This window comes from Bradyrhizobium sp. CSS354 (assembly GCF_029051725.1).
In the GTDB taxonomy this organism is placed as follows: domain Bacteria; phylum Pseudomonadota; class Alphaproteobacteria; order Rhizobiales; family Xanthobacteraceae; genus Bradyrhizobium.
Genome location: NZ_JAACFU010000002.1, coordinates 221,274 through 275,810, shown reverse-complemented (window position 1 = coordinate 275,810; position 54,537 = coordinate 221,274). Strand labels below are relative to the sequence as shown.

58 protein-coding genes and 1 tRNA gene (1 of these 59 cut by a window edge) are annotated in these 54,537 nt (G+C 64.3%); 29 read left to right on the top strand and 30 right to left on the bottom strand.

Going from position 1 to position 54,537, the window contains the following annotated elements; all coding sequences use genetic code 11:
• Positions 1-61 precede the first annotated feature (61 nt).
• On the top strand, positions 62-559 hold the full coding sequence (locus GWG67_RS05170; protein ID WP_275168061.1) for a hypothetical protein: 498 nt from the start codon (positions 62-64) through the stop codon (positions 557-559).
• 49 nt (positions 560-608) lie between these two features.
• On the opposite strand, the gene GWG67_RS05165 is transcribed toward GWG67_RS05170, so the two are convergent.
• Positions 609-992 (bottom strand): VOC family protein, encoded by a 384-nt coding sequence (locus GWG67_RS05165; protein ID WP_275168059.1) that lies wholly within the window; start codon positions 990-992, stop codon positions 609-611.
• Positions 993-1,170: 178 nt separating this feature from the next.
• Between GWG67_RS05165 and GWG67_RS05160 the strand changes: the two genes are divergently transcribed.
• The 3 genes from GWG67_RS05160 to GWG67_RS05150 all read left to right on the top strand — a co-directional run bounded on the left by GWG67_RS05160 (position 1,171) and on the right by GWG67_RS05150 (position 2,668).
• Positions 1,171-1,740, top strand: coding sequence for a hypothetical protein (locus GWG67_RS05160; protein ID WP_275168405.1), 570 nt, complete (start codon positions 1,171-1,173; stop codon positions 1,738-1,740).
• Positions 1,741-1,900: 160 nt separating this feature from the next.
• Entirely contained in the window at positions 1,901-2,440 is a 540-nt protein-coding gene (locus GWG67_RS05155; protein ID WP_275168058.1) for a hypothetical protein, read from the top strand.
• 151 nt (positions 2,441-2,591) lie between these two features.
• A tRNA-Arg gene (locus GWG67_RS05150) sits at positions 2,592-2,668 on the top strand.
• Between the two features lie 66 nt (positions 2,669-2,734).
• Here GWG67_RS05150 and GWG67_RS05145 read toward each other — a convergent pair.
• Together GWG67_RS05145 and GWG67_RS05140 are read right to left on the bottom strand one after the other, a co-directional pair.
• Complete coding sequence (locus GWG67_RS05145) at positions 2,735-3,700, bottom strand: helix-turn-helix domain-containing protein (protein WP_275168057.1); 966 nt, start codon at positions 3,698-3,700, stop codon at positions 2,735-2,737.
• Between the two features lie 439 nt (positions 3,701-4,139).
• The gene (locus GWG67_RS05140; protein ID WP_275168056.1) at positions 4,140-4,409 is read right to left on the bottom strand and encodes a hypothetical protein; all 270 of its coding nucleotides are present in this window, start codon (positions 4,407-4,409) and stop codon (positions 4,140-4,142) included.
• A gap of 314 nt (positions 4,410-4,723) precedes the next feature.
• Between GWG67_RS05140 and GWG67_RS05135 the strand changes: the two genes are divergently transcribed.
• Positions 4,724-5,185 (top strand): host attachment protein, encoded by a 462-nt coding sequence (locus tag GWG67_RS05135; RefSeq protein WP_275168055.1) that lies wholly within the window; start codon positions 4,724-4,726, stop codon positions 5,183-5,185.
• A gap of 29 nt (positions 5,186-5,214) precedes the next feature.
• On the opposite strand, the gene GWG67_RS05130 is transcribed toward GWG67_RS05135, so the two are convergent.
• Positions 5,215-5,478 (bottom strand): hypothetical protein, encoded by a 264-nt coding sequence (locus tag GWG67_RS05130; RefSeq protein ID WP_275168054.1) that lies wholly within the window; start codon positions 5,476-5,478, stop codon positions 5,215-5,217.
• A 289-nt stretch (positions 5,479-5,767) separates the two neighbouring features.
• Between GWG67_RS05130 and GWG67_RS05125 the strand changes: the two genes are divergently transcribed.
• The 3 genes from GWG67_RS05125 (at position 5,768) to GWG67_RS05115 (ending at position 8,032) form a co-directional block, all read left to right on the top strand.
• Positions 5,768-6,214 carry a hypothetical protein gene (locus GWG67_RS05125; protein ID WP_275168053.1) on the top strand — a complete coding sequence of 149 codons (447 nt, stop codon included), beginning with the start codon at positions 5,768-5,770 and terminating at the stop codon, positions 6,212-6,214.
• Between the two features lie 101 nt (positions 6,215-6,315).
• A complete protein-coding gene (locus GWG67_RS05120) occupies positions 6,316-7,188 on the top strand; it encodes a DMT family transporter (protein ID WP_275168052.1) in 873 nt (290 codons plus the stop codon).
• 97 nt (positions 7,189-7,285) lie between these two features.
• The gene (locus tag GWG67_RS05115) at positions 7,286-8,032 is read left to right on the top strand and encodes a hypothetical protein (protein ID WP_275168051.1); all 747 of its coding nucleotides are present in this window, start codon (positions 7,286-7,288) and stop codon (positions 8,030-8,032) included.
• A gap of 54 nt (positions 8,033-8,086) precedes the next feature.
• Here GWG67_RS05115 and GWG67_RS05110 read toward each other — a convergent pair whose 3' ends face one another.
• Both GWG67_RS05110 and GWG67_RS05105 read right to left on the bottom strand, forming a co-directional pair.
• Positions 8,087-8,407: a histone gene (locus tag GWG67_RS05110; RefSeq protein ID WP_275168050.1), complete on the bottom strand. Its 321-nt coding sequence runs from the start codon at positions 8,405-8,407 to the stop codon at positions 8,087-8,089.
• A 66-nt stretch (positions 8,408-8,473) separates the two neighbouring features.
• Positions 8,474-9,985 carry a deoxyribodipyrimidine photo-lyase gene (locus tag GWG67_RS05105; protein WP_275168049.1) on the bottom strand — a complete coding sequence of 504 codons (1,512 nt, stop codon included), beginning with the start codon at positions 9,983-9,985 and terminating at the stop codon, positions 8,474-8,476.
• Positions 9,986-10,062: 77 nt separating this feature from the next.
• On the opposite strand from GWG67_RS05105, the gene GWG67_RS05100 reads away from it, so the two are divergent.
• Positions 10,063-11,793 carry a methyl-accepting chemotaxis protein gene (locus GWG67_RS05100; protein ID WP_275168048.1) on the top strand — a complete coding sequence of 577 codons (1,731 nt, stop codon included), beginning with the start codon at positions 10,063-10,065 and terminating at the stop codon, positions 11,791-11,793.
• Positions 11,794-11,852: 59 nt separating this feature from the next.
• Here GWG67_RS05100 and GWG67_RS05095 read toward each other — a convergent pair whose 3' ends face one another.
• Positions 11,853-12,512 (bottom strand): peroxiredoxin, encoded by a 660-nt coding sequence (locus GWG67_RS05095; RefSeq protein WP_007603114.1) that lies wholly within the window; start codon positions 12,510-12,512, stop codon positions 11,853-11,855.
• Between the two features lie 392 nt (positions 12,513-12,904).
• On the opposite strand from GWG67_RS05095, the gene GWG67_RS05090 reads away from it, so the two are divergent.
• On the top strand, positions 12,905-13,477 hold the full coding sequence (locus tag GWG67_RS05090) for a hypothetical protein (RefSeq protein WP_275168047.1): 573 nt from the start codon (positions 12,905-12,907) through the stop codon (positions 13,475-13,477).
• A 56-nt stretch (positions 13,478-13,533) separates the two neighbouring features.
• Here the strand turns inward: GWG67_RS05090 and GWG67_RS05085 are convergent, their stop codons facing one another.
• The 5 genes from GWG67_RS05085 to GWG67_RS05065 all read right to left on the bottom strand — a co-directional run bounded on the left by GWG67_RS05085 (position 13,534) and on the right by GWG67_RS05065 (position 20,037).
• The gene (locus GWG67_RS05085) at positions 13,534-15,399 is read right to left on the bottom strand and encodes an alkaline phosphatase family protein (protein WP_275168045.1); all 1,866 of its coding nucleotides are present in this window, start codon (positions 15,397-15,399) and stop codon (positions 13,534-13,536) included.
• Between the two features lie 911 nt (positions 15,400-16,310).
• Positions 16,311-16,619 carry a response regulator transcription factor gene (locus GWG67_RS05080; RefSeq protein WP_275168044.1) on the bottom strand — a complete coding sequence of 103 codons (309 nt, stop codon included), beginning with the start codon at positions 16,617-16,619 and terminating at the stop codon, positions 16,311-16,313.
• Between the two features lie 48 nt (positions 16,620-16,667).
• Positions 16,668-17,891, bottom strand: coding sequence for an ABC transporter permease (locus GWG67_RS05075; RefSeq protein ID WP_275168043.1), 1,224 nt, complete (start codon positions 17,889-17,891; stop codon positions 16,668-16,670).
• Positions 17,888-18,613, bottom strand: a complete 726-nt coding sequence (locus GWG67_RS05070; RefSeq protein ID WP_275168042.1) for an ABC transporter ATP-binding protein — start codon at positions 18,611-18,613, stop codon at positions 17,888-17,890. Before GWG67_RS05070 ends, GWG67_RS05075 begins: the two co-directional genes overlap by 4 nt.
• The gene (locus tag GWG67_RS05065) at positions 18,610-20,037 is read right to left on the bottom strand and encodes an efflux RND transporter periplasmic adaptor subunit (protein ID WP_275168041.1); all 1,428 of its coding nucleotides are present in this window, start codon (positions 20,035-20,037) and stop codon (positions 18,610-18,612) included. The genes GWG67_RS05070 and GWG67_RS05065 overlap by 4 nt, the downstream gene beginning before the upstream one ends.
• 628 nt (positions 20,038-20,665) lie before the next feature.
• Between GWG67_RS05065 and GWG67_RS05060 the strand changes: the two genes are divergently transcribed.
• The 6 genes from GWG67_RS05060 to GWG67_RS05035 all read left to right on the top strand — a co-directional run bounded on the left by GWG67_RS05060 (position 20,666) and on the right by GWG67_RS05035 (position 23,618).
• On the top strand, positions 20,666-21,325 hold the full coding sequence (locus GWG67_RS05060; RefSeq protein WP_275168040.1) for a response regulator transcription factor: 660 nt from the start codon (positions 20,666-20,668) through the stop codon (positions 21,323-21,325).
• Positions 21,326-21,490: 165 nt separating this feature from the next.
• A complete protein-coding gene (locus GWG67_RS05055; RefSeq protein WP_275168039.1) occupies positions 21,491-21,892 on the top strand; it encodes a curlin subunit CsgB in 402 nt (133 codons plus the stop codon).
• A 118-nt stretch (positions 21,893-22,010) separates the two neighbouring features.
• Positions 22,011-22,403: a curlin gene (locus tag GWG67_RS05050; RefSeq protein ID WP_275168038.1), complete on the top strand. Its 393-nt coding sequence runs from the start codon at positions 22,011-22,013 to the stop codon at positions 22,401-22,403.
• 32 nt (positions 22,404-22,435) lie between these two features.
• A complete protein-coding gene (locus GWG67_RS05045; protein ID WP_275168037.1) occupies positions 22,436-22,813 on the top strand; it encodes a curlin in 378 nt (125 codons plus the stop codon).
• Between the two features lie 71 nt (positions 22,814-22,884).
• Entirely contained in the window at positions 22,885-23,307 is a 423-nt protein-coding gene (locus GWG67_RS05040) for a curlin (RefSeq protein WP_275168036.1), read from the top strand.
• 20 nt (positions 23,308-23,327) lie between these two features.
• A complete protein-coding gene (locus tag GWG67_RS05035) occupies positions 23,328-23,618 on the top strand; it encodes a hypothetical protein (protein WP_275168035.1) in 291 nt (96 codons plus the stop codon).
• A 53-nt stretch (positions 23,619-23,671) separates the two neighbouring features.
• On the opposite strand, the gene GWG67_RS05030 is transcribed toward GWG67_RS05035, so the two are convergent.
• Entirely contained in the window at positions 23,672-23,956 is a 285-nt protein-coding gene (locus GWG67_RS05030) for a hypothetical protein (RefSeq protein WP_275168034.1), read from the bottom strand.
• 282 nt (positions 23,957-24,238) lie between these two features.
• On the opposite strand from GWG67_RS05030, the gene GWG67_RS05025 reads away from it, so the two are divergent.
• Complete coding sequence (locus GWG67_RS05025) at positions 24,239-24,679, top strand: hypothetical protein (protein WP_247462781.1); 441 nt, start codon at positions 24,239-24,241, stop codon at positions 24,677-24,679.
• Between the two features lie 18 nt (positions 24,680-24,697).
• On the opposite strand, the gene GWG67_RS05020 is transcribed toward GWG67_RS05025, so the two are convergent.
• The gene (locus GWG67_RS05020) at positions 24,698-25,540 is read right to left on the bottom strand and encodes a GNAT family N-acetyltransferase (protein ID WP_275168033.1); all 843 of its coding nucleotides are present in this window, start codon (positions 25,538-25,540) and stop codon (positions 24,698-24,700) included.
• 123 nt (positions 25,541-25,663) lie between these two features.
• On the opposite strand from GWG67_RS05020, the gene GWG67_RS05015 reads away from it, so the two are divergent.
• Together GWG67_RS05015 and GWG67_RS05010 are read left to right on the top strand one after the other, a co-directional pair.
• Positions 25,664-26,368 carry an SDR family oxidoreductase gene (locus GWG67_RS05015; protein ID WP_275168404.1) on the top strand — a complete coding sequence of 235 codons (705 nt, stop codon included), beginning with the start codon at positions 25,664-25,666 and terminating at the stop codon, positions 26,366-26,368.
• 270 nt (positions 26,369-26,638) lie between these two features.
• Entirely contained in the window at positions 26,639-27,472 is an 834-nt protein-coding gene (locus GWG67_RS05010; protein WP_275168032.1) for an outer membrane protein, read from the top strand.
• A gap of 65 nt (positions 27,473-27,537) precedes the next feature.
• On the opposite strand, the gene GWG67_RS05005 is transcribed toward GWG67_RS05010, so the two are convergent.
• Entirely contained in the window at positions 27,538-28,599 is a 1,062-nt protein-coding gene (locus tag GWG67_RS05005; protein WP_275168403.1) for a serine hydrolase, read from the bottom strand.
• A gap of 371 nt (positions 28,600-28,970) precedes the next feature.
• Here GWG67_RS05005 and GWG67_RS05000 point away from each other — a divergent pair, with 371 nt between their 5' ends.
• Together GWG67_RS05000 and GWG67_RS04995 are read left to right on the top strand one after the other, a co-directional pair.
• Positions 28,971-29,363: a helix-turn-helix transcriptional regulator gene (locus GWG67_RS05000; RefSeq protein ID WP_275168031.1), complete on the top strand. Its 393-nt coding sequence runs from the start codon at positions 28,971-28,973 to the stop codon at positions 29,361-29,363.
• Positions 29,364-29,365: 2 nt separating this feature from the next.
• Entirely contained in the window at positions 29,366-29,857 is a 492-nt protein-coding gene (locus GWG67_RS04995; protein ID WP_275168030.1) for an SRPBCC family protein, read from the top strand.
• Between the two features lie 121 nt (positions 29,858-29,978).
• On the opposite strand, the gene GWG67_RS04990 is transcribed toward GWG67_RS04995, so the two are convergent.
• The 3 genes from GWG67_RS04990 to GWG67_RS04980 are packed head-to-tail and all read right to left on the bottom strand — an operon-like array spanning position 29,979 to position 33,111.
• Positions 29,979-31,199 carry an ABC transporter substrate-binding protein gene (locus GWG67_RS04990; protein ID WP_275168029.1) on the bottom strand — a complete coding sequence of 407 codons (1,221 nt, stop codon included), beginning with the start codon at positions 31,197-31,199 and terminating at the stop codon, positions 29,979-29,981.
• A gap of 22 nt (positions 31,200-31,221) precedes the next feature.
• Complete coding sequence (locus GWG67_RS04985) at positions 31,222-32,196, bottom strand: tripartite tricarboxylate transporter substrate binding protein (RefSeq protein ID WP_275168028.1); 975 nt, start codon at positions 32,194-32,196, stop codon at positions 31,222-31,224.
• Positions 32,197-32,232: 36 nt separating this feature from the next.
• Positions 32,233-33,111, bottom strand: coding sequence for an IclR family transcriptional regulator (locus GWG67_RS04980; RefSeq protein WP_275168027.1), 879 nt, complete (start codon positions 33,109-33,111; stop codon positions 32,233-32,235).
• Positions 33,112-33,322: 211 nt separating this feature from the next.
• On the opposite strand from GWG67_RS04980, the gene GWG67_RS04975 reads away from it, so the two are divergent.
• Entirely contained in the window at positions 33,323-34,165 is an 843-nt protein-coding gene (locus tag GWG67_RS04975) for a hypothetical protein (RefSeq protein ID WP_275168026.1), read from the top strand.
• Positions 34,166-34,169: 4 nt separating this feature from the next.
• Here the strand turns inward: GWG67_RS04975 and GWG67_RS04970 are convergent, their stop codons facing one another.
• The 4 genes from GWG67_RS04970 to GWG67_RS04955 all read right to left on the bottom strand — a co-directional run bounded on the left by GWG67_RS04970 (position 34,170) and on the right by GWG67_RS04955 (position 38,675).
• Positions 34,170-35,381, bottom strand: coding sequence for an ABC transporter substrate-binding protein (locus tag GWG67_RS04970; protein WP_275168025.1), 1,212 nt, complete (start codon positions 35,379-35,381; stop codon positions 34,170-34,172).
• A gap of 44 nt (positions 35,382-35,425) precedes the next feature.
• On the bottom strand, positions 35,426-36,277 hold the full coding sequence (locus GWG67_RS04965; RefSeq protein ID WP_275168024.1) for a fumarylacetoacetate hydrolase family protein: 852 nt from the start codon (positions 36,275-36,277) through the stop codon (positions 35,426-35,428).
• Positions 36,278-36,301: 24 nt separating this feature from the next.
• Positions 36,302-37,810, bottom strand: coding sequence for a bifunctional 3-(3-hydroxy-phenyl)propionate/3-hydroxycinnamic acid hydroxylase (locus tag GWG67_RS04960; RefSeq protein ID WP_275168023.1), 1,509 nt, complete (start codon positions 37,808-37,810; stop codon positions 36,302-36,304).
• Positions 37,811-37,886: 76 nt separating this feature from the next.
• Entirely contained in the window at positions 37,887-38,675 is a 789-nt protein-coding gene (locus tag GWG67_RS04955) for a DNA-binding transcriptional regulator (protein WP_275168022.1), read from the bottom strand.
• 146 nt (positions 38,676-38,821) lie between these two features.
• On the opposite strand from GWG67_RS04955, the gene GWG67_RS04950 reads away from it, so the two are divergent.
• The gene (locus tag GWG67_RS04950; RefSeq protein WP_275168021.1) at positions 38,822-39,805 is read left to right on the top strand and encodes a VOC family protein; all 984 of its coding nucleotides are present in this window, start codon (positions 38,822-38,824) and stop codon (positions 39,803-39,805) included.
• Between the two features lie 16 nt (positions 39,806-39,821).
• Here the strand turns inward: GWG67_RS04950 and GWG67_RS04945 are convergent, their stop codons facing one another.
• Together GWG67_RS04945 and GWG67_RS04940 are read right to left on the bottom strand one after the other, a co-directional pair.
• Positions 39,822-40,484 carry a response regulator transcription factor gene (locus tag GWG67_RS04945; RefSeq protein ID WP_027518509.1) on the bottom strand — a complete coding sequence of 221 codons (663 nt, stop codon included), beginning with the start codon at positions 40,482-40,484 and terminating at the stop codon, positions 39,822-39,824.
• Positions 40,481-41,866, bottom strand: coding sequence for a HAMP domain-containing sensor histidine kinase (locus GWG67_RS04940; RefSeq protein WP_275168020.1), 1,386 nt, complete (start codon positions 41,864-41,866; stop codon positions 40,481-40,483). The genes GWG67_RS04945 and GWG67_RS04940 overlap by 4 nt, the downstream gene beginning before the upstream one ends.
• Positions 41,867-42,059: 193 nt before the next feature.
• On the opposite strand from GWG67_RS04940, the gene GWG67_RS04935 reads away from it, so the two are divergent.
• A complete protein-coding gene (locus GWG67_RS04935; RefSeq protein WP_275168402.1) occupies positions 42,060-42,935 on the top strand; it encodes a DUF3280 domain-containing protein in 876 nt (291 codons plus the stop codon).
• A gap of 1 nt (position 42,936) precedes the next feature.
• Here GWG67_RS04935 and GWG67_RS04930 read toward each other — a convergent pair whose 3' ends face one another.
• The 3 genes from GWG67_RS04930 to GWG67_RS04920 are packed head-to-tail and all read right to left on the bottom strand — an operon-like array spanning position 42,937 to position 45,974.
• Complete coding sequence (locus tag GWG67_RS04930; protein WP_275168019.1) at positions 42,937-43,968, bottom strand: L-idonate 5-dehydrogenase; 1,032 nt, start codon at positions 43,966-43,968, stop codon at positions 42,937-42,939.
• Between the two features lie 25 nt (positions 43,969-43,993).
• Positions 43,994-44,761, bottom strand: a complete 768-nt coding sequence (locus GWG67_RS04925; protein ID WP_275168018.1) for an SDR family oxidoreductase — start codon at positions 44,759-44,761, stop codon at positions 43,994-43,996.
• A gap of 13 nt (positions 44,762-44,774) precedes the next feature.
• Positions 44,775-45,974 carry a mandelate racemase/muconate lactonizing enzyme family protein gene (locus tag GWG67_RS04920; RefSeq protein ID WP_275168017.1) on the bottom strand — a complete coding sequence of 400 codons (1,200 nt, stop codon included), beginning with the start codon at positions 45,972-45,974 and terminating at the stop codon, positions 44,775-44,777.
• 180 nt (positions 45,975-46,154) lie between these two features.
• Between GWG67_RS04920 and GWG67_RS04915 the strand changes: the two genes are divergently transcribed.
• A complete protein-coding gene (locus GWG67_RS04915; protein ID WP_275168016.1) occupies positions 46,155-46,919 on the top strand; it encodes a GntR family transcriptional regulator in 765 nt (254 codons plus the stop codon).
• A 23-nt stretch (positions 46,920-46,942) separates the two neighbouring features.
• Positions 46,943-48,307: an MFS transporter gene (locus GWG67_RS04910; RefSeq protein ID WP_342761015.1), complete on the top strand. Its 1,365-nt coding sequence runs from the start codon at positions 46,943-46,945 to the stop codon at positions 48,305-48,307.
• Between the two features lie 51 nt (positions 48,308-48,358).
• Here the strand turns inward: GWG67_RS04910 and GWG67_RS04905 are convergent, their stop codons facing one another.
• The 3 genes from GWG67_RS04905 to GWG67_RS04895 form a co-directional block, all read right to left on the bottom strand.
• Positions 48,359-48,595 (bottom strand): hypothetical protein, encoded by a 237-nt coding sequence (locus GWG67_RS04905; protein ID WP_275168014.1) that lies wholly within the window; start codon positions 48,593-48,595, stop codon positions 48,359-48,361.
• Positions 48,596-48,705: 110 nt separating this feature from the next.
• Positions 48,706-49,956 carry an arsenic transporter gene (locus tag GWG67_RS04900; protein WP_275168013.1) on the bottom strand — a complete coding sequence of 417 codons (1,251 nt, stop codon included), beginning with the start codon at positions 49,954-49,956 and terminating at the stop codon, positions 48,706-48,708.
• A gap of 283 nt (positions 49,957-50,239) precedes the next feature.
• Complete coding sequence (locus tag GWG67_RS04895; protein ID WP_275168012.1) at positions 50,240-52,717, bottom strand: PAS domain S-box protein; 2,478 nt, start codon at positions 52,715-52,717, stop codon at positions 50,240-50,242.
• On the opposite strand from GWG67_RS04895, the gene GWG67_RS04890 reads away from it, so the two are divergent.
• The 3 genes from GWG67_RS04890 to GWG67_RS04880 all read left to right on the top strand — a co-directional run.
• On the top strand, positions 52,718-52,936 hold the full coding sequence (locus GWG67_RS04890; RefSeq protein ID WP_275168011.1) for a hypothetical protein: 219 nt from the start codon (positions 52,718-52,720) through the stop codon (positions 52,934-52,936).
• Positions 52,933-54,015 carry a putative zinc-binding metallopeptidase gene (locus tag GWG67_RS04885; protein ID WP_275168010.1) on the top strand — a complete coding sequence of 361 codons (1,083 nt, stop codon included), beginning with the start codon at positions 52,933-52,935 and terminating at the stop codon, positions 54,013-54,015. Before GWG67_RS04890 ends, GWG67_RS04885 begins: the two co-directional genes overlap by 4 nt.
• 183 nt (positions 54,016-54,198) lie before the next feature.
• On the top strand, positions 54,199-54,537 hold the 5' end (the start) of the coding sequence (locus GWG67_RS04880; protein WP_275168009.1) for an acetyl/propionyl/methylcrotonyl-CoA carboxylase subunit alpha. 1,677 nt of this gene lie beyond the right edge of the window; only the first 339 of its 2,016 coding nucleotides appear in the window; the start codon lies at positions 54,199-54,201; its stop codon lies beyond the right edge, outside the window.

Here is a 54,537-nt window from a genome sequence, read left to right as displayed (position 1 = left end):
TTGGCCCGCGAAATGCATAACCATTGTTGCACTGGCCGCGGGGTGCTGGAGCAAGACAAACGTGAGCAACTGGATCGATTCCGGCGGCGAGAAGCCGCGTCTGTACAGTGTGCGTCCCACGATTTGCGAAACACGACAACGGCGGATTGGCGGCGCGGCACGCTGGCGAAGCGTGGCGAGCCTCGCTTGCGCCCTGACCCTGATCGCACTCGCAGCCCCCTTCGGGCACGCGCGCGACCGCGGCCAGTTCGTCAACACCAATGCCGAATTGAAGGCCTGGTTCGACGGCCTGCGAAGCGGCAAGGGGCCTTGCTGCTCCGATGCAGACGGCTCGGCGCTCTCGGACACCGACTGGGACAGCAAGGACGGGCACTATCGGGTCCGTGTTCCACGCTATGGCTACGTGATCGACGGCCGACCGCAGGAGCTCGTCTGGGTCGAGGTGCCCGAGGAGGCCGTGATCTCGGAGCCGAACCGGGTGGGACGCACCATGGTCTGGCCGATCTACGGCTACATGGGCGTCGCCATCCGCTGCTTCATGCCCGGCAGCATGACTTAGGCGCTCCGGGCGGCACGACGACCGGTGAGCCGATGCGGCGCGCGCCGTGTCAGGTATATTTCTTGTCGCGCTCGAGCAGCTCGATGGAGATGCCTTCGGGGCCGCGGATGAAGCAGATGCGCACGCCGGGGCGGATCGTGGTCGGTTCGCGCGTGAAGGTGACGCCCTTGGCCTTGATCTCGGCGGCGACGGCGTCGATGTCCTTCACCGTGAGACCGAAATGGTCGAGGCCCTGATGCGGGTGCGACGGCGGCGGGTTGACCGCGTTGTCGCCTTCGAGTGGCGCAATGAAGATCCTTGCGCCTCCAAGATTCACGTCGATCCGTCCGGGCGCTTGCACGATCTCGCCACCGAGGATGTCCCGCAACCAGGCCGCCGTGGCCTCTGGATCAGGGCTGCGCAGATGGACGTGATCCCAAGTGACGACTGGCATTTCATGTTCTCCCGACGGGTCTTGATGTTGCAGCGCATGTTAGCGGCCTCGGCCGGTGACCGCCACCGCTCTTGCCACTCGAAAGCTGCGCGGGAACCTTAGTTCGTCTTCCCGATTAAGGTAAGCAGTGGCCGAATTCGTTGTCGAACGTGCTTCCGCCGCGATCGGTGAGGCAACCATGAACGCTCGGTTTGACCGCATCGGGTTAGGGCGTTTCGCCGGGACCGGCGAACGACTGGCGCGGGCGGTGACGATCGCGAGCGTTTCATTTGGGCGAGGCCTGCTGTGGCTGTTGGCGGCCATCATCGTCGGTTGCGGCGTCTGGATGCTGCTCCCTCTCTCCAGAGGCAACAGTGCCGAACCGGTGAGGTCTGACGTGGCAGCGGTCGAGACGGCGCCTTCGGGCGACGAGGCCGTCGTGTCGTCGCCATCCGAAGCTCAGATTCCGACAATGGCTGAACTCGGTCGGATCAGGATTTCATCGCAGACCTGGCGCCGCGGCGGCCTTGGCTCGAAGGCGCTGGTGACGTTCACGCTGCGCAACGACAACGACTATGCCGTAAAGGATGTCGAGATCGCCTGTGCTTTTGCGCGGCGCGATGGCAGTCATCTCACTGACCGCAGCCGCGTTCTGGCGGATACGGTTAACATGAAGAGCCGCAAGACTTTTGCGCGCATTCCTGTCGGCTTCGTCAATGTGAATGCCGATCAGGCGAAGTGTTCGCTTGTGGCAGCACGTCGGACCTAAGGCCGGCATTTTTCGGTAGCGGAAAAGTTACTGTCCTGGGGCCTTGGCCAAAAAACTTGCCGTCGCCATTTGAACCGAATGGCTGGGGCAGGAACCAATTAAATGATCGCCTGTTGAGGCGGAGAGCCCACGCGGGGATGCGGCGGGCGGAGCGCGGCCAATGCCTATCCTTCGGTATTTCATTTTTGTCGGTGGAGCCTTGCTCGCACTGCTGCTCGCGGCGAACCACGTTCTGCCGACTTCGCCTGTGACGCAGGCGGTTGCAACCGCAAGCAACGAACAGCCGTTGATCCGGATCCGGTCCGATCGCCACCTGCCGGAGCGCGTCGTGCTCGACACCACTCAGCCGCCGCTTGCCGCCCCTGCGGTGAAGATCGCCGCCGCCGCGGCTCCCCAGCCGCCCGTGGAGGGTATGTCGCCGGCCTTGGCCGAGATTACAGCCAAGGCGCGGGTCCGCGAGACTTTCGCTCAATTCACGCCGGCCGCGAAGGCTGATGCCGCTGCGGTCAAGAAGGCCGAAGCCAAGACGCAAGTTCAGGCGCAGGCCCAGGCCCAGACTCCTCAGGCCCAGCCACTTCAGACCCCAGCGCAGCAGCCCAAGCGCAAGGTCGCCAGAGCGCATCCGGTGCCGCAGCAAGGGCGGCCGATGATGGTGATGGCGCAGCAGCCGCATTTCGGCTTCTTCGATAGCACCTGGTAAGAGCGGGTCTGCCCCGTCTCGAATCGGGGCGGGAAGGGCTTTTTATTGGCGGGCCTCTCTGCTAATTCGAACCCATCCGAACGTCATCCGGCCTGCTGCCCGCCAGCAGCGAACTGGGGCGTCTCGGCTGCGGCCCAATGTCGGGCCCAGGGCGCTCGTAGCTCAGCTGGATAGAGCATCGGATTTCGATTCCGAGGGTCGGGAGTTCGAATCTCTCCGAGCGCGCCAATTCCGGATATGTTCGGAAGAGGGCGCTGACAACAACAACAACCACCGCCGCAGCGGCCTGCCTGGTCAGCCTGCCGTCGGACCGGCTTGCCGGCCCCGCGCCAGCGTGTCGGACGGCGCTTCGTGGAAGGTCGCGCGGTAAGCTGCGGCAAACTCCCCCAAATGGTGAAAGCCTTGGGCGCGCGCGCATGTGGTGACGGTGGCGCCGCCGCCTTTGAGAAGGCGAGACCGGGTGGCCCACAATTTTTTCAGGCGAATGTACTGGTGCAAGCTCATGCCGCGCACCTTGCTGACGGCGCCGCCGAGCGTCCGGATCGAGACGCCGAACTCGCCGGCGAGATCGGCTGTATAGATCGGAGCAGTCGGATGTGTCGCGACGTAATCGTCGATCCGCTGCACGAGTTTGATCGACCGCTCGCCCTGGACGGAGGCACTCCGGTCTGAGAGCGGATCGATGCAAAACAGATCGTCGAGCGCAAGCAGCAGACCTTCCTGGAGATGGGCGGCGACCTCGGTCGTTTCGAACAGGGCCGGCTGCACCGACGCGGTTCGCAGAATGTCGAGCAGGAGCTGGCGTATGTGGAGCAAAGCGGGGCGGTTCGCGCCAAAGGCCCGCAAATCGTCCACCTGATCGAACCAGCCCCGGTCACTCAGGCCAGGCGAGAAGATGATCATCGCATGATGATTGGTCCGGCGCTCGACGAAATGGCATTCATCGCTGCCGCGGAGCGCGATGAAGAAGCGCGCGTCCAGCTCCATGCCCTTGGAATTGACCTGAAGGTCGTCCGTCATGGGCAGGATCACCATCCCGCCGGGCATCCGATAGGCGGCGTCGAGGATGCGCGCGAACGAGCGCATCATGACGATGCGGCAGCCGGGCAGGGAGACGACAGCGCGAGCCGCCGCGAAATTCTGGACATCGAGCGGAATGCTTCTCGCATCCTCCATCGACTCGATCGGCCGAAACGCATCGACGTCGGCAAAGCCGATCAATTGAAGCGCCGAGGATGGGGCGAGGGCGTCGAACAACATGGGTGTGGCCGGCTGCCGCAATGTGACAATCAAATGAACGTCAGTACATCGCCATCAATGGCGAAACATCGCGCTTCAGTAAACCGGATTCCGGGCCGTAGTATTGCGGACATCATCGCATAAAGCCCGGCGGATCGATGTCGTCGTCAACGGTCTCGCGTCATCGGCTGGCCGGAGGCGAGGTCGATGAAATGCAGCCGCGTACAGGCAGGACAGGCGAAGGAGGCAAAGCTCTGCGCCTCCTGTCTCTGTTGCTTCTCGAGATGTGTCTGCACATTCATGCCCGTCTGGGGACATCGAAAAACGATCAAATCGACCATCGTCGGAGAATGACGGCGTGGCGGATTTCGTCTTTGATCTAGATCAGTTTTGGAATGCCTCCAGATCAACATCCTTGATCTCGCAAAAGCGAAGGGGGCCCCGGAGGGCCCCCTTAAAATCACCAGCGGCGGTAGCGTGGTCCGTAATAGCGAGGACCACCATAAAAGCGCGGTGCATATCGGGGACCATAGTAGGGCCGCGGCCCGTAGTATCCATAGTAGTTCGGGCGCCAGAAACAGCGTCCCCAGGCGTCACAGACCATGCGGACCTGCTCGACGTCCGAGACCTGCGGCGTCGCAGGAGCAGGCGCGATGGGCATGGCGGACGCCGCCGATGCGACCAACGCACCCAACAGGGACGCGGCGACGAGGCCAATTCTAAGCTTCATGATGTCTTTCTCCGCTTACGCAATACAGGGATATCGAAGTTTGTTCTGATCAAATTGTGGCGAGACCGAAATGTAATGCTGATGAACAGGTCTTCAGCCAGCCCGCCGCGGGCCTGACCTTTGGCTCCGGGAAACTATCCCAGGTTCGAGCTCTTGACCAATGCTGCGCTTGCGTTTGCGTCCCCGCAGGACATTGCCGCCATCCTTGATCCCGCGCAATTCAGCGGTGCGGCTTCGTCCCTAAGCTTGGCGTCGTGCCAGCCTTTCGAGCAATTCGAAGAGCAGGCTCGCGAGGTCGCTTTGGAGCTGTGCAAATGGACAAAATGAGAATCGACAAGGGTGACTGGCTGGTCGTGTGCGACGGGCGCAAGGCGCTCATTTTGGAAAACCTCGGCGACGAGATGTTTCCGAACCTCCATACCAGGGAGGTGCACGAGCAGCCTAATCCCTCGACCGGTGCGCAAGGGACCGACGCTCCCGGCAGGCTCCATGGCGCGGCCGGCAGCACGCGCAGCTCGGTGGAGCAGACTGATTGGCATGACGAGGCCGAGCGCGCCTTCCTGCGCGGCCTCGCCGGACGGCTCGATGCCGCCGTCAGCTCAGGCGAGACCTCGGCCTTGACCATGGTGGCCTCGCCGCGCGCGCTTGGGATGATCCGCGCCGACTATTCGGACGTAGTGCGCAAGGCACTCCAGGGCGAGGTCGGCAAGGACCTCGTCAAACAGCCGGTCTACGAGATCGAGAAGCAATTGCTGCTGTCGGGCGCCGTCAAATAGGGCCCCCGCAGAGAATACGCCTGCGCCCCTCAGTAGCAGGGGTGCCGGCGGCGGTCCTGGCCGACATAGGCGGCTGCGCTCTGGTAGCAATGGTTGGTCGACGGGCCGTCGTAAAAGGCGAACGTCCCGGGAGTCATGCCGGGCCCGTAATTGTGCAGATAGCTGATCGGGTAGGGCAGCGGGTTCGTGTAGTGGCGGTGGTACCGGTGATGTCCACGCGCCTCTGCGAGGCCAGGGACAAGGATTGCGGCCGACAGGGCAGCAATCGCGGCTACAAGCTTCAACTTGCTCATCTCGAATCTCCGGAACCCGCACGAATAGGACACCCGTTTATAGCCACTTCGGGGGGCCGGAACACCCGTCCGAAGCCCGGAAATCGGGGCCAATCCCGCAGATTCCCAAGTGGGTGTGACAGAATTGCCGGTTCTGTGGTCCAGACTTGCCCATTTTTGGCCTTTTCGAGATGCTTAACGAATTCCCCACACAAGTGTGACCAAAGAGAATTAGCATAAGACTCCTGTTGCCGGCTTTTTGGGGTCCATAGGCCGGTCCATTCCTGAAGGCTTTCGCCGTCACCTCACCATGCGCATCACGCTTCTGAGTCTGCTGTTGCTCTCAGTCGTCGCCGCCTCGCCGGCGCGGGCGGAGCTGCACATCACCCGCGACCACGGCGGCTATGTCGAGGAGTACAAGGCCAAGTACAAGCGCGTCCGCGAGAAGGGCGAGCGCGTCATCATCGACGGCATCTGCAACTCGGCCTGCACCCTGGTGCTCGGCATCGTGCCGATGAACAAGATCTGCGTGACGCCGCGTGCCAGCCTCGGCTTCCACCAAGCCTACTACGACAAGGCCTTCACCTTCGGCATCAAGGTCACCAGCGCGGAGGGGACGTCCGACCTTATGGCCTATTACCCCGACAAGGTGAAGGACTGGATCCGCCGCAATGGCGGGCTCACCACCGACATGAAAAAGATCAAGAACGGCGTCGAGCTCTGGAAGATCATCGATCCCTGTCCGGACGAATGGTGAGCGGCTGAGCCGTCGCTCCGTCGCAGGGCAGCATCGCTCGGACAAAATTGGTCCAAATTCGCATTGCCGCATTGGCCCCCGGTGGGGCAATGAGGGCGGCAATGAACCAAAATCAAGAAGCCCTGGCCGCCCGCGCCGCGCCGATCCTGTTCGTCCTGCTCTGGAGCACCGGCTTCATCGGCACGAAATACGTCGTCAACAATGCCGACCCCTTGACCTACCTCGCCATCCGCATGGCGTTCGTGGTCGGTCTGATGGCAATCATCGTGGCGATTGCGCGACCGAAATGGCCGGACCGTATCGGCATCGCGCACAGCGCGGTCGCCGGCATCCTCGTCCATGGCTTCTATCTCGGCGGCACCGCAATCGCGATCGCGCACTCGGTTCCGGCCGGGCTCTCCGCGCTCATTCCGGGCCTTCAGCCGATTCTGACCTCGACCATCGCCAACCGCTGGCTCGGGGAGAAGGTGACGCCAGTGCAATGGGCGGGGCTCGTGCTTGGCCTCGGCGGCGTGGTGCTGATCCTGCACGGCCGTCCCATGACTGGCGAAGCCGGGCTCGGCTGGCTCGCCTCCGTGGTCTCGCTGATCAGCATCACGCTCGGCACGCTCTATCAGCGCCGCTACTGCAACCAGATCGACTGGCGCGCCGGCAATCTCGTGCAGTACGTATCCGTCACGATCTTCTTCGCGATCGGCGCCTTCCTGTTCGAGGACCGCGTGGTGCACTGGACGCGCGAGTTCATGCTTGCGCTGGCCTGGCTCGCCGTGGCGCTTTCGATCGGTTCGATCGGGCTGCTGTACTGGCTGATCCGCCATGCCGCCGCCACATCTGTCGCCAGCCTGTTCTATCTGGTGCCCGCCGTGACGGCGCTGATGGCTTATCTGCTGTTCGGAGAGAAGCTCGATGCGCTGGCGATCGCGGGCATGGTGATGTGCGCGGCCGCGGTGTTCGTGGTCAACCGACGCTTCTAGGACCGGCGGGCCGGATCCCCGGAATACATCCCTGACGTGCGGGTGCGTTCGTGTTAGGTTTGGGGCATTTCAGCCTCCCTTTCACACGGTGATTTCCATGAAGAAGGCGCGTCGTGCACTGCTCGCCAGATCCCTGAAGCCGGTCCGGATTGCCTGCATCAATTACGCAGAGGAGATGATGAGCGAGCGGATGATGGCGCGGCTCACGGCCGCGCTGCAGAAATGCTATGACGAGCACTTCCTGCCGGTCTGGGGTTATCCCGTCGATCTCGACGTCACCCGCAAGCCGAAGCCCACCGACTGGCAGCTGGTCTATTTCGACGATGCGACCCACGAAAATTTCCTCGGGCGGCATGAATTGACGCATCGGGGACAGCCGATCTCGAAGATCTTCCTCAAGGCGCTGGCCGAGGACGATCCGGTCAGTCTGGCAGCCTCGCATGAGCTGTTCGAGATGGTGCTCGACCCCATGGCCAATCTGTGGGCCGACAAGACCCGGCACACCCAATATGCCTACGAGGTTTGCGACGCGGTCGAAGAGGACGCCTTCGTCGTCAACGGCTTCCCGATGTCGAACTTCGTCTATCCCTCCTGGTTCGAACCCTTCAAGCATCCCCGGGGCACGAAGTTCGACCACATGGGATCGCTCAAGGAGCCGTTCTCGATGACCGAGGGCGGCTACGTCATCAAGAAGGTGAACGGCAGGAGATTGATCAAGCAGTTCGGCTCACCTGAGAAGCGGCGGCGCTTCAACGCCGAGGACCGGCGCGGTCATCGCAGCGAATTCCGCGATCCGCAAGGCGAGCATCATCCGGGCCGGCGTGCAGCCAAACGGCGAGGATAGGGGGCGCGGCGAGGTCTCCGGGCGCGTCCGCACCCGGAGACTTGGGCTTTGCGATCAGCGCTTGGCCTTCTTTTTCGACTTGGCAGCTTTCTTGGTGGCCTTCTTTGCCGTTTTCTTTGCAGTTTTCTTGGCCGCCTTCTTCGACGACTTCTTTGCAGCTTTCTTCGAAGTCTTCTTGGCCGCCTTCTTCGAGGTTTTCTTCGCAGCCTTCTTGGCTTTCTTCTTGGAAGCCTTCTTCGGCGCTACCTTCTTCGCGACCTTCTTGGCGGCTTTCTTCACCTGCTTGACGGCGGTGACAGCGGCGTCCTTGGTCGTTTCTACGGCGGCGGTGATCGTGTCCATCGCCTGTTCGGTGATCGGCTTGTCGTCGTCCATATCGTCCCCCACGGTTTGCATGGAGCGATGACGATAGCGGGTTTCATAATTGTGTCAAAGCAACGCTCAACCTTTGCGGATCTTTGCGTAGGCGGCGAGCGCGCGCTCTCGTCCCTTGGCATGATCGACAATCGGATGCGGATAGGTCTTGCCGAGCGTGACGCCGACGCTTGCAAGCTCGATCGGCGTCGCCTGCCAGGGCTGGTGGATCAGCTTGGCGGGTACGTCTTTCAGCTCGGGCCCCCAGCGCCGCACATAGGTTCCATCCGGGTCGAACTTCTGGCCCTGCAGCACCGGATTGAACACGCGGAAATAGGGCGCCGCGTCGGCGCCGCAGCCGGCGACCCACTGCCAGTTGGCCGGATTGCTGCCGGCATCCGCATCGACCAGCGTGTCCCAGAACCAGCTTTCGCCGTCGCGCCAGTCGATCAGGAGGTGCTTGACCAGGAACGAGGCGACCACCATTCGCACCCGGTTGTGCATCACGCCGGTGTGCCAAAGCTCGCGAAGGCCGGCGTCGACGATGGGATAGCCTGTGCGGCCGCGCTGCCAGGCGGAGAGCGCCTTGGCGTCGGGCTTCCATGGGAAGCTGTCGAAGTTCGCTTGCAGGTTTTCGGTGGCAAGGTTGGGATGGTCGTGCAGCAGGTGCCGGCAGAACTCGCGCCAGCCGAGCTCGCTCAGGAACTTGTCGACACCAGGTCCGATCGCGGGATTTTCCGCTGCGGCGAACCGCGCGGCGTACCAGACCTGGCGCGGGCTGAGTTCGCCGAACCTCAAATGCGGTGACAGGTGTGAGGTGCCTTCCCGGTCCGGGCGGTCGCGATCGCCGACATAGCCACGTGCGATGTGCTCGAGAAAGTCGCACAGGCGGCTGCGGGCGGAGGCTTCGCCGGCGGTCCATGTCTCGCGCAGGCCGCCGGCCCAATCGGGCGTGCCCGGCTCGAGCTTCCAGGTCTCCAGCGCGTCGCTGGCGACCGTCGGCGCAGGACGCAGCTCCTTCGGGGCCGGCAGGGGCTTGGGCGGATCGCCGAGCGCCAGCACGCGCCGCCAGAATGGCGTGAACACGCGCAGGCCGCGGCCTTCCTTGTTGCGGATTGCCGCGGGCGGGACGAGCAAGTCACCGGGAAAACTATGCGAGTCCACGCCGATCTTCGCCAGCGCAGCTTCGAGCTGCCGCTCAACCGCCTGATGCGGCGCCTGTGCGATCCCATTCCAGTAGACCGCGCCGGACCCGCTCTCGCGCGCCACTTCGGTGATTACCCTGGCCGCCGGCCCCTTGCGCAGGATCAGCGATCCGCCGCGGGTGGCAATGTCGGCGCCGAGCGCCCGCAGCGACTGCGCCAGCCACCAACGTGCCGCCGCGCCCGGCGCTCGCCCGGCCGCGTCGTCCAGCACATAGAGGCATATTACCGGCGCGCCGGTCTTTGCAGCGGCCTTGGCGGCGGCGTGGAGGGAGGGATGGTCGGACAGGCGGAGGTCATCGCGAAACCAGACGATGATGGGCGGAGCGCTTGGCGTGGTCCTTAGCGTAGTTCTGGGCGTGGTCAGGGGTGTCCTCGTTAACGATTTGGAAAGCATGTCGCGACGGGAACCGCGTTAATGCGGCCGTAAGCCGATTGCATGAATATGCAGGAATTACAGGAGTCATTCCATTCATGTACGGACGAGCAACGGCGAAGTTTCTGCCGCAATTCAAACTTGGCACCAAGGCGCTCCTCTGCGCGGTGCTGCTGATCGCCATGAATACGGCGCTCGTGGTCGGGGCCGGCTATTGGTCGCTCAGCTCCGTGTTCAACGATCGTGCGCTGCGCGATATCGAGGTTAGCCTGCGCACGCTGGCGCTGGCCTTTGCCGAGACCAATCCCGACGCGAAGATCAGCATGAAGGATGGCGCGGTGGCGCGTGCCGAGATTCCCAAGATGCCGGACTTTAGGGATCACGCCATCGTCGATCGCGCGGTGTCCTATGTCGGCGGCAACGCGACCCTGTTCGTGTTCGACGATGCGAGCGGGCAGTTCGTGCGGCGCTCGACCAACGTGAAGAAGGAAAATGGCGACCGCGCCGTCGGCACCCAGCTTGCCGCCGATCATCCGGCGCAGGCGCTGCTGCGCCGCGGCGAAGCCTACAAGGGCCCGGCCACCCTGTTTGGCAAGACCTTCATGACCGCCTATTTCCCGATCGCCGACGCCAACGGAAAGGTCGCCGGCATCCTCTATGTCGGCATCCCGATGGCCCAGTTCGAGAGCATGCTGGCCCACACGATCGAAAGCATGGCGGTCGCCGCCGGGCTCGCCGCGCTGCTGGTGCTGGTCCTGACCTTGCTGGTCGTCCGCCGTATCACCAAGCCGCTCACCTTGGTCGCGCGCTCGCTGACGGCGCTCGCCGAAGGTCAAAGCGACGTCGAGATCGATTGCGAGGATCGCGCCGACGAGATCGGCGAGATCGCCCGCACGGTCGCTGTGTTCAAGAGCAATTCGCAGGAGCGGGCGCGGATGCGCAGCGAGCAGGCGGCGGCTTCGGCTGCAGCCGCCGAGCAGCGCAAATCCGACTTGCGCAATTTCGTCGAAGAGTTCCGCGGCGGCGTCGGCGGCATTCTCGACAAGGTGCTGACATCGTCAGGCGAATTCGAGCGGGCGGCGCGGCAGCTCACCGACACCGCGCGCTCCACCGCCGATCTGTCGGCGCGGTCGGCGGGAGCTTCCGAAAATGCCTCCGAGCACGTGCGTTCGGCGGCTTCGGCCTCGGACGAGCTGTCTCAATCGATCTCCGAAATCACCCGGCGGGTTCAGGAATCGAACGTCATTTCCGCCGAGGCCGTGCGGCAGGCCGAGGCGACCGATCAGCGCATCGCGCAGCTCTCCGAGGCGGGCGCGCGCATCGGCGATGTCGTCAAGCTGATCACCTCGATTGCCGAGCAGACCAACCTCCTGGCGCTGAACGCGACCATCGAGGCGGCGCGCGCGGGCGATGCCGGCCGCGGTTTTGCGGTGGTGGCCCAGGAGGTCAAGACGCTGGCCGGCCAGACCGCCAAGGCCACCGACGAGATCTCGAACCAGATCGCCAGCATGCAGCTTGCGACCGAGGAATCGGTCGCCGCCATCAAGGCGATCAGCCAGACCATCGAACGCATCAGCGGCATCGCCGGCTCGATCTCGGCTGCGGTCGAGCAGCAGAAGAGCGCGACCCACAACATCGTCGCCAGCGTTCGCGCAGCGGTATCGGGCACGGCCGATGTCGCCGTCAACGTCCGTCAGGCCGCCGAGGGTGCGAACGAGACGGGTGAGACGTCCAGCCGGATGTTTGCCTCCGCCCAGGCGTTGTCGGGCGAGAGCCTGCACCTGAAGGCCGAGGTCGAGGGCTTCCTCGAACGCGTGCGCGCGGCGTAAGAGCCAACATCGTCATCCCGGGCGACGCTGCTGACGCATCGCCCGGAATGACAATTGGGTTATTTCGGCTGCGGCACGATCCGGATGTAGGGCTTCGGTTCCTTCCAGCCCTGCGGGTAGATCGTCTTGGCCTCGTCGTTGGAGACCGAGCCCGCGATGATGACGTCGTCGCCCTGCGACCAGTCGGCCGGCGTTGCGACGCGATGCTTGGCGGTGAGCTGGAGCGAGTCGATGACGCGGAGGATCTCCTGGAAGTTTCGGCCCGTCGTCATCGGATAGACCAGCACCAGCTTGATCTTCTTGTCCGGCCCGATGATGAAGACGTTGCGGACGGTCTGGTTGTCAGCGGCGGTGCGGGTGAGGGGATCGCCCGAGATCGCGGCCGGCAGCATGCCGTAGAGCTTCGAGACGTTGTAATCGGTGTCGCCGATCATCGGATAGTTCGGGGCCGCGCCTTGCGTCTCCTTGATGTCCTCCGACCATTTGGCGTGGCGGTCGACCGGATCGACCGAGAGGCCCATCAGCTTGACGCCGCGCTTGTCGAATTCCGGCTTCAGCTTGGCGAGCGCGCCGAGTTCGGTCGTGCAAACCGGCGTGAAGTCCTTGGGGTGCGAGAACAGCAGCGCCCAGCTATTGCCGATCCAGTCGTGGAACTTGATCTTCCCTTCGGTGGTCTCGGCTTCGAAGTCGGGGGCGGTGGCGCCGATCGGAAGTGTCATGGTTCTACCTCATGCCATTGAATTTGCTTGCGAATTCATCTTTGATCGTCAGGGCTAGTATAGAGACTCCACGATCCCAAGTGAACGCTAACTGAACAGCTTCAAGTAAAATGTGAATTCCTTCTTTGAAGGCCTGATTTCCTAGCACCTTTTTGTTACAGCCGCGCCTGCGGCGAAACATCTCCACCGGGGCTATACGGGCGCGATTGCCCCGAGAAAGCCTTTTATGACTCTCATCACGCTCGCCCGTCGCTTCCCAGAACCGAAATGGTCCTGACAGCGACCAATTGGCAACCATCTAGAAAAGTCGCGATCCCCGTATCGAATCATTAACCACCCCTTTACGCCGACATGAAAATGCTGGCCGATCAGAAGAAATCTGGAAGTGAACTATGTCTGCCGCTGCGCATAAGTCTGTTGAGTCGCCGTCCCTCGAACCGTCCTGCCGCGATACCTCGGCCCATGCACTGACTATCGTGCGCGACGGCGTGATCACGGGCGAAGGCCCGACCACCAAGGGAAGGGTGCATTTCTCCCGCTCGCTCGATGCCGATGATACCGCCTGGTGCGCCCGCATTCTGACGGCCACGGCCGTCAACGACCAGCCGATCAGCCGCGCCGAGGCCGAAGTGCTGTTCGAGATCAACGAAGCCGCAACCGAGCGCACCGATGGTGGCCGTTTCGACGACCTGCTCGCCAAGGCGGTGGCCCATTATGCCGCCAGCGCCTCCGGCCTGAAGGTGCCGCCGCGCAGCGTGGCGCTGTCGGCCGAGTCCGACATCGAGAGCTGGGCGCCGTCCTATGCCTCCAAGGTCAACAGCGAAATGCTGGAGTGGATCGCCGGCCAGATGCGCGGCAAGCGCCAGAACAACCGTCGCCTGATGGCGATGGTGGCGACCTTCCTGGGCGCCACCGCGCTGCCTCTGGCGGGCCAATTGCCGAACGTGTTCGACATCGGCATGTAAGATTTCGGGCATGTAAAATTCTGCGCCTCTCACGAGGACGCATTTGAACGGCGGGGTTATTTCCCCGCCGTTTTTTGTTTGCCGGTCTCCAACTCGAGACCGAGCGTGCGGCCCGGGAAACCGGCAGTGTCGAAATAGCGCTGGCTGCCGACGCGCTGGAAGTTCAGCACGGTCTGCAGGCCGTTCTCGGACTTCTTCGACTTTTCGACCCCCTTGTACGCCTTCGGTACGGTGCCGTTGGGCAGGGCCTCCGACATCACGCGGCCGACGAGGCCGCCGTTCTGCGAACTGCGCAGGCCGAGGAGCTGGGCGGCGGTCATGCCGACATCGGCATTGCTGACCGGAATCTCGCTGACATAGCCGGCTTTGAAGTCCGGACCGATCGCGGCCATGAAGTTCATGGTGTCTCCGCGGCTGAAGCTGCCATGCATTCCCTGGCCCTGGCGCAGCACGGTGTCGGCGACCTGCACCGAGCAGTTGGTTGGCGCCTCGCCGCAATCGCTGGCATAGGAGCGGAAGTTGACGACGATCGCCGGCGTCGGCGTCGCCGCCTTGCCGCGCAGGTTGATGCTCGACAGCGGCAGGGTGCCGGGGAAGCGGCCGAGCGAGTCGTCGACGAACAGGCCGGAGACGTAATCCTGTTCGAGCAGCAGCTTGACGGTCCTGGCCGCCAGCTTCTTGTCCTTGTTCGGCAGATAGATCAGGTCGGAGCCGCCATTGGTGGCGACGACGAGATCGGGCTTTTCCGGATCCTTGCCGAGCACGCCGTTGCCGGCCTTCGGATGCTTGTTGCCCTCGATCTTCGCATTCTTGTCGTTGGGATCGAACAGCGGCAGGTCGAGCGCCTTGGCAAGGTCGAGCGCGAGAAAGCCCATCGGCAAAAAGTCCTTCGGCGTGTCGTCATAGCTAAGCTTGGCCGAGGGGCTGGTCTTGCTCTCCTTGGAGATGGTCGAGAAGCCGTGGTCGGCCTGGACCATAATGTTGGTGTTGGCGGCAAGGCCGAGCTCGTCCAGCGCCTTGCGGAGCTGGGCGAGGTTGTTGTCGGCATTCTTGATGCCGGCCATCGAGGTCGGCCCGTTGATGCCGGGCATGATCTGATTGAGGCTGTCGCCGGTGTTGTGCTGACTGCCGTCGGGGTCGCGCGACCAGAACACCAGCACGAACGGCTTGTTGCGGGCCTTGAACATCGGCAGCACGACCTTGGCCGCGACGTCGGCGAAATAGGCCTGCTGCGCGATGTTGGCCGCCGTGGTGCCGGGCGTCTTGGCATCGCCCGCCTTGGAGTTGTCGCCGCGCGGCGGCGTTGCGAGGGGCAGGCCGGCCTTGGTGAGAGCGGCCTTGACCTCGTCCGACAGCGCCACGCCGTTCTTGCCGCCGGTCGCATCGTCGAACACGACCGAATGCAGGCCGGCCTTTTCGGGCTTGTCGGTGTGGTCGAACTGATAGGTCGGACCATGCTTGCCGAGCGCGGCGGTGCTGTAGCCCTTGTCGCGGGCCAGCTTCAGGATCGTGTCCTCATTGAGATAGTCGCCCTTGAAATGCTCGTCGATGTCGCCGAGCACGGCGTCGTTCTCGATGAAGGGGACCACGGTGTCGCCGGCGGGCACCGAGGTGTAGTTGGTCCAGATCGTGTTGGAGAACACGCCGGTGTCGCCGAGATAATGGCCGGTCGACATCGCCGAGCCGTTGGCCATGGTGAAGGTCGGGAACAGCGAGTGCGAATTCTTGAAATTGACGCCCTTGTCGCGGATTTCGGCCATCGCCGGTGCAGTCTCCGGTGTGACCTTCAGCGCCCGCAGACCGTCCGGAATGAACAGGATCAGGTTGCGGGGCGTGTTGTTCTCGGCGGAGGCAGGTCCGGTCGAAAGTCCGGCGGACAGCACTGTCAGTCCGGCTGACAGCAACACCAGTGAACGGCGCATCAAAATCTCTCCCTGCGAAGACAGCTTGGCCGCCAACCGCGGCCCCCGGCTTCGTTTAGTTTCGCTGCATGACGGTTTTGTTACAAGAGCGGAGCGGCATGCAAAGAAGGGTAGGGATCCCGCTCTGCGCTGCGTCCGGGCACGAGATCGCGGTGTCGGCAGGCAACTGCTTCAGCATCGTCATTGCGAGCGCAGCGAAGCAATCCAGAATCTTTCCGCGGCAGACTGGATTGCTTCGCTGCGCTCGCAATGACGGAATCTGTGGCTGGCAGCGTCGCGCTTCCATTCGCATTCCGGATCGCAGACGCACCTTCGCATCCTCGCGGCGTGTTCGCCCGAGCTTTGCTTCGTCGTCTCACCCTCAAGTGAAAGAGGGCGCAGGGAAGACCGGGTGCCGGCTGGCACCCGCGGTCCACTGTGCGAGATTGTGGTAACTGGATTGCACAGCGGCATACAGGTGAAGCCAAAACATCCGGCCTTCCCTGCGCAGTGGTTTGACGGCTTATGTCGCGCTCTCCCCGGGGAGCGATGCACTATTGCCCCCGTCGCCTTGCGGATGGCTGATGCGTGTGCCCGGTTGGGCAACCCACATCACCGCAACACTTGGCGCACAGACCCCGGGCGCCAGGACCACACGATTTTGCCGTACGCCAATCACACCGGTCGTGTGCGCGACACTTTCGCTCACGGTTGCCCGCCCTGCGAAGCCCTTCGCGCCGATGTGACCTGCGTCCACCGCCGTCCGGCCCGCGTTCGTGACGATCGCGATACGCCCCTCTTCCTTGGGCCGGAGTGAGGAATTACTAACAAAAATCCGAATTCTAATAAAGAGAAATATTTTGTCGCCGGTCCGTTGACCCCGGACTTGGGTGTTTCGTCTGAGATGACGCAAGGGATTGTGGCCGGAGCGGTCAATCCGGCGACGTCGGCACCGGCGTATTCTGCGCGACCGCCTTGGCAGGCGCGGGATTGGGGCCGCCATTGGCCAGGTGGCGGCGAAACGATGGCGGCGCCGCCTGCAGGGCAAAGATGATCGCAATCTGGGTTCGGTTCTGGAGACGGTATTTGCGCATGATGTTGCCGATATGCGCCCGGACCGTGTTCTCCGAGATCTTGAGCTCGTACGCGATGTTCTTGTTCTGCATTCCGCGTGCGATCAGCATCATCAGGTCCCGCTCGCGTGGCGTGGGTGTGATCGATTGTTTCGGATCCGGACTCATGAATGCTCCTCCGTGGCCTTTGGTCGATGCGAACACCCCAGCATGTTCTCACTCCGTCTTGAGTGCCTCGATCGGGCTGAGCTTGGATGCCTTGTGGGCGGGATAAAAGCCGAAGATCAGGCCGGTCGCGATCGAGAAGGCGAGGGCAAGGCCGATCGCCTGGCCGTCGATCGAGGTGATCCATCCTGCCAAGCGAGCCACCGTCATCGAGAGCGTGACGCCGGCACCGACGCCGATCGCGCCGCCGAGCAGGCAGAGCACGAGCGCCTCGCAGAGAAACTGAAGACGGATGTCCCGCATCCGCCCGCCAAGCGCGCGGCGGATTCCGATCTCCCGCGTGCGCTCGGTGACCGACACGATCATGACGTTCATGATGCTGATGCCGCCGACGAGCAGCGAGACCGAGGCGATGGCGACGAGTAGGAGCGCGACGGTCCGGATCGCTCCCTGCTGCGCTTCCATGGCGGCGGCCGGATCCTGGACCTTGAAGTCGTCCTCCTGGCCGGCGGGGATACGGTGGCGTTGCCGCAGCAGGTTTTCGATCTCCGTTCGCGCCCCCGCCATTTGTCCGTCCGCAGCCACCTTGGCGATGATGTAGGCGACCGAATCCCGGTTGATGTTGCTCGCGCTGCCGAGGAAGCGCAGCTTGGCCGTGGTGAGCGGCACGAAGGCGACGTCGTCCTGCGCCGGCCCCTTGCGATCGAGGACGCCGACCACTTCGAGCGGCACCTTCATGATCCTGATCTGTGCACCGATCGGATCCTCGCCGGGCGCGAACAGCTCTTGCGCCACCGTGCTGCCGAGGATCACGACCTTGCCGGCGCCTGCCTCCTCGGTGCCGGAAAAATAGCGGCCGGTCGCAAGCTGCCAGTCGCGCACCATGAAGTGCCCGGTCGTCGTCCCGTTGATCGTCGTGTTCCAGTTCTTGCTCTCGTGAATGACCTGGGCCGTTCCTGCAATCGAGCCGGCCGCTGCCTGGATCTCGGGGATCTGTTCGAGGATCGCCTGCACGTCGCTCTCGGTCATGGTCAGCTTGCTGCCATCCTTGAGACGCACGCCGCCCTGGTAGACCGCGCCGGGGTTGATCATCAGCACGTTGGCGCCGATCGAGCGGATCTGCTCCTGGAGGCGAAGCTGGGCGCCGGACCCGATCGCAAACACCGTCACGATGGAGGCGACGCCGATCACGATGCCGAGCATGGTGAGGATGCTGCGCAACGGATTGAGGCGCAAGGCATGCAGCGCGATTTGAAAGCCCTGGAGCATCGTCATGGCGCAGCGCTCCGTTTCGGCAGGATCGGAGCCAGCGTTTCGTCAGCGACGAGCGCGCCGTCGTGCAGGCGGATCGTGCGCCGGCACTGGGTCGCGATCCCTGGATCATGCGTGATCATGACGATGGTCTGGCCGCTCCGGTTGAGCGCGGCGAACAGGGCCAGTATCTCGGCGCCGGTACGGCTGTCGAGTGCGCCGGTCGGCTCGTCGGCGAGCACGATCAGCGGGGAGGCGATCAGGGCGCGCGCGATCGCGACGCGCTGCTGCTCACCGCCCGAGAGCTGCCGCGGGAAGTGATGGGCCCGGTGCACCATGCCGACGGCCTCCAGGCTCTGCTCAGCGCGGGCCAGACGTTCCTTGCGGCTGATGCCGCAATAGACCAGCGGCAATGCGACGTTCTCAATCGCATTATGGCGAGCGAGCAGATTGTAGGACTGGAAGACGAAGCCGATGCTGCGGGCGCGCAGGGACGACCGGCGGTCTTCCGAGAGATCGGCGACGTCCGTTCCCTCGAGATAGAGCGCGCCCTCGCTCGGCAGGTCGAGCAGCCCGATCATGTTCATCAGCGTCGATTTTCCCGAGCCGGACGGTCCCATCACCGCGACGATCTCGCCTCGTTCGATGTCGAAGCTGACATTGCGCACCGCAGTCACCGCTACGCCGTCGGCACGATAGGTCCTGGAGACCGACTGCAGGCTGATGAGGGGCGGGAGGGCCGTCATGATCCGAACCTGATTCCGAGAAACTCCATGCCGGCCGGCCGGATGGCCTGACCAACGGCGACCTGACTGCCCTCGACGAGGTCTCCGCTCCTGAGCGCGACTTGTTCGGTGCCGGCCGCGCCGACGGTCACGGGAATACGCCGGAGTGAGCCGCTTGCGGTGCGCGCCCACACCCCGCTGCGCGCCGCGGCATCCGGCTGTGTGCCGGAGGGCTGGAAGCGCAACGCGGCAAGCGGCACTTTCAGCACGTCGTCCTGCCGCTCGATCACGATCTTCACCAGGGCGGTCATGCCGGGCAGCAACGCGCCGTCGAGATTGGAGGTCGCCAGGACGACGGTGTAGGTCACGACGTGCTGCTGGTTCTGCGGTGCCTTGCGCACCTGCCGCACCACCGCCTCGAAGCGGCGGTCCGGGTAGGCATCCACCGTGAAATGGGCGCGCTGGTCGGGCGCGATGCGCCCGATATCGGCTTCGTCGACCTGCGCGTGGATTTCCATGTCCTCAAGCCGGTGCGCGACCACGAAGGTGGTGCGCGATTCCAGTCCGACCGCGAGGGTCTGGCCCTCGTTGACGAACCTTCCGACGACGACGCCATCGATCGGCGAGCGGATCACGGTGCGGTCGAGATCGGCCTGGGCCGCAGCGAGAACGGCCGCCTTCTCCGGCACGGCCATTCGTGTCTGCTGCAATTCCGCCTCGATTCGGCGGACGTCGGCCTGCGCCCCATCCACCGCATAGGAGTTGAGGGACATCAGAACTTCGGCCTCGCGTTCCTGGGCCAGACGCGCGGTGAACTCTGTCTGCGCGTCATCAACCGCCGTCGTGGCCACCACGTTTTGCGACTGGAGGGCCTGCTTCCGCTGCAGGGTCTTTTGCGCCGAACTCTTGACGGCCTGAGCGCTGTCGAGCTTGGCGGCGAGCACGTCCCGGCTCCCCTTCGCGTTTTGCAGGTCGATCCTGGTGCGATCGAGCTTGGCCCGGGCGACGTCGACCAGGGAATTGGCAACGGCCAGAGAGGCCCTGGCCTCGTCGACCTTTGCCGCAAAGCTGCGCGGATCGATCAGGGCGAGCGGCTGATCCTTGCTGACGGTGTCGTTGAAATCGACATAGACCCGGGCGAGCTGCCCGGACAGCTGGGAACCCACCTCGATCGTCTTGACCGGCTGCAGGGCACCGGTGACGGTGATGGTCTGCTCGATGCTGCCGCGCTGGATGGAGGCATAGCGGAACACGGGGGCATCCGATCCGAAGCTCCGTGCTTCCAGGCTGACGGGTTTGAGCAGCCGCTGGGTCGATTCAAAGGCGCGGGCCGCCTTCTCCGCGGCGCTCCCGGCCGCGTCGGTGATGACGGCTGGCCCGGCGGCGTAGACCGCGGCGAGGCCACATGCAGTTCCGAGCAAGGCAATAACTGGCACAAATCGCATATCGAAAACCCGCCTCTTGAAATGGCATCGTTGGCGGCAAAGGCAAAGATCGCGCTATGGTTGTAAACTCGCTGTGGTTGTAAATCACCAAAAACGCAGTCGATCGTCAGTGTGTCGCCGCTGCCGGGGCGACGGTCGGGCGCGCTTGATGATCCAGAAGTAAAGCCTGCGGGTACTATTTTTCGTGACTTGCCGGAAATGCATACGGAGCGTATCGATATGATGCGCGCGGTATCGAACTCGACAAGCTGACTGAACGTCCCGTCTGCTCTGGCCGAAGCGGCCAGCGCCTGGCGTTCAACTCGGCACGTGGGTGGCGACGCCATGACGCAGTCGGCGATACCGAAGTTCCGACGCCCGATCGTCGCATTCCCGATCGTCGCATTGTCGATATCGCGCCTCGCCATGATGCCGCAGGTCGCGAGGGCAAATCCCCGCAATCACGAAAGCCGATATGTGAACACCTTCACTCGTCTTGAACGGGTGTTGGCCCTAAGACGTCGAAGCGGCGGATCGGAGCGACTCGCTCGATCCTCGCGAATTCATCCAAGCACCTTGATCTCGCTTGCAAGAAGAATGGATGGCTCGATGCTTGTTCATCGAGCCCCAAGCCGGGGAGCCCGTTGCCATGAGTTCAGGTCAAGCCACAGTTTATATCATTGACGACGAAATTCAGATTCGAACCGCGATAGGAAGTCTCTGCGAGGAGACCGGGCATCAGGTAAAATTGTTTGCATCGACGGACGAGTTCGTCGCGGGCAGTATTTCCGACGGGCCTTCATGCCTCGTGCTCGACGTCCGTTTTCCCGGCACGGCGCCGACCGGCCTCGAGCTTCAGCGCCGGCTCGCCGAGACGGGCGTGCTCATCCCGATCGTCTTCATCAGCGGCCATTCCGACGTCCGGGTCTCGGTCGAGGCCATGAAGCGCGGCGCGGTCGAGTTTCTTCCAAAACCCTTTCGCGAACAGGAGATCCTCGACGCGATCAGGCATGGCATCGAGCGCGACCGCAGGCGGCTCGAGCGCGAAGATAGCGTTCGCGAAGCTCGCCAGCGCGTCGAAACGCTGACGGCGAGGGAGCGCGAGATCATGCTGTTGATGGCCGAAGGTCTCGTCGCCAAGCAGATCGCGGCGAGGCTCGGGGTGAGCGAAGTGACAGCCAAGGTCCATCGCACCCGGATGATGCGAAAGCTGGAGCTTCGCTCGCCGATCGAGGTGGTGCGGTTGGTCGACAGTATGGGACGCGAAGAAGAGACGACACGAACCGGCACGGGACAACCGTACAGCTAGTACCGCGGGCACCAACACGCCGCGCAACGTCTAGTCCGTACCGATTAGCATGAACTGCAGTCTGTTGCACGCAGCACGATCGGTTCAAAGTCTGTCCTGCGATGTCGGCCTCCTCCAAGACGGCATCCGAACCCAGTCAGAGATCTTAGCCAGAAAGGATATTCCATGCGCAAATTGTTTTTTGCTTCCGTTGCCGTGCTCGCCCTGTCCTCCGCCGCGCAGGCCGCTAACACCTCGACCACTGTGCAAGTGGGCGTCGTGAACGGTTCCAGCGTCTCGCAGCAGGGCCTCACCAACGACACCTCGTCGACCAGCCAGCTCGGCATCATCAACAGCGCGACCACGATGCAGGGCACCAGCGCGGCCTCGCTCAACAACGGCAGCACGGTGAACCAGATCGGCGTGCAGAACTCGGCAACGACCGGCCAGGTGGCGTTCGGCAACAACGGCAGCGCGATCACCCAGAACTCGTTCGGGCCTGCCCCGCTCCAGAACAACGCCGCCGCCGTCGGACAGCTCAGCGTGTTCGGCGTCAACGGCAGCACCGTCTCGCAGACGGCGCACTAAGCCAGCCCCGTTTGGCCGGACGCGTCAACTGCGGCGCGTCCGCGCCATTCTTGAAAGCACCGCCTCGGGCGGGACGACTCAGTGAGAGGTTGTCCGCCGACTTTGCGGAGGAAATGTCATGCATCAAAAATATCTCGTTGCCACGATCGTCGCGTTCAGCTTGCTGACCGCCGTCGATGCCCAGGCCGGCAACTCGGCCAGCGTGCTGCAATTCGGCACCACCAACAACTCCTTCATCTCGCAGAGTGGCGGCACCAACAACAGCGCCACCACGATGCAATTCGGCGCCACCAATACTGCGACCACGTTGCAGACGGGCTCGTTCCTTACCGTCAACACCTCGGTGATCGGGCAGGGCGGCACGACTGCGACGGCGTCCAACACCGCGTTACTCGGCCAGGTCGGCGGCTCCAATTCGAGCCTGATCGGCCAGATCGGCGCGAACAACGCGGCTGGCGTCGGACAGCTCGGAATCCTGAACGGCTCGACGATTTTGCAACAGACTCCTTGATCGCAAATCAATTTTCAGTCGCGAGGCATGTCATGAGGCATTTTTCAGGCGCCGCCTGTGGCGCACTTCTCACCTTGTGTTGCGTGGGCGCCGGATCGGCCGGTGCCCAGACCGCCGACATCAAGACCATCGTGTCGCTCGGCGGCCCGCCGGTCGTGTTGAACCAAAGCAGCCAACTCAACATGGCCGGCGTGTTCATGATCGGCGGCAGCACCAGCGCGACCGTCACTCAAAACGGCACGAACAACGCGACCGGAATCCTGCAATTCGGCGGGACGACCTCGGCATCGGTCGGGCAGGCGGGCGTGAACAATGTCGCGTTTGTCGGCCAGGCCGGCCAGTCGACCAGCAGTTTCCTGTCGCAGTTCGGTGCGTTCAACTCGGCGACGGTTGTCCAGAATGGCCATTGAGCTGGGCGACCTCACCGCCATCAGAAATGTGATGGGGCAAGGCGATGAAACGCGGTAGACTTCTCCTGGCATTGGCGGCATTGCTCGCCGCTGTCAGCGTCGCGTCCGAGGTTTCCGCCGGATCCGTCCAGCGCGGCGTGACGAACCGGAACGTGAGCATCGAAACGGTCGTGCAGTTCGGCAACGATGTCCAGCCTGTTACGATCGAGGAGAACAGCCGCATCAATATCGCGCGTGTCATCCAGATCGGTGGCACGGGAACGGTCGATGCGACGATCATCCAGAACGGCACGCGAAATTATGTCAATGTGATCCAGGTCGGTGGCACGACCAACGTGGCGATCGGTCAGTCCGGCGTGAGCAACATTGCCGATATCACTCAGGTCGGCAGTTCCACCAACGCCCTCCTGCTCCAGATCGGAGATCTGAACACCGGAACGGTGCGACAATTCGGGCGCTTCAACTGGCTGTCGCTATTTCAGTTCAGCCGGTGATCGTGAAGGCGAGGTGCAACATGAGGTTCTTCGTACTCGCAGCAGGACTGAGCATCATGATGGCAACGGCAGCCGGGCCGGCGGGAGCCGGCGAGTCAGGTGACGGCCACACCACAATAGTTCAGGACGAGAATGGCACGTCCGTCATTACCCAGAGCGGCGATCCGGCGCAGGCCGAGGTCAAGATCGAGAAGGAGCCTGGGCGCACCACGGTCTATCGCCGCAGCGGTAGCAACACCGCCATCGTGTCGCAGGGCACCGGAAATCCACAGGACATGCTGGACTGGCTGCGCAAGCAGCAGGGCCGCTGACGCACGAAGGCCCATCGTCCGTGATGGACGATGGGCCACATCGTGAGCGAGCGTTACCAGCTGCGATAGACGCCGGTCAGTGTGCCGTTGTTGTTGCCATCCGGGCCGACATCGCCCTGCGTCGAGCTCGGCGCCGGATGGTTGGTGCCGTTGAGCGCACCGTACGGTCCGGCGACATCCGGATAGTACGCGCGTGGCTGAACCGGTTGGTAGGCCGGGGCGGTGCGGTCCCATCCCGCGCGCGCTCCGTTCCAATCATAGCCCTGGGCCGAGGCGGCCGTCGTGCCCGCGACGAGTGAAGCCGTGATCAGGCAGAGGAGTTTTGATTTGTTCTGCATTGGAGATGCTCCTTGCTGGTGTCGGGAGCCAACGACCGCAGTGCGGGAGCGTTCCGGGTGTTGTCGGCCGAAGCGATCAACTCCGATCAACTGGTTATGAAGTCCGCTTTCCCGGAACACGTGCGACATCAGCCGGAAGCCCGGGCGTCTTGCCGCAGCTTGTTCCCTGTTAATCCCGTGCCTTAACCAATAATTAATTATACGTTTGCGGGTGGGCGACAGCCCGGCCTAGCGTGCGGTGGGGAGCCGCTATCCGCGAAGCCAAACGAGTTGGTGCGTATCATGATGTCCAGATCATTTGGGGCGTTGCTCGCCTCGCTCAGCGCAGCCGCGCTGCTCCTTGCCCCCAGCGACAGTTTTGCGAGGCCCGGCGGCACCGTCGCCCATGCCGCCACGCCGTCCGGTCCGGCGGCGCGTCCGCCGATTGCGCCAGGCGCCAGGTTCCGGGGCCGAAACACGCCCTGGGTCTACTGGCCGGGCGGCGGCGGGTTCTACTATGACAACGCAGGCTACGGCCAGCCTTTCGCCGAGACCGCACAACCCGTCTCCAGTGATGTGCGCTACACCTATACGTACGACGTTCCCTGGGATTGGACGCATCGCTTCCCGCCGAACGTGGTGCCGTCAGACCGGCCCTACGTGCCGAGCTGTCCGACGGAGCAGGTGACTGTGCCCGGCCGCGGCGGCGGCGAGCACACGGTCAACATCATGCGTTGCTACTGAGCAGCGCATTCGGCTCAGCTAACCCAGCTCAAAACTGGTCACGCCGAAGACGCGGTCGATCCGCAGCGGCGCGAGCGGTCCTGTGTACATCCGCGCCGTCTCGAACACCGGCTTCAGCCCGAGCTTCTCCGCGAGCGCAATCGCCTCGCGATTGACGGCGGGGACATCGAGGAAGATTTCGCCGCCGTTTGCACTCGCGAGCAAGGCCTGCACGATCGCGTCCGCCGCCGCGCGGTTGTCGGCGACGAGCGGGCCGATCTTGCGGCCGGTCCGGCACGGCCGGATCACGCCCCATGCAGCGAGCTTGCCGTCGCGCAGCAACGCGCGACCGACATGACCTGATGCGCCGATCCAGGAACGCAGGAAGGCGCCGCGCGGAGCCGGGAACACCGTTGCATCGTCGGCTTCAATGAGCGCGAACGGGATCGAGCCGAGCGCAACGACATCGGCGGGCGGCCTCGGTGGCGCGGCGATGAAGCCGCCATAGCGGACATTCGCGTAAGCAAGTTGGAAGCCGGACTTTCTGTAATTGTCCTGCTGCGCCACGACCCCGTCGAGGCCGATCACGCGAGTGCCCGCATGCGCGATCGCCGCCTTCCAGATGCGGAGGCCATGGCCGGAGCCGCGAAAACCTTCGCGCACGATGTAGAAGCCGAGGAAGGCGAAGCGATCGTCGTAGTTGACGCAGGAGACAGTCGCGACCGGCTCGCCGTCGATCTCGCCAACGAAAAAGCCGTTTGGGTCGGGGATCGCGAAACAGACGGCGTCGGAAAGGCACGGATTCCAGCCCTCGGCCGCGGCCCAGTCGACGGCGATGGCGATCTCCTCGGGGCGCAAATTACGGATCTGCAAATCGCTCATCTTTTAAGGTCGCTTTCGATGGTGGACCATCCGGCTGGTCCGGCGGTAGAAGGCCCATGACGGGCCGGGCTCGGCGGCTCGCCTCCACGATATCACAGAGGATGATCGGTCATGGCAGCACAGATGGCAGCAGAGAAGGTCGCACTCGTGACCGCCGGCGGCAGCGGCATGGGGGCAGGGGCTGCGCGCCGGCTCGCAGCCGACGGCTTTCGCGTCGCCATCCTGTCCTCCTCCGGCAAGGGCGAGGCACTGGCAGCCGAGCTCGGCGGATTGGGGGTCACCGGTTCCAACCAATCGAACGACGATCTGAAGCGGCTTGTCGACGGGGCACTTGCCAAATGGGGACGCATCGACGTGCTCGTCAACAGCGCGGGCCATGGGCCCCGGGCGGCGATCACGGAGATCACCGACGAGCAGTGGCACACCGGCCTCGACACCTATCTGCTCAACGTGATCCGTCCCACCCGGCTGGTGATGCCAATCATGAAGGCGCAGAAGGGCGGCGCCATCATCAACATCTCGACCGCCTGGGCATTCGAGCCGAGCGCGATGTTTCCGACCTCTGCGGTGTTCCGCGCCGGCCTTGCCGCCTTCACGAAGATCTTCACCGACACCCATGCCGCCGAGAACATCCGCATGAACAACGTGCTCCCGGGCTGGATCGACAGCCTGCCGCAGCTAGATGCGCGCCGCGACAGCGTGCCGATGAAGCGCTACGGCAAGGTCGAGGAGATCGCGGCGACCGTCTCGTTCCTGGCGTCCGACGGTGCTGCCTACATCACCGGGCAGAATATCCGCGTCGACGGCGGACTGACGCGCTCGGTCTGAAACGCTAGGGCTCGAATCGCGTTTCGCGCGCTTGTCGCGATGCGACATTGGCGTGCGTCGTGCGCCGCGGATGTGTGATCACGCGTGGCCCCTCAGTCACACTTGTCACGCGTTCGCGTGCCGCACGGCTCACACTACGTCACAGTCCCTATGAACTTCGCCGCAGCCCAAGACGGCGAGGGATCGGCAGCCTATGCCCGATCTGCGCCGGACAACTTCCGCCCGCGCATTCGAAACGCGAGATCGATCGCGTGAGGCAAGGAGACTGGAATGAAGAAGTTTTTGCTGGCAGTTGCCGCGGTCGTTTTGGGCTCCGCATCCGTGCAGGCGGCCGACCTCGCGGCGAACTATACCAAAGCGCCGATGATGGCGACGGCCTACAACTGGACCGGCTTCTATGTCGGCGGCAATGTCGGCGGACAGTGGGGGAGCGCCGATCCGACCACCTCGACCATCTGGACGCCGACCGGTTATTTCGACGCCAGCAGCGTTCCCGCCATCAACACGGTCGGCGCCCAGCGCGTCAACAGCTCCAGCGTGACCGGCGGCTTCACCGCGGGCTATAACTGGCAGGTCAACCACGCGCTGCTCGGCCTCGAGGGCGACATCAACTATTTCGGCTTCAAGGGCAGCGCGAGCGGCTCGGCGCTCTATCCCTGCTGCGCACCGACCGGCTTCACGGTGTCGTCGTCGGTCTCGGCCGACTGGCTCGCCACCATCCGCGGCCGCATCGGCTTCCTCGCGGCTCCGACCTGGCTGCTCTACGCCACGGGCGGTGCGGCGATCGCGGAGGTGAAGGGCAATTTCAACTTCACCGACACCTTCTCCGCGGCATCAGAATCGGCCGCGATCCGCGACACCCGCCTCGGCTGGACCGCGGGTGTTGGCACCGAATATGCGTTCGGCGGCGGCTGGTCGCTCAAGGCCGAATATCTCTACGTCGATCTCGGCCGCGCCAGCGCGACCAGCACCAATCTTACGAGTTTCGCAGGCGGCACGGCAAATCCGAGCAACGTCTACACCCACTCGGTCGACCTCAAGTCGAACATCGTGCGGGTCGGCGTGAACTACAAGTTCGGCGGACCCGTCGTCGCCAGGTATTGAGCTTCATCCCGTTTCCTGATCTGGCGTGGAAAGCCCCGGCCTGGCCGGGGCTTTCTGTTTGGACCTCAGCCTGCGTGGGACGCCACCAGATGCGCCAGTTCGGGCAGGATCCTGTAGCGTGCGATCTCGTGGGGATATTCGCCCCGATTGGCGAGCAGCACGATGCCGATCCGCTGCGCCGGCACGAGGCCGATGTAGCCGGAGGCATTGTTGAGGCCGCCGGGCTTATCGACAACGGTGACGCCTGGAAGACGCACCGTCTCCCAGGCCATTGCTTGTCCGAACTTGTCGTCGACGCGGAAGATCTCGTGCTGTGTCATCCGCAATGCCTCGCGCAAGTGAGGCTCGATCGTCCGCCCGTCGATGCAGGCAGCAACGAATCTCGCGAGATCCCGCGGCGAGGAAAACATCTGGCCCGTGCCGGGAAAATCAAAATAGCTCTGCTGGTTGCCGATGGGGCCGATCGCCATGCCCTGATCCGAATAGCCCTGGACCGCGCGCTGCATCCAGGCCTCCTCCATGACGGCACGGCCGTCCTCGCCACGTTCGGGTACGGAGGTCGCACTCATGCCGATCGGCTTGAAGATGCGTTGTTCGAACAGGCGTGCGATCGGAGCGCCGTAGCAGCGCTCGAGCACGAGTTGAAGCAGCACGTAGCCGGCGTGGCTGTAGACGCGCTGCTTGCCGGGCGCTTCGCCGGCTTGCGGTCTCCAGCTGTTGAACATCTCGATGAGCTGCGCGCGGGAGAAAGTGTCGCTCGGCCACGGCGGATGGTCGGTCGGCAGCAGCATGCCTGAGGTGTGCGTGACGAGCTCGCCGACGGTGATGCGGCGGACATAGTCGCCGGTGAGCTCGGGGAGATATTTCGCCAGACGATCGTCGAGCTGCAGCTCGCCGCGGAGGGTGCCGAGCGCGACCAGCGTCGCCTCGAACGGCTTGCGCAGGGAGCCGAGATTGAACAGGGTGTCGGGCGTGACCGGCCTATGCGTGGCGTCGTCGGCAAAGCCGTAGTTGAAGAACTCGACATGGCCGCCGGCATAAAGCGCGACGGCAAGGCCGCCCGGCTGGTCCGGCGTCACGGTCGGCGCCAGCTCGTTCGCGACGATGTCGCGCATCTGCGCGATCATGTCGGAATCCGCGGCGGCCTCGCGCGGCCAGGCAAGCGCGAGCGGAACGAGCGCAGCCCGGGCGAGCGCCCGTCGGGTAAGATATGATGAGGTGACAACAGGCGGCACGGCTCTGATGCAGAATGCGATGCGCCCCCACGTCTCTTGTAGCGGGACGGACCGTGTCTCCCTATTCACGATTGCGCGTGGTGGGTTCCGCGCGAGTGGTCCGTAGCCCGATGGAGCGAAGCGCAATCCGGGAAAGTGCCGCAGCCGAGTGAGCGCCCCGGATTACGCTTCGCTTCATCCAGGCTATCAGCCGGCGAAATTTAACTTAGCTAGTCGGCTAACAATTGTTGACGGCGGTTAGCGGCAATCCTATAGTTAGCCCCATGGCTAACCAATTATCCCGGCTCGATCAGGTTTTCGCGGCCCTTGCCGATCCCACCCGGCGGGCGATCGTGATGCGGCTCTGCGCCGGCGAGGCGTCGGTCGGCGAGCTTGCCGATCCCTTCGAGATGGCGCTGCCGAGCTTCATGAAACACATCCACGTGCTGGAGACGAGCGGCCTCGTCCTGTCGGAGAAGTCCGGCCGCGTGCGCACCTGCCGCCTCAGTCCCGACGCGCTTGTCGGCGCGGAGGACTGGTTCCAGCAGCAGCGCGCGATCTGGGAGGCGCGGCTCGATCGGTTCGAGGCCTACGTCATGCAGATGAAGAAGGAAAGGGCGGCCGCCAACCGCCCGTCCAAGACAGCTAACAAGACAACCAAACGGAAAGGTTCCTGACGATGACGAATTCTGCCAATCCCGCCCTGTCGCAATGGTCGCTCGACCGCGAGATCGTGATGTCGCGCGTGATCGACGCGCCGCGCGATCTGGTGTTCGAAGCGTGGTCCGACCCGAAGCATCTGCCGCAATGGTTCGGGCCGAAGGGTTTCAAGCTCGAGACCTTCGAGATCGACGTGCGGGTTGGCGGCGTCTGGCGCTTCAACATGATCGGCCCGGACGGCACGGTCTATCCGAACCGCATGCGCTTTCGCCGCATCGAGCGGCCGTCCTTGATGGAGATGGATCACGGCGTCGACCAGGACGAGGATCCCGGCATGTTCCGTTTCACCGTCACCTTCGCCGAACAGAGCAACGGCAAGACGGTTCTGATGATGCGGCAGCTGGCCTCGAGCACGGCGCAGCGCGACGGCATGATCAACTTCGGTGCGGTCGAGTACGGCTACCAGACGCTCGACAAGCTGGCGGCTTATGTGGGCGGGATGAAGAGGTAGCGCGAACAGCCACCTTCCTCCTTCATACCGAGGAGGCCGCGGAGCGGCCGCCTCGAGGCACGAGGACCACCGGTGAGGCCTTCAGTCTTCAAGGCGCGCGCCCCTCAGGATGAGGGGCGCTTCATTCCTTCGCCTCGTCCGTGACGATGTCGCCGAGTTTCTGCCAGCGCTGGCCGTCGAACTGCACCATCTGGAACTGCTTGTTGACGCGGTAGTCGGTAGGCGTCGTCGTCACCGAGATGCCCGGCAGCGTCAGGTCGAGTGTGATGTTGTTTAGGCTTGCGGCCTGGCGCATCACGTTCTCGCGCGTGAGATCGTCGCCGCATTGTTTCAGCACCTGCACCAGCAACTGCGCGGTGATATAGCCATAGACGTTCAGGTTCGAATCCTTATCGCCCTCCGGGTAGTACTTGGCCATGAAGGCGAGATATCGCTTCATGCCGGGATCGTCCTTCCATTCGGGATCGGCTGAATCCTTGACATAACCGACGCTGACGACGCCCTTGGCATTGTCGAGTCCGGCGGGTTTCAGCACCGCGCTGACCGAGGAGGCGTTGATGTCGATGATGTGCAGCGGCTTCCAGCCGATCTCGGCGACCTTCTTGATCGCCTGCGCGGCCTGTTTCGGTGTCGTGGCGCTGAACAGCACGTCGGCACCTGCATCCTTCAACCGCAGGATCTGCGAGTCGATGGTCGGCTCGGTGATCTCGTAGGACGTCTCGGCGACGATCATCTTCGCCTTGTCGCCGAGACCTGCTTTGAAGCCCGCGAGATAATCCTTGCCGAGATCGTCGTTCTGGTAGAGCACGCCGATCCTGGCGTTCGGATAGTTCTTCAGAAGATATTGCGCGTAGATCCGGCCCTCGACGAGGTAGGACGGGTTGAAGCCCATGGTCCAGGGGAAGTTCTTCGGATCGGTGAAACGCGCCGCGCCCGTTGCCGCGAAGAGCTGCGGGACCTTCTTGGCGTTGAGATATTTTTGCACGGCGACATTCGGCGCCGTGCCGATGATCTGGAAGGTCAGCAGCACTTCGTCGCTTTCGACCAGCTTGCGGGTCTGCTCAACCGTCTTCGGAGGCGAATAGGCGTCGTCATACTGGATCAGGTTGACCTTGCGGCCGTTGACGCCGCCCTGGTCGTTGATCATCTTCATGTAGGCGGCCTGGGTCTTGCCGATCACGGCATAGGCCGAGGCCGGCCCGCTGAGCGGGACGGTCTGGCCGACCTTGATCTCCGTGTCGGAAGCGCCGGGATCGTATTTCTTCTGCGCCTGTGCCGCCGGGATCGACAGTGCGAGAACGGTCGCGGCTGCCGCGACACGTATGAGAAGTATTTTTTTCATTTCCATTCCCTGTCCGTGACTGTCACTCGCCCTTGAGGCCGGCCTCGCGGATCAGCCCGGTCCACTTTTTTGTTTCGTTGTCGATGAACTGGCCGAACTCGGCCGCGGTACCGGCGCGCACTTCGAGGCCCTGGGCGGTCAGCTTGTCCTTGATCGCCGGCTGGGCCAGCGCGCGCAACACTTCGGCCTGCAGCTTGTCGACGATGGCGCGCGGCGTCGTCGAAGGTGCCATGAAGCCGTACCAGCCGGCGGCGGCCACGTTGGGAAAACCCTGCTCGCGCAGGGTCGGCGCCTGCGGATAGAGCGCGCTGCGTTCGGCGGAAGCGACGCCGAGCACGATGAACTTGCCGCTCTGGATGTAGGGCAGTGCGGTCGGCAGCGCCGTCAGCGTGGCATCGACGCGGCCGGCGAGCAGCTCCGTGTAGGACGCCGCATCGCCACGGAAGGGAATGTTGAGCCCCTTGACGCCGGCATCCCTGAACAGGAGTTCGCCGGCAAGATGCGGCTGCGAGCCGGCGCCGGGCGAGGCGAAGGTCAGGCCATCCGGCTTCGATTTGCCGTAGGCGATCAATTCGGGGAGCGTCTTGAACGGCGCGTCCGCGCTGATGATCAGGAACAGCGGCGCGATCACCGTCATCGCGACCGGCTGCAGATCCTTGCGCTCATAAGTCAGCTTGCCGAACAGCGCTTCGGCCGTGGCGTAGGGCGCCGCGACATAGAGGAGGGTATAGCCGTCGCCCGGCGCATGCGCGACCGTGTCGTTGGCGATGCGGGTGCCGGCGCCCGGCTTGTTCTCGACGATGAACTGCTGGTGCAGGTTGCGGCCGAACTCTTCGGCCAGCAGCCGCAGCGAGATGTCATTGGAGCCGCCGGGCCCATAAGGCGAGATCAGCCGCACCATACGCGACGGCCAGGCGTCCTCAGCGTGTGCGGAGAATGGAAGTCCCGATAGCGAAAGGGCGAGGGTGCCCAAGAATGTTCGCCGTGTGACGGTCATGGTGGCCTCCCGGTGGCGGAGCGCCGATTGTCTCGTTCATCGTCTGGCGCTCTTCTTGTTTTGCTTTTGTGTTTCGGTCGTCGGCGCCGCGCCAACCATGGTGCGGATGCTGTCGGCAAGGGCGGCAATGCGCGGGCCGATCTCGCCCTCCAGCTGGCCGGGCTGGAGCCGGAACGCGGGAATGCCGCAATTGATCGAAAAGGCCTGCTTCGCCTCACGCGCATGAAACAGCGGCGCGGCGACGGCATGGATCGAGGCGATGTACTCGCCGAAGCAAGTGCAGAAGCCGCGGCTGGCGCATTGTGTCAGGCCGGCGCGGTAGGTCTCACGGAAGGACGACCACAGCTCGGTGTCCTCGCTTGCAATGCGCTGTTCGAGCAGCGCGGCATCGGCCTGCGGCAAGGTCGCCGCCGCGGCACGGCCCATAGCGGTCATCACCACGGAAATGGGCATGCCGATGTCGGGGACGTGCGGGCCGACGTCGCCGGAGCGCGCGGTCTCGACATAGATCATGGAGGTCGCATCGAGCAGGCCGATCGAGACCGTGCCCCGTACGCTTAGCGCCAGCTCCTGCATCATGGGACGCGCGACCTGGCGGAACTGCATGTCGGCGAGCAGCGGATGCGCCATGCGGAGTGCGCGCGCACCGACGCGATATTTGGCGCGTTCGGCGTCGTAGCGGAGGTAGCCGAGCTCCGCGAGCGTGTGCGTCAGCCGCGCCACCGTCGGGCGCGGAATCCCGGTCAGCGTCGACAGCTCCATGTTGCCGAGCTGGGTCGCCCCCGCCTTGAACGCTTCGAGCACTACGAGACCTTTCGCCAGCGTCGTCGCGAACGCGGCGTCATCGATGCTGTCCGCCAGCACGGCGGCAGCGGACGAGGAGGCGCGGATCGGTTTGGAGGCGGTTCTGGCCATGCAGGCTTTAATGAACCCGGTCCCGCCAGATGTCCAATAGATTCATAAAATGTAGTTTTATGTCCATTATCCGGACATACGGCGGCTGTGCCGGCAGGGCAAGAATGTGCGCGAAGAGCCCCGCCGCACACAGATTTTCGTCGCGATTGCGTGGCTTGTTGTGACAGGATTATTACGACTGAATGTCATATCGATTACATCGGAGCGATTCATGTTGCAGTGGCAGGCGCGGACAAATCCCCTCGCGTGGTGGTGGGGGTCCCTGACGCTGGTCAGTGCTGCCAACATTCTCGTCTGGTTCATGCTGTACCGCGAGTTCTACCCGACGCCCGCCGGCAGCATCAGTGGCGGCTCCGACATCGGACTGATGTTCCTGCTCTGCGCCGGCTACGTCTTCGGCTGCGCCTTCCGTTCGTTCCTGCCGCGCGCCGACGTGCAGCGCATCTGTCTGTTCGACACCTGGCTCTCCAGCGTCTTCGTCGGTCGCACGGTCGCGACCGTGGCCGAACTGTGCTTCGCCGCGCAATGGGCGGTCATCCTGCATCAGCTCGGGACCATGACGGGCGCCGAGACGGTCGTGAACGTCGCGTGGGTGATCGTGCCCATCATCATCGTCGCGGAGTGCTTCTCCTGGTATGCGGTGGTGACGACCAACTTCCTCTTCAACGCGATCGAGAACTCGCTGTGGGCGGTGACATTCTTCCTCGCGGGCATCGCGCTGTGCCGGCTGATGCCGGAATTCCAGGGACCGGTGCGTTGGGCGCTGATTGCCGGCATCGTCGGCATCGCCTGCTTCCTGGCCTTCCTCGTCACCGTCGACGTGCCGATGTATCTCAGCCGCTGGCGGGCAGGGCATGAAGAGGGCAACAGATTGCTCGGCTTCCTCGAAGGCCTGCATGACGTCTCGACCCGGTGGGTCGTGACCCACGACATCGCGCACTGGAAGGGCGAGCTGACCTGGATGTTCCTGTATTTCACCGCCGCCGTGTGGTCGAGCCTGGCGCTCTGTGCGCTCTACGCGATGGAAGGCTATCTCACGCGCTATCTGGCTTGACAGATTATTTGCCGACCAGGCCGCACTTGCTGCGTTCAAGCGGGCGGAAGGCCTGGTCGGGCGGGATGGTCGCGACCAGCTTGACGAAATCCCAGGGCCCTTTGGATTCCTCAGGCGTCTTGACCTGCACCAGATACAGATCATGCACCATGCGCTGGTCCTCGCGGATGCGGCCGTTGGGCGTGTAAGCGTCGGAGACGGGCGTCGCCTTCATCTTGGCCATTACAGCCGTGCTGTCGTCTGAGTCGGTATCCTTCATCGCCTGGAGATAGTGGCGCACGGCGGAATAGACGCCCGCCTGGATTTGCGACGGCATCGCTTTGCGGCGGGCGAAGAACGCATCGGAGAATTTCCGGGCCGTCGGCGAGACGTCCTCGAAGAACGAGGTGACGATGAGATCGCCGCGCGTCGCCTTCAACCCGACGGCCTCGATATCGACATTCTGGAATGACATCGGCACGATCTTGATGCCCTGGTCGGCAAGGCCGAATTCTTCCGCCTGCTTGATTGCGGTGGCGTTGTCGCCGGCAACGTTGATTGCCAGGATTTTTGCACCCGAGGACTGCGCCTGAAGCAGGAACGAGCTGTAGTCGGGCGTGCCGAGCTGCGCCTTGACGCTGCCGGCGACCTTGCCGCCGAGCTCGGTGATGCGGGCGCGCGCGGTTGTCTCGATCGAATGGCCGAAAGCGTAGTCGCCGGTGATGAAGAACCACGGCTCCTTGCTGGTCTGCATGATGCCGGAGACCACCGCGGTCGCGGTCGAATAGGCATCCTGGGTCCACTGCACGCTGCCCGCGGCACAGGCTTCATCGGTGAGCTGGTTGGCGCCTGCGCCCGAGATGAGGAAGATCTTTCCGTTGCCGCGCACCAATTCCTGCACCGCGAGCGCGGCACCGGAACTGCCGCCGTCCGCGATCGCCTGCACGCCGTCGCTGAACCATTTGCGGGCGAGCGAGGCCGCAAGGTCCGGCTTGTTCTGGTGGTCGGCCTGCAGGATCTCGATCGGCTTGCCGTTGATCTTACCGCCGAACTCTTCCGCCGCCATGCGCGCCGCCTCGACCGAGCCCGGGCCCATCGCGGTCGCAAAGATGCCGTTCATATCTGTGAGGACGCCGATGCGGACGGCCTCGCCCTTGATCTCGGCACGCGCGGGAGTACCTGCGAGCGCCAGCGTGATCAACAGAGTGGCGGCGGATGTCGTGCGGAGGATGGCCATGGCGTTTCCTGATGTTGTTATGTTTGATTGATTGGCGTCGGCAGTCAGGCCGGCTCGGCGACGACCTTATTGCGCAGGATGCCGATGCCGGAGATTTCGACCTCGACAGTGTCGCCGGGGCGCATCCACAGGGGCGGCTTGCGCTTGGCGCCGACGCCGCCGGGCGTGCCTGTCACGATGACGTCACCGGGGACGAGCGGGCAGATCGTCGAGATGTAGGCGATCAGTTCGGGGATTGCGGTGATCAGGAGATCGGTGGTGGTGTCTTGCACGACGGTCCCGTTCAGCCGTGTCTGCAAGTTGAGCTTTGACGGATCGGGGATCTCGTCCGCCGTCACCAGCCACGGGCCAAAGCTGCCGCTCTCGGCAAAGGTCTTGCCGGAGAGGAATTGGCTGGTGTGGCGCTGCCAGTCGCGAATGCTGCCTTCGTTGTAGCAAGAATAGCCGGCGATGTGGTCGCGTGCGCGGCTCGCGGAGATGTGGCGGCCTGCCTTGCCGATGACGAGCGCAAGCTCGCCTTCATAATCGAAATCGTCACTCACCTTTGGCTTCACAATCGGCTGGAGATGGCCGACCTGGCTGCAGGGGAAGCGCACGAACAGCGCAGGCTTCTCGGTGACGGTGCGCCCCGTTTCGGCGACGTGGTCGCGATAGTTGAGGCCGACGCAGATGATCTTGCCGGGATCGGGGATGACCGGGGCAAAGGTGATCTCGTCGAGTGCATGATCTGGCGCAGCGGATGCCGCGTGCTTTGCCGCCTCGGCAACGCGCCCAGCTTCGAGCAACTGCCGCAACGTGGTGCAGCCCGCGATGCGTGTGCCGAGATCGACGACCCCATTGTCCGTGACAGCCCCGAAAGAGGCATGGCCGTCGGTGATGAAAGAGAGCAGCTTCATGAGATATCCTTGGGAGAAGTCGGTTCAGGCCGCGGACGGCACGTGGGTTGGAGGTGTGACGGCGGCAATCAGCCGGTCGAGGTCGGTGTCGTTGCCGGCGCTGCCGCGGACGTAGCGATCGGGGCGAACGAGCGCGGCGATGATGCCGTGCTCGCGCAGCCATGACCCGACGCCTTCGGCATCGTCGCTGGTCAGGATTTCGGTTCCAGATTGCGAAAGAGCAAGACGCGATGAGATCGTCGCGGCGCTCTCGACGAGGAGCACGTGGCTGTAGCCAACCCGGTCGTCGCCGCGGCGGCCGTCCTTCAATTCGAATTGCGGCGCAAGATGTCCGGCGAGCGGGAGATCGCCAAGCGCGAGGCCGGGGCCGAGCAGGGGCTTTTTGACCTCGAGCCTGACCGGCGCATTCGCGCGCGCCTCGCCGGCCGCAAGGCCCGCTTCGATCGCCTTGGTGTTGATGACGCCGCCGAGGCGGATCGCGAGCTCAATGAACTCGCGCACGTGCGGCTGGCGCTCGCTCTGATAGGTGTCGAGCAGGCTTGGATCCGCCAGTCCGCGCAGGACTGCAGCGAGCTTCCAGGCAAGGTTGGCGGCATCTCGGATGCCGGCGCACATGCCCTGGCCGAGGAAGGGCGGGGTCTGGTGTGCGGAGTCGCCGGCGAGCAGCAGACGACCGCTCCGCCATTGCTGCGCGATGATGGAATGAAAGGTGTAGACCGCGGCGCGCTCGAGTTCGGCATCCTCGGGCGTGATCCAGCGCGACAGCAGCTCCCAGACCTTCGCTGGCTGCGCGACCACCTGGGAGTCTTCGTCGGGCAGAACTGTGATCTCCCAGCGTCGCCGCGTGCCGGTGCCGCGGACATAGGTCGCCGGACGGCGTGGATCGCAATGCTGGATACTGTAGTCGCCGAGATCGTCGCGGTTGCGCTTGAGCAGCACGTCGATCACCAGCCAGCGCTCGTGGAAGCCGAGATCGTCCATGCCGGAGCCGATGAAGCGGCGCACCAGAGAGCGAGCACCGTCGCAACCGATGACGTAGCCGGCACGGACTTCGCTCAGCCTCCCGTTGGAAAGGTCCTCGTAACGGACGCGTACGCCGATCTCGTCCTGATCCAGCGCGAACACGTCGCAGCGGTTGCGCAAGGCGATGTGTGGCCAGCGCGCGAGGCCAGCGATCAGCGCGTCCTCCAGGTCAGGCTGATGGAAGCGATAGCTGAGATTCCATCCCATCGGCGTCAATGTCTGCGGCCGCGACCAATCCAGCAGCATCCGGCCGTCGGCGTCGAGAAAGAGCATGCCGGGGCTGAGGATGACATGCGGCAGGATCGCGTCGGCGAGGCCGAGGGTTTGGAACACCCGCATGCATTCGTCGTCGAAATGGACCGCCCGCGGCAGATGATAGGTCCGCGCCTCGCGCTCCAGCACCAGCGTCCGCACGCCGCACAGGCCAAGCAGGTTGGCCAGCGTGGCTCCGACCGGGCCGCGGCCGACGATCACGACGTCAAACTCTTCAGGGGCGGATTTATCTTGCATGGGGACTATCTCTTCCCCAAGGGATGCAGTCGTATCAACGCCGCCGCGCCAAGTGTCCGCCCAGCGGACGGCTCGCCTAGATCTCGACGGGAATGGCCGACGCCGTCTCCTGGAGCTGCGCCGCAAACTGCACCACCGCCTCTTCGATTCCGAGGGCCGAGCGGATCCAGATGATGGAGATGCAGCCAAATACCGCGCCGTTCCGCACGATGGGTACGGCGATCGAGGCAGTCTTGGGATTGTATTCGCCCTCGCTGCGGATCGCGTATCCGCGCGCCTGCGTCTCGGCGATCATTCGGCCGAGGCGGCCTTCGTCGAGGAAGGGGCGGTCGTCGGCCTCGTCGATCCGGCGCAGATGATTGACAATCAGGTCGCGTTCGCGCGCGGGGCTAGCGGCGAGATAGGCCCGCCCCGCGGAGGTGCGCAGCATCGGCAGGCGCTTGCCGATCATGCCGCGGTCGATCGAGAGCGGGCTGCGCGAATGCGTGGTCTCCTGCACCACCATCGCGGCGTTTTCGTAGGTCGAGAGATCGACCGGCCAGACCAGGCCCTTGCTCAGCTCGGCGAGGAAAGGTGCTGCCGCCTGGCAGATCACGACGCCGGGATCGTAGCCATCGCCAAGACTGAGCGCCCGCCGGGTCACACGAAAGCGGTCGTCGCTGGCGCTGCGCGCGACATAGCCGAGCTCTTCCAAGGTCTCGAGCAGGCGGTAGACGGTCGGGCGAGGCAGGTCGAGCGCGCGGGCCACGTCACCGGCGCGAATGCCGCCGGAGCGATTGACTTCGTGCAGCACGTCCAGCCCACGCTTGAAGGCGCGGACGCCTTCAGGCTGCCGCGGCTGACCGTTCGTCCGCTCCTTGGACACTTCGCATTTCCTCCCTTGTGGCCTGCGGCCTCGCGATTATCGTCTTTGCGAACGCGAAGCGATTGCGGATGCCACCGTAGGATCGCGCGCGGCCGGTATCAAGTTCACCGCAGTGCGGCGGACGCGATGCCCTCGGGAGGAATTCGATGGAAATCACCGCGCTCGGCTATATCGGGATCAATTCATCCCAGCTCGACCAGTGGGGCCGGATGGCGACCGGGCTGCTCGGCATGCAGCAGGTGGATCGCGGCGGCAAGATGCGCGCTTTCCGCATGGACGACCACAAGCAGCGCCTGGTGGTCGACGGCAGCAGTGATGCCGGGCTCGCGGTGATGGGATGGGAGGTTCCCTCGACCGCGGACCTCGACCGTCTCGCCGGCCGTCTGGAAAGCCACGGCGTAAAGGTGACCCGCGGCTCCCGCGCGCTGGCCGACGAGCGGCATGTGGCCGAGCTGATCGTATTCAGCGATCCCGCCGGCAACCGGCTCGAAGCCTTCTACAAACCGGAGCTGGCGACCGAGCCGTTCAAGCCCGGACGGCCAATCTCGGGCTTCCGCACCGGCGCGCTCGGCATGGGGCATGTCGTGCTCAACGTCGAGGAAGTCGAACCGTTGGTGCCGTTCTATCGCGACGTGCTCGGCTTTCAAGTTTCCGATTTCGGCCTCAAGCCCTACGGGCTCTATTTCTTCCACGTCAACGGCCGTCACCACTCCTTTGCAATGGTTGGCTCAGGGCGGAAAGCGCTGCACCATTTCATGGTCGAACTTGGCAGCCTCGATGATGTCGGGCAGGGCTACGATCTCGCGCAGATGGACGACGGCCGCGTCGCCTACACGCTAGGACGGCATACCAACGACCACATGACGTCGTTCTACGTGAACACGCCATCCGGCTTCTTCATCGAATATGGCTGGGGCGGTCGTGTGATCGATCCCGAGACCTGGAAGCCACACGAGACCTTTGACGGCCCGTCGCTATGGGGCCACGAGCGGCTCTACATGCCCGAGGAGCAGCGGAAGCGCCTTCGCGACATGAGACTGGATGCAGCGTCGCGCGGCGTTCGTGTGGCCGACCCCCGCGTGCCGCCACTGAATTGCGCGTGGCTGGATTCGGTGGTCGCGCGGGAGTAATCCGGGGCGGATACGATCAGGCCTCGCCGAGATCGACCTCCGTCAAGATGCCCTGGCGCAGTGCCAGCCTGACCAGCTCGATGTCGGATCCGACGCCGAGCTTGTCCTTGATCAGGGAATGCAGGTTCGCCACCGTCTTCGGGCTGACATGGAGCGTCTCGGCGATCTCCTCTGTCGTGTTCTCGGCGAGCAGGAGCCGCAGCACTTCGAATTCGCGCGGCGTGAGGACGTCGGCGGCAGAGCTTTCTCCGGCGAGCCGGCTCAGCGCGAGCTCATGGTCGATGTCGGGGCTGATCGCGATCTTGCCGGCGAGCACGTCCATCACGGCGCGCACCAATGTCTCCGGGGGACTGGTCTTGGTGACATAGCCTCTGGCGCCGGCGCGGATCGCCTGCACGGCAAAGCCGGCGTTCTCGTGCATGGTGAAGACGAGGATCCTCGCGCCCTTGTCCCACTGCCTGATCCGCCTGACCGCCTCGATGCCGCCGATGCCGGGCATGCTCAGGTCCATAATGACGAGATCGGGCGCCTCCGATTTGTAGAGACGGTAGGCCTCCGCGCCGTCGGCGGCTTCGGCGATGACGCGAAGTCCCGGCTGCTTCTGGAGCACGGAGCGATAGCCCTCGCGGACGACGGAATGGTCGTCGACCAGCAGGATGGTGGCGTCGGCCGCGCTCATGCGGCGTGCTCCAGCGGCGGCCGATCGGCGGCTGCGAGCGGAATGACCACGCGCAGTGCGGAGCCGCCGTTCGGCGCGGCCTCGAAGGTCATTTGGCCGCGCAAGGCGGCGACGCGCTCGCGCATGCCAAGCAGGCCCATTCCGGATTTCGCGACGGGATCGCTCGCGCGACCGTCGTCGTCGATCGCAAGCGCGATCTCGCTGGCCCCCATCGTCAATTCCAGGCTGACCCGCGTGGCGACGGCATGCTTGGCGGCGTTAGTGAGCGCCTCCTGCACGATCCGGTAGAGGCTGGCGCTGATCGTGGCCGGCAGGGTCTCGAATGCGCCGTCGAACCGGATCGAGAAGCGCGTCTCGCCGCGGCTGCGCCCGTTCCAGCCTGCGACGAGGCCTTCGAGGCTGGCGACGAGCCCGAGCTCCTCGACATCGGGCGGCCGCAGCCGGAACAATGTGCCGCGCAACGTCTCCATCATGCCGGTTGCGGTCCGCGCGATGCCGTCGCATTCGCCAAGCAGGGAGGGACAGTCCTGCGCGGCGGTCTGGCGGGCGGAGGAGGCGAGCGCGCGGATGGCGGCGAGCGACTGGCCGAACTCGTCATGCAGCTCGCGCGCGAGATGGCGACGCTCCTCGTCCTGCAGCGCGATCAGCTTCCGCGTCAGCTCGCTGCGTTCGGCAAGCGCGGTCTCGAGGCTTTCGGCGAGATGGTTGAAGCCGTCGCGGATCGCGGAGAGCTCGGCAAGATCGAACGGCGGCAGCCGCGTGGTGAGATCGTTGGCGGCAATCCGCTCGAGGCCGGTGCGGATCATGCGGGTGGGGCGCAGCGCGCGCGCCAGTGCGGCGTAGACCAGCCCGCAGAGTAGCGGCAGCGCGATCGCGAGCGCGAGCATCAGGCGGCCGGCCTCGTGCCAAGCCTCCGCGGTCTGCACGCCCGGCTCGACCGAGACCACGGCCTCCCCGAGCTTCGTCCCGCGCACGATCACGGGCCGTGCCGCTTCTCGGCCGGGGTCGAACAAGCCGCGATAGAACGCCGTGAAGGCTTGCGGCGGCGGGTTCGCCGGGACAGGCGCGCCGCTACAGAAGCGCTGGAGGACGTCGCCGCTCGTGCCGCGGAACGCCAGGCACAGACCGGGCGTCATCACATAAGCCGAAACGGGGTCGAGGTTGGGAAAGTCCGAGCGCGGGCTCGCGACCCACTGGATCTTGCCCTGCTGCAGCTCCAGCGTCTTGGCCACGATGGCGGCGATATCGTCGAGGCGCGCATGCGCCTCGCGGTCGGACGTAATCAGGAAATAGGCGGAGATCGCCGCGAAGCAGGCGGCCGATATCGCGGCCACGCGCAACGTCAGACGGACTTTGAGATCGAATCTCGGTCGGTTCCACATCGGCGGGCACCTTGGTGCGAACGGATTTGTCGCGCTCGCATTAAACGGCAGAACGCATCCGGCGCAAAGCCGCCAGGCGCCAGTGCGGTGCACCGTCGTGAAATTTTCCCGGCCATCGCCGGGACCGGCGCTGCTGCATGGCCTGATTGCGCCGTCCAGATTGGCGCGCCGCTCCGTCACACGAGGCACATTTATGCACCTGCGCCGGTTGATCCTCTCAGTCTGTCTCCTTGTCGTCCTTCCGGCGGCTTATGCGTCGGCCGGTGCCGAAACGGCCATCGGCGTCGCCATGGACGACTTCAGTTATACCGATACGTCGGCTGAACCCGCCAACCAGACCGCCGCCCATGAGCGACGACTGTCGGCCTTCATGGCCGCGCTCAGGCGGGACATTGGAGGCGACCGGCGCTACCGGCTCGTACCGTCGGCCCAGGACGGCGCGGCGTTCAAGGTGATCGGCGGCATCCAGAAGACGAGCACCTTGGTGCAATGGGCCAAGGTCGCCGTGATCGACGTCGGCGCCAAAAAGGTCGTGATGGACAAGCTCTACACCTTCCGCGGCGACAATGATGAATCGTGGGAGCGCGCCGAGATCTTCGTGTCGCGCGAGATCGTAGCCGCGCTCGGCACGCCTGCTCCGATCGCACTGGCGGTGTTCGAATTCGAGCTCGACGACAACACCGCGGCGCCGGCCGCCGGCCTCGCGGCCGCGGACGCATCCTATCTGGCCGAAGTGACTGGCAGCGTCCGCGACGCCCTCGGCCGATCCGGCCGCTACCGTCTCGTCGATGTCGGCAGCGCCAACGAGGCGGCGGTGAAGGCGCGCGCTTTACGCGACTGCGGCGGCTGCGAGGCGGCGATTGCGCAAGAGCTGGGTGCGGATCAGTCGCTGATCGGGGTGGTGCGGCGGGTCAGCCGCACCGAGTACACGCTCGGCTTTCAGGTGCGCGATGCCAGGACCGGCGCGGTGCTGGCACGCGGCGACAGCGGCCTGCGCCTGGGCGCGGACTATTCGTGGAAACGGGGCGCCGTGCGGCTGGTCAGCGAAAAGCTGGTCGAAAGCCAGTAGCTCAGAACGTCAACTGCACCTTCATCGATTGCGAGCGGTCGCTGGCGAGCTCGAACGCGGCGACCGCGTTCTCGAACGGCAGGGTCGCCGTGATCAGCGGCTTGACGTCGATCAGGCCTTCGCCCATCAGCCGCACCGCCAGCTCGAACTCGGGATCGAAGCGGAAGGTGCCGCGCAGCTGCAATTCCTTGGCGACGATGGCGTTGATCGGCAGCGTCATCTCGCGGCCGAGGCCGACCTGCACCAGCGTGGCGCCGGGCCTGAGCACGTCGAGCGCGGTTCGGAGTGCTGCCTGGTTGCCCGAGGCTTCGAACAGCGTGTCGAACACACCTTTGCCGGTGCGCCACGGATCGAGCGCCGTGGCATCGGCGGCGACATTGATGGCGTGAGTGGCGCCGAGTTGCCTTGCGACGGCAAGCGGCGCCTCCGCGACATCGGTGACCACGATCTCGGCCGCGCCGCCGAAGCGTGAGACCAAAATCATCAGCGCGCCGATCGGGCCGCAGCCGGTGATCAGCACGCGCTTGCCGAGCAGGGCCCCGGCCTGCTTGCCGGCGTGCAGGCACACCGCGAGCGGCTCGGCGACCGCGGCTTCCGCCAGCGACAGCTTGTCGGTGATCGGAACGGCCTGCGCGGCATCGACCGTGATGAATTCGCGAAAGCCGCCCTGCACATGGGGAAAGCGCATCGCGCTGCCGAGGAACCGCATGTCGAGGCACTGGTTGCGCATGCCTTCCTGGCAATGCAGACACTGGCCGCACGGCTTGCTCGGATTGACCGCGACGCGGGTGCCCGGCTTCACATTCGTGACGCCGTCACCGACGGCTGCGACCACGCCGGCGATCTCGTGCCCCAGCGCCATCGGTTGCTGGATCCGAACGACGCCGAAGCCGCCGTGATGATAGTAGTGCAGATCGGAGCCGCAGATGCCGCCATTCGCGATCTTGACGCGGACTTCACCCGGACCGGGCGCTGCATCCGGATAGCTATCGATCCGCAGATCTTTTGGTGCGTGAATGACGACGGCGCGCATGCTTGGCTCCCTCAGGGTTCGCGGCTCACATCGCGGCGATCATGCCGCCATCGACATAGATGATCTGGCCGTTGACATAGGTCGAGGCATCCGACGCCAGGAAGATCGCAGCGCCCACCAGCTCGTCCGGTCGGCCCCAGCGCTTGGAGGGGACGCGGCCCATCAGCCAGTTGTTGAAGTCGGTGTTGTTGACCAGCGCCTCGTTCATGTCGGTCAGCATGTAGCCGGGGCCGATCGCGTTGGCCTGGATGCCGTGCTGGGCCCATTCCACCGCCATCGAGCGGGTCAGGTTCTTGATGCCGCCCTTGGCGGCGGTGTAGGGCGCAATTGTGGGACGCGCGAGCTCGCTGCCGAGTGAGCCGATGTTGATGATCTTGCCGTGCTTGCGCGGGATCATGCGCTTGGCCGCCTCGCGGCCGATCACGAAGGCGCTGGTGAGGTTGGTCTCGATCACCTTGCGCCACTCCTCGGTGGTGAACTCCACCAGCGGCTTGCGGTGCTGGATGCCGGCATTGTTGACGAGGATGTCGACCGCGATGCCCTTGTTGTCGAAGTGGTTGAAGGCGGCGACGATTGCAGGCTCGTCGGTAACGTTGAACGCGGCGCCCTCGGCCTGGTGGCCGGCGGCGCGAAACTCGGCGACGGCCTGCTCGACACGCTTGGGATCGACGCCGTTGATGATCAGCTTGGCGCCAGCCTTGGCCATGCCCTCGGCAATGGCGCGGCCGAGGCCGCGGGAGGAGCCGGTCACGAGCGCGGTGCGGCCGGAAAGGTCGAAGAGGGCGGTGCTCATCTCAAAAATATCCTTAAGAGTTGGAACGGCGCACGGTCAGATCGGAGCGGTCGAATACGGCGGGCAGAAGGTCGACGCCGAGGCCGGGGCCCTCCATCGGATAGACAAAACCGTCCTTGATCGTGGGCATGGTGGTCACGAGCTCATTGTACCAGCCCTTGTAGAAGGCGCGCACCGATTCCTGGATCAGCGTGTTGGGCTGGCTGAACGACATGTGGATGGCGGCGATGAAGCCGATCGGGCCGATGCAGTCGTGCGGTGCGAAGGGCCGGTGATAGGTCTCGGCCATCGCCGCGATCTTGCGGCCCTCGGTGAGGCCGCCGGTCCAGCACAGGTCCGCCATCACTACATGCATGGCGTCGCGGTCGAGCATGTCCTTGTAGGGGAATCGCGAGCCCAGCGTCTCGCTGGCGCAGACCCAGACGTCGGTGCAGCGGGCGTATTCGGCCAGCGCCTGCGGCGAGTTCATCCGGATCGGGTCTTCGTACCAGGTCGGCTTGTAGGGCTCGAGCGCGCGCGCGATCTGTTTTGCGGTCGGCAGGTTCCAGAGCGAATGAAGCTCGACCATGATCTCCATCTTGTCGCCGACGGCTTTGCGGATTTTTTCAAACGGCTCGATCGCGTGCTTCATCTGGGCGGCGGTGATGTACAGGCCCTTGTTCTCCTGCGCCGCCGGATCGAACGGCCAGATCTTCATCGCCGAGATGCCGCTCTCCAGCAGACTTTCGGCAAGCGCATCGGCGTGGTGCATGAAGCCATCGAGATCCTCATAGGGACCCTTGGCAGCGCCAAGATTCCAGTTCGCGACCGGGCTGATATTGGTCGAGCGGACATATTGGGTGCCGGCGCAGGTGTTGTAGATGCGCTGCTTGTCGCGGCAGAGGCCGCCGAGCATCTGGTGCACCGGCTGATTGCAGACCTTGCCGAACAGGTCCCATAGCGCGATGTCGATTGCCGAAGCCGCGCGATATTCGACGCCGGTGGAGGACTGCGCCATCGGCAGATTCAGCATGTCGCGGTGGATCGCCTCGATGTGCAGCGGATTGCGGCCGAGCAGGCGGCCGGCAAAGGTATCGTGGATCTGCGCCTCGACGGCGCCGGCGCCGTAGAAGGTTTCGCCAAGACCAATCATGCCCGTGTCGGTGTGGACGCGCACCCAGATGACGTTGGAGAATTCTTCGGTGCGCAGCGTCTCGATCGACGTGATCTTCACGGCAATACTCCTCCCATCGCAGGCGCGCGCAGCGCCGTCTTGTTGTCATTCCGCACCGCAACATGGTGCGGGCGCATGCCGAGTCTTACGCTCGCTTGTAATATATCACAACATGTTTTAGGGATATCACCAACAAGGCGCCGCCCTGCAACGACGGCGCGGGCTGAGGGGAGAGACGACATGGCAACACGCAAGCGCGCGCTCGAAGTGGTGAGGAACGACGACGCCGAGGGCAAGCCCTCCCGGCGCAACCGTCTCAACTTTTTCGAGCTCGCCTATCAGAGGATCGAAGAGCTGCTCGTCCATTGCGAGCTCAAGCCCGGCCAGTTCATGACGATGCTGGAATTGCAGCACATTACCGGCTTCGGCCGCACGCCGGTTCATCACGCCGTCAATCGTCTCTCCGCCGATACATTGATCATCATCCGTCCGCGCCACGGTCTGCGCATTGCGCCGATCGATCTGGCACGCGAGCGCATGCTGCTGGCCTTGCGCCGCGACATGGAGCGCTTCGTGATCCGGCTCGCGGCCGATCGCGCCAGTCTCTCGCACCGCAATCAGGCGCTGCATATTGAGCGCCTTCTGCGCGAGCGCCGCGCCAATCTGACCCTCGACGAGTTCAATCATATCGACCGCCGCATCGACGCGCTGGTGCTGGAGGCGGCAGGCGAACCGTTTCTGGTGCACACGCTGCGGCCGTTGCACACGCTGTACCGGCGTATCGGCTACATCCACCACCGTTTCATGCCGGGACAGGCCGAGCTGTCAGGAACAATCGATCATCATCTGGCTATTCTTAATGCGGTTGCCAATCGTCGTGTCGAGGACGCGGTGAAGGCGAGCGATGCACTGATCGACTACATGGGCGAGATGTTCACCGGCATGGAGGTCGGGATCGACCCGCGCCTGCTCGATTGCAGCATCGAGCCGCTACTTGGCACGTAAGAGAGTTTAAGAGAGGACCAAAGATGTCGACGATGGCGATGCCACAACCGACCGCGAGCGAAGCCGCGGTCCGCTACCTCATCACGAACTACAGTCCCAAGGGCAACAAGGTCGGCTGGCTGATGATGGCCTCGATCCTGGTCGAAGCCTGGGATCTCTATTCGATCGCCTTCGTGCTGATCTTCATCAAGGAGCAGTTCAATCCCGATCCGCTGATGCTGGGCCTGGCCGCGGCCGGTACGCAAGGTGGCGCCATGATCGGCGCACTGCTCGGCGGCTGGCTTTCCGACAAGATCGGCCGTCGCGTCATGTTTCTGGTGACGATGGTGCTGTTCATCGTGCTGGCACTGGCGCAGGCCTTCGTGCCCAGCGTCGGCTGGCTCGTCGTGATCCGCTTCCTGCTCGGCATACCGCTCGGTTCGGACATCTCGACCGGCTACACCTACATCATGGAATCCATGGCCAAGGGCGAGCGCGAGGTCATGGGCAACCGCTGGCAGTTCATGTTCGCGGTCGGTGAGGTCCTCACCATCGGCGTCATCGTGATCTTCCTGCTGATCGACATGCAGCACGAGATGCTGTGGCGGGTGACGCTCGGCCTCGGCGCGCTGCCGGCGCTGATCATCCTGGTGATGCGCCACGACGTGCCTGAGACGGCGGTGTGGCTGGTGCAGAAGGGACGCTACCGCGAGGCCAAGCAGGTCGCGCGCGAGATGTTCAACGACGATCTCGCCATGCTGCCGGACCATGACGTCGAAGTGCCGAAGGTCTCCACCCGCGCGTTCCTCGCCGACCTCAAGAAGGATCCGATCCGCTGGCGCGCCACGATCTACGGCTGGATCGCCTGCTTCGCGCAGGCCAGCGAGTTCTCGACCTTCGCGTTCTACCTGCCGGTGCTCTTTGTGATGGTCGGCGTGTCGAGCGTGCTCGGCATAAATCTGGTGACGATGGCGCTGTTCTCCTTCGCCGCCTTGTCGGGCTGGGTCGGTCCGCTGCTGACGCCGAAGATCGGCCATCGCGGCATCTCGATCGCGGGCTTCTCGATCGTGCTGGCCTCGCTGCTGGTCGCGGCCTTCGCTCTCTACACCGACAACAAGATCCTGCTGCCGTTCGCGGCTGCCGCGATGCTGTGGGGCCATTATTGGGATGCGTCGAACTGCATGACGATCCCGACCATGGTCGCCAAGCCGAAATATCGCGGCACCGCCAGCGGCTTCGCCTACATGTTCGTGAAGCTGCCGTCGTTCCTCGCGATCTTCCTGTTCCCGACGGTGTTCGCTGCGATCGGGCAGGCGAACGCCACGCTGATGGTCGCGATCTTCCCGCTGATCGGATTGCTTGCCGCAATCTTCATCCTGCCGGAAGTCTACGGCTACGAGAACGATTGACGATGCGTGACCCGGTCGCGGCCGCGACGGCCGCGATCGGGCTTTGTCCTGCTACGGGCTCAGGAAGACGGGATCGATCCCGATCCCATGGCTGAGCAGGCCGATGGCCTGAAGCTGGGCGGAGTGCAGGTCGATTTCCACGATGGCGAACAGAGTCAGCAGCGCCACGACCGAGAAGACGAGCAGGGGATGGGACGTCTCGCCCCGGCCGCCAGCGGGCGCGATGTAGCTCTGGATTTCGCGACGCAGGGAAAAGCTCTGCGGTAGCGCCTTCGATTGAATCTGCATGATGAACCTTCCTTGTCGCGGCATGTCTCAATCACGCGACAAGAGAACTGTAGCCGCGGTCAGACCGTCGGCATTGATGCACCGCAAACAACTGAACGTAATCGGCCGCGCTAACGGATCGCGGCCGCAAGCGCTGCGATCAAGGCGGGCGGCGTCACCAGCAGTCCGAGCTTCAGGAACGGCCAGGCGCCGACTTCGATCTTCTCCCGCCGCAACGCCACCAGCCACAGGATCGTGGCGAGCGAACCGGTCACCGACAGGTTGGGCCCGAGATCGACGCCGATCAGGATGGCGCTCACGACCGGCGCGGGCAAATGATCGCTGGCGGCGACCGAGCCAGCAACGAGGCCGATGGGAAGATTGTTGGCGATGTTGTCGGCGATCGCGGTGGCGATGCCGACGCTCCAGGCCGCCTTCGTCACGGATTGCCCGACGGCTTCATGCAGCAGCGCGCTGAGCCGTCCGATCACGCCGGTCTTGATCAGCGCTTCCACCATCACGAACAGCCCGCCGACCAGCGGCAGCACGCTCCAGGAGACGCCGCGCAGCACGGGGAGCGGCGATTGCCGGCTGAGCAGCAGCACGATTGCCGCTGTCACCACGCCGCAGACGAAGGTCGGCAGGCCCAATTGCTTGTCCAGCGCGGAGGCCGTGACCAGCACGATTCCGATCGCCACGATGCCGATGGCGGTCAGCTTGCCACCGCGGCCGAGCTTCGGATGCGGCACGCTGCGCGCGATGGTTTCTTCCTTCAGGGCGCGGTGCTGGGTCAGGCGCAGCACGACATAGGTCAGCAGGATCGAGGCCGCCGAGGGCAGGGCGAACAGGCGCAGCCATTCGGTGAGCTCAGGCATGTGCGCCCCGAACACGACCAGATTGGCCGGGTTGGAGATCGGCAGCACGAAGCTTGCGGCATTGGCGATGAAGGCGCAGACGAAGAGATAAGGCAGCGGCTTGGCGCCGGCTGCGCGCGTCGCGGCATAGACGGCGGGCGTCAGCACGATCGCGGTGGCGTCGTTCGAGAGCAGGACGGTGACGAGCGTGCCGACGATGTAGATCAGCAGGAACAGCCGCTGCGGCGAGCCGCCTGCATATTCCACGGCGAGCGCTGCGAGGTAGTCGAACAGGCCTTCGAGCCGCGCCAGCTCGGCGATCAGCATCATGCCGATCAGGAAGAGATAGACATCGACACCCTTCCCGATGCCTGTCAACGCATCCCGCCACGGCAGCAAGCCGAACAGCACGAGCGCACTGGCGCCGATGGCGGCCCAAATCGCCTCCGGCAGGCGAAAGGGCCGGATGATGACGCCTGCGGTCGCAGCGACGATGATGCTCCAGGCCAGGATGGCGTCAGACGGCACGTTCGGTCCTCGAAGTGGGAAGGCTCATTCGGCAGCGATAGCGGAAGCCGCCGGCGCTGTCTTCCCCTGCGGGCCGCGGACCGCCACCTGTGATTTGCCGCGTCTCGGCCTGAGCTTCAGTCCTCAATTTTGTTCAAAAGTATGTTAGGTTGGAACGGCACGCGCCGTCATTGCGAGGAGCGCAGCGACGAAGCAATCCAGACTGTTCCTGCGGGAAGATTCTGGATTGCTTCGCTGCGCTCGCAATGACGGAGTTTTTGTCAGCTTCGTGCAATCACAACACTCACCGCGTGATCGACGGCTTTGCCGTGATCGCCTTGCGCAAGATGCGCGAGAGCAATTCCACCGAATACGGCTTCTGGATCAGTTCGAAACCGCGATCGGCGTTCTCGGCGAGGACGTTGCTGTAACCAGAGGTGAGCACGACGGGCAGGCCCGGATAGCGTTCGCGGATGATGCCGGCGAGCTCGACGCCGTTCATGCCGGGCATGATGACGTCGGAGAAGACGAGGTCGACGGCGAACTCGTTCTCGCCGAGGATGGCGAGCGCCGCATTGGCGTTGGCGACGCGGCGGACGACATAGCCGAGGTCTTCCAGCAGCTCAGTGGAGAAGCGGCCGACCTCGTCGTCGTCTTCCACCACGAGCACGCGATAGCCGCGCCCGGTGGCGGCGGCCTCATAGGTCAGCGCCGCGGCTTCCTGATCCGTCGCGGGGCTATGCGCCCGCGGCAGATAAATGGTGAAAGTCGCGCCTTCACCATGCGTGCTCGTCACGGCGATGTCGCCCTCGGACTGCTTTGCGAAGCCGAAGGCCTGGCTCAGCCCGAGGCCGGTACCCTTGCCGACCTCCTTGGTGGTGAAGAACGGCTCGAAGATGGCCTCGATGTTGTCGGGCGCGATACCGCTGCCGGTGTCGGCGACCGAGATCGCGACATAGTCGCCGCCGCGCGCCGACTGCGCCCGCAGGTTAGGGATGCCCTGAACTTTCCGGACGGCTATCGTGAGGCGGCCTTCGCCGTCCATGGCGTCGCGGGCGTTGACGGCGAGGTTGATCAGCGCGGTCTCGAATTGCGCGACATCGGCGATCGTGAAGCAGTCGCCATCGTGAACCTCCACCGCGATTTCGATGCGGCCACCGACCAGCGGCCGGACCAGCTGCGCGACGCCTTCGACCTGGCTGCCGACGTTGAAGATCTGCGGTTTCAGCGGCTGCCGGCGTGCAAACGCCAGCAGCTGGGCGGTCAGCTTGGAGGCCCGCTCGACGGTGTCGGAGATGGCATCGACATAGCGGCGGCGGCGCTCCTCCGGCAGCTCGCGGCGGCGCAGGAAATCGGTTGCCGAGCGGATGATGGTGAGCAGATTGTTGAAATCGTGCGCGACGCCGCCGGTGAGCTGGCCGATCGCCTCCATCTTCTGCGATTGCCGCAGCGCTTCCTCGCCGCGGCGGCGCTCGGTGATGTCCACCGCCTCGGGTACCGCGCCGGTGATGTTGCCGTGGCGGTCGAGCACCGGGCGCATGCCGAACTCGAAATCGCGCTCGCCGATGGGAAGGCGCAGCCGCATCTCCAGCCGCACGGCTTCGCCCTTGAGCACGGTGTCGAAGGCCTCGCGCACCCGCGCGCTCATGCCGTCTGTCGTGCTGAACCAGGGCGTCTGCCATAACGGCTTTCCGATCACGTCCGCAGGGCTCGCCTTGATGGCGTCGAGCACGGTCGTGTTGGCGTAAAGCAGCTCGCCCCTGAGATTGACGAGGCCCTGGTACTGGTTGCTGGTCTCCAGGATCGCGCGCAGCCGCGCCTCGTTGGATTCGAGCTCGGCAGTGCGCTCGACGATACGTTCTTCCAGCGTCTCGTTGAGCTGCCGGAGCTCGATCTCGGCCTGCTTGGCCACCGTGATGTCATGGGCAACGCCGATGAAGCCGATATGCCTGCCGGTCGGGTCCCAGCGCGGCTGCGATTCCGAACGCAGCCAGCGCCATTCGCCGGCGGCGTTCTTGTAGCGGGCTTCCAGCACGAACGGTTTGAGCGATGCTTCACCCTGGACGGACTGCTGCAGCACATGCGGCAGATCGTCCGGATGCAGCACCTTGCGCCAGTCGAAGGAGATGGCCTGGTCGTAGGGCAGGCCGACGAAATCGACATAGGCTTGATTGGCGAAGGATCGTGTGCGGTCCAGTTTGGTGACCCAGATCGGCACCGGCGCGCTGTCGGCGATCAGCCGGAAGCGCTCCTCGCTCTCGCGCAGGGTCTCGCGCACCAGCATCTGGTCGGTGACGTCGATATGGGCGCCGACGAGGCGGACGGCGCGGCCGCCACCGTCGCGCTCGATCTTGGCCACGACGCGGATCCAGCGGGTCTCGCCGTCGCTGGGGCGGATGATGCGGTATTCGGCGGTGTAGTCCTCGCTGGTGCCGGACAGCGAATCGATGAAGTGCTTCACCGTTGCGTCGCGGTCGTCGGGATGAATGCGATTGATCCAGTCCTCGTGCGACTCGTCGGCCGCTTCCGGCGGCAGGCCGTGGAGCATCAGATATTCAGGCGAACGGCGGTTCTTGAAGCCTTCGCGGAAGTCGACTTCGAGACCGCCGACCTTGCCGATGCGCTGGATGCGCGCAAGCTCGGCTTCGCGTTCCTGGAGCGCGCGATAGGCGCTGTCGCGCTCGCGCGCGACATCTTCCAGGTGCTGGCGCAGCCTTTCGGCGGCGATGGTCTCGGGCGAAGGATCGTTCAAGGCGATGGCCGTTGTGATGCGGGAGCGCACGTGGCCGACCGATATTCACACAGACGACGCGTGATGGCCATTGCTCAAAAGAAATATGGAAAGAAAGGCGCCGCCGAATGCAGCGTGCTGGGTATGAACGAACGCCGGGTCTGGCTATTTGTTCCGAACCTTGGAACGATGAGCCCTCCGCGCGCGTATCTCCGAGCGGCCGCAACCTTCATTACCAAACACTCGCTTTCCGAAGAGGCTAAATCTTGAAGCTTTTTGTCTGCCAGGCCTGCGGCAACGTCCTCTATTTCGAGAACCGCGCCTGCGAACGCTGCGGCCATCGCGTCGCGTTCCTGCCGGAGAAGGAGACGATGTCGGCGATCGAGCCCGACGGCGAGGCTCAAGGTGGGGCTTGGCGGACGCTGGCCACCAAGGGCGAAAGTCGCATGCTGTGCAGCAATGCCGAGCACGATGCGTGCAACTGGCTGACGGATGCAGGTGATACCACAGGCTATTGCCGCGCCTGCCGCCATAACGGCGTCGTGCCGGACCTGTCGGATCAGGCGCAACTCGCCGGCTGGCGCGAGCTGGAGATGGCGAAGCACCGGCTGTTCTATTCCCTGATCCGCTGGAAGCTGCCGCTCCAGACCCGGCAGGACAATCCCGAACATGGCCTAATCTTCAATTTCCTCGCCGACGATCCGCAGAGCGGGCAGAAGGTCCTGACCGGTCACGACAACGGCCTGATCACGATCGCGCTGACCGAGGCCGACGACATCGAGCGCGAGCGGCGCAGGCTGGAGATGGGCGAGCCCTACCGGACGCTGCTCGGGCATTTCCGCCACGAGGTCGGGCACTATTTCTGGGACGTGCTGGTACGCGACGGCGGCAAGCTGGACGAATGCCGCGCCGTGTTCGGCGACGATTCCGCCGATTATGGCCAGGCCTTGCAGCGCCACTATGCCGAAGGCGCCCCGCCGGACTGGCAGCAGAATTATGTTTCGGCCTACGCGACCACGCACCCCTGGGAAGATTTCGCCGAGACCTGGGCGCACTATCTCCACATCGTCGACACCCTGGAGATGGCTAGCGAGTTCGGCATGGAGGTGCGGCCCAAGGTCGACCGCGACGGGGAGTTGACGACGCGCATCCGCTTCAACCCCTACGAGGCGAGAGACGTCGAGGCGATCGTCAACGCATGGCTGCCCTTCACCTTCGCCATGAACAGCGTCAACCGCGCCATGGGCATGCGCGACCTCTATCCATTCATCCTCTCGCCGGTCGTCGTCGACAAGCTCCGCTTCATTCACGGCCTGGTCCGGGACGTGGGCAAGGCCGGGAAGCCGTAGGCCGTCCGGGGCTTGCCAGGCCCGTTTCGGTCTTGCTTCGGTCTTGCGCTGGTACGCCAGAGCGGCCGGATTTTGACCGTTGCCTCCGGCCTATTTTGATGTACCACGGGAGCCACACGGCCCGTCCTATAGGCTCCAACGGCCAGGGAAGGGTCCCGCCCAAGGTCGAGACTCAAGAAAAGCATGTTCAAACGCATTCTGATCGCTAATCGCGGCGAAATCGCCTGCCGGGTCATCAAGACCGCTCGCCGCATGGGAGTTCAAACGGTCGCGGTCTATTCCGAGGCCGACCGCGACGCGCTCCATATCGAGATGGCCGACGAGGCCGTGCTGATCGGCCCGCCGGCTGCGGCCGAGAGCTATCTGGTGATCGAGAAGATCGTGGAGGCCTGCCGCAAGACCGGCGCCGAAGCCGTGCATCCCGGTTACGGCTTCCTGTCCGAGCGCGAGGCGTTCCCGCGCGCGCTGGAGGCGGCGGGCATCGTCTTCATCGGCCCCAACCCAGGCGCGATCGCGGCGATG

Coding starts and splice junctions, on each gene's coding strand:
- GWG67_RS04905 (WP_275168014.1), bottom strand. CDS start 48,595: ATGCAGATTCAATCGAAGGCGCTACCGCAGAGCTTTTCCCTGCGTCGC.
- GWG67_RS05050 (WP_275168038.1), top strand. CDS start 22,011: ATGCATCAAAAATATCTCGTTGCCACGATCGTCGCGTTCAGCTTGCTG.
- GWG67_RS04985 (WP_275168028.1), bottom strand. CDS start 32,196: ATGACCGTCACACGGCGAACATTCTTGGGCACCCTCGCCCTTTCGCTA.
- GWG67_RS05065 (WP_275168041.1), bottom strand. CDS start 20,037: ATGCGATTTGTGCCAGTTATTGCCTTGCTCGGAACTGCATGTGGCCTC.
- GWG67_RS04960 (WP_275168023.1), bottom strand. CDS start 37,810: ATGCAAGATAAATCCGCCCCTGAAGAGTTTGACGTCGTGATCGTCGGC.
- GWG67_RS05140 (WP_275168056.1), bottom strand. CDS start 4,409: ATGAAGCTTAGAATTGGCCTCGTCGCCGCGTCCCTGTTGGGTGCGTTG.
- GWG67_RS05110 (WP_275168050.1), bottom strand. CDS start 8,407: ATGGACGACGACAAGCCGATCACCGAACAGGCGATGGACACGATCACC.
- GWG67_RS04995 (WP_275168030.1), top strand. CDS start 29,366: ATGACGAATTCTGCCAATCCCGCCCTGTCGCAATGGTCGCTCGACCGC.
- GWG67_RS05100 (WP_275168048.1), top strand. CDS start 10,063: ATGTACGGACGAGCAACGGCGAAGTTTCTGCCGCAATTCAAACTTGGC.
- GWG67_RS04975 (WP_275168026.1), top strand. CDS start 33,323: ATGTTGCAGTGGCAGGCGCGGACAAATCCCCTCGCGTGGTGGTGGGGG.
- GWG67_RS04935 (WP_275168402.1), top strand. CDS start 42,060: ATGCACCTGCGCCGGTTGATCCTCTCAGTCTGTCTCCTTGTCGTCCTT.
- GWG67_RS05125 (WP_275168053.1), top strand. CDS start 5,768: ATGCGCATCACGCTTCTGAGTCTGCTGTTGCTCTCAGTCGTCGCCGCC.
- GWG67_RS05000 (WP_275168031.1), top strand. CDS start 28,971: ATGGCTAACCAATTATCCCGGCTCGATCAGGTTTTCGCGGCCCTTGCC.
- GWG67_RS05095 (WP_007603114.1), bottom strand. CDS start 12,512: ATGACACTTCCGATCGGCGCCACCGCCCCCGACTTCGAAGCCGAGACC.
- GWG67_RS04910 (WP_342761015.1), top strand. CDS start 46,943: ATGTCGACGATGGCGATGCCACAACCGACCGCGAGCGAAGCCGCGGTC.
- GWG67_RS05105 (WP_275168049.1), bottom strand. CDS start 9,985: ATGCTTTCCAAATCGTTAACGAGGACACCCCTGACCACGCCCAGAACT.
- GWG67_RS05060 (WP_275168040.1), top strand. CDS start 20,666: ATGAGTTCAGGTCAAGCCACAGTTTATATCATTGACGACGAAATTCAG.
- GWG67_RS05015 (WP_275168404.1), top strand. CDS start 25,664: ATGGCAGCAGAGAAGGTCGCACTCGTGACCGCCGGCGGCAGCGGCATG.
- GWG67_RS05010 (WP_275168032.1), top strand. CDS start 26,639: ATGAAGAAGTTTTTGCTGGCAGTTGCCGCGGTCGTTTTGGGCTCCGCA.
- GWG67_RS05165 (WP_275168059.1), bottom strand. CDS start 992: ATGCCAGTCGTCACTTGGGATCACGTCCATCTGCGCAGCCCTGATCCA.
- GWG67_RS05115 (WP_275168051.1), top strand. CDS start 7,286: ATGAAGAAGGCGCGTCGTGCACTGCTCGCCAGATCCCTGAAGCCGGTC.
- GWG67_RS05130 (WP_275168054.1), bottom strand. CDS start 5,478: ATGAGCAAGTTGAAGCTTGTAGCCGCGATTGCTGCCCTGTCGGCCGCA.
- GWG67_RS05155 (WP_275168058.1), top strand. CDS start 1,901: ATGCCTATCCTTCGGTATTTCATTTTTGTCGGTGGAGCCTTGCTCGCA.
- GWG67_RS05080 (WP_275168044.1), bottom strand. CDS start 16,619: ATGAGTCCGGATCCGAAACAATCGATCACACCCACGCCACGCGAGCGG.
- GWG67_RS05020 (WP_275168033.1), bottom strand. CDS start 25,540: ATGAGCGATTTGCAGATCCGTAATTTGCGCCCCGAGGAGATCGCCATC.
- GWG67_RS04950 (WP_275168021.1), top strand. CDS start 38,822: ATGGAAATCACCGCGCTCGGCTATATCGGGATCAATTCATCCCAGCTC.
- GWG67_RS04925 (WP_275168018.1), bottom strand. CDS start 44,761: ATGAGCACCGCCCTCTTCGACCTTTCCGGCCGCACCGCGCTCGTGACC.
- GWG67_RS05160 (WP_275168405.1), top strand. CDS start 1,171: ATGAACGCTCGGTTTGACCGCATCGGGTTAGGGCGTTTCGCCGGGACC.
- GWG67_RS05005 (WP_275168403.1), bottom strand. CDS start 28,599: ATGATCGCGCAGATGCGCGACATCGTCGCGAACGAGCTGGCGCCGACC.
- GWG67_RS05070 (WP_275168042.1), bottom strand. CDS start 18,613: ATGACGGCCCTCCCGCCCCTCATCAGCCTGCAGTCGGTCTCCAGGACC.
- GWG67_RS05025 (WP_247462781.1), top strand. CDS start 24,239: ATGATGTCCAGATCATTTGGGGCGTTGCTCGCCTCGCTCAGCGCAGCC.
- GWG67_RS05075 (WP_275168043.1), bottom strand. CDS start 17,891: ATGACGATGCTCCAGGGCTTTCAAATCGCGCTGCATGCCTTGCGCCTC.
- GWG67_RS05120 (WP_275168052.1), top strand. CDS start 6,316: ATGAACCAAAATCAAGAAGCCCTGGCCGCCCGCGCCGCGCCGATCCTG.
- GWG67_RS05035 (WP_275168035.1), top strand. CDS start 23,328: ATGAGGTTCTTCGTACTCGCAGCAGGACTGAGCATCATGATGGCAACG.
- GWG67_RS04945 (WP_027518509.1), bottom strand. CDS start 40,484: ATGAGCGCGGCCGACGCCACCATCCTGCTGGTCGACGACCATTCCGTC.
- GWG67_RS05090 (WP_275168047.1), top strand. CDS start 12,905: ATGTCTGCCGCTGCGCATAAGTCTGTTGAGTCGCCGTCCCTCGAACCG.
- GWG67_RS05055 (WP_275168039.1), top strand. CDS start 21,491: ATGCGCAAATTGTTTTTTGCTTCCGTTGCCGTGCTCGCCCTGTCCTCC.
- GWG67_RS04970 (WP_275168025.1), bottom strand. CDS start 35,381: ATGGCCATCCTCCGCACGACATCCGCCGCCACTCTGTTGATCACGCTG.
- GWG67_RS05085 (WP_275168045.1), bottom strand. CDS start 15,399: ATGCGCCGTTCACTGGTGTTGCTGTCAGCCGGACTGACAGTGCTGTCC.
- GWG67_RS04965 (WP_275168024.1), bottom strand. CDS start 36,277: ATGAAGCTGCTCTCTTTCATCACCGACGGCCATGCCTCTTTCGGGGCT.
- GWG67_RS05045 (WP_275168037.1), top strand. CDS start 22,436: ATGAGGCATTTTTCAGGCGCCGCCTGTGGCGCACTTCTCACCTTGTGT.
- GWG67_RS05030 (WP_275168034.1), bottom strand. CDS start 23,956: ATGCAGAACAAATCAAAACTCCTCTGCCTGATCACGGCTTCACTCGTC.
- GWG67_RS05135 (WP_275168055.1), top strand. CDS start 4,724: ATGGACAAAATGAGAATCGACAAGGGTGACTGGCTGGTCGTGTGCGAC.
- GWG67_RS04940 (WP_275168020.1), bottom strand. CDS start 41,866: ATGTGGAACCGACCGAGATTCGATCTCAAAGTCCGTCTGACGTTGCGC.
- GWG67_RS04915 (WP_275168016.1), top strand. CDS start 46,155: ATGGCAACACGCAAGCGCGCGCTCGAAGTGGTGAGGAACGACGACGCC.
- GWG67_RS04930 (WP_275168019.1), bottom strand. CDS start 43,968: ATGCGCGCCGTCGTCATTCACGCACCAAAAGATCTGCGGATCGATAGC.
- GWG67_RS04980 (WP_275168027.1), bottom strand. CDS start 33,111: ATGGCCAGAACCGCCTCCAAACCGATCCGCGCCTCCTCGTCCGCTGCC.
- GWG67_RS05145 (WP_275168057.1), bottom strand. CDS start 3,700: ATGTTGTTCGACGCCCTCGCCCCATCCTCGGCGCTTCAATTGATCGGC.
- GWG67_RS04990 (WP_275168029.1), bottom strand. CDS start 31,199: ATGAAAAAAATACTTCTCATACGTGTCGCGGCAGCCGCGACCGTTCTC.